General features: G+C 61.8%; 77 protein-coding genes (1 of these 77 only partly in view). 66 read left to right on the top strand and 11 right to left on the bottom strand.

What is annotated here, in order from left to right:
* The 4 genes in view from NFL01S_RS31285 to NFL01S_RS37790 are tightly spaced (at most 20 nt apart) and all read left to right on the top strand, a layout consistent with a single transcriptional unit that may run on beyond the window.
* On the top strand, window positions 1-651 hold the 3' portion of the coding sequence (locus tag NFL01S_RS31285) for a cutinase family protein (RefSeq protein WP_168433963.1). Its footprint begins 261 nt before the window's first position; 651 of the gene's 912 nt are visible here — the last part of the coding sequence; its start codon lies off the left edge, out of view; its stop codon occupies window positions 649-651.
* Window positions 651-887: a glutaredoxin family protein gene (locus NFL01S_RS31280; protein WP_062979931.1), complete on the top strand. Its 237-nt coding sequence runs from the start codon at window positions 651-653 to the stop codon at window positions 885-887. Before NFL01S_RS31285 ends, NFL01S_RS31280 begins: the two co-directional genes overlap by 1 nt.
* 20 nt (window positions 888-907) lie before the next feature.
* Window positions 908-1,069 carry a hypothetical protein gene (locus NFL01S_RS35925; protein WP_157117186.1) on the top strand — a complete coding sequence of 54 codons (162 nt, stop codon included), beginning with the start codon at window positions 908-910 and terminating at the stop codon, window positions 1,067-1,069.
* Window positions 1,066-1,299, top strand: coding sequence for a DUF7427 family protein (locus NFL01S_RS37790; protein ID WP_443093708.1), 234 nt, complete (start codon window positions 1,066-1,068; stop codon window positions 1,297-1,299). Before NFL01S_RS35925 ends, NFL01S_RS37790 begins: the two co-directional genes overlap by 4 nt.
* Here the strand turns inward: NFL01S_RS37790 and NFL01S_RS31275 are convergent.
* Entirely contained in the window at window positions 1,292-1,534 is a 243-nt protein-coding gene (locus NFL01S_RS31275) for a hypothetical protein (protein WP_062979930.1), read from the bottom strand. The genes NFL01S_RS37790 and NFL01S_RS31275 overlap by 8 nt on opposite strands.
* A 187-nt stretch (window positions 1,535-1,721) precedes the next feature.
* On the opposite strand from NFL01S_RS31275, the gene NFL01S_RS31270 reads away from it, so the two are divergent.
* The 18 genes from NFL01S_RS31270 to NFL01S_RS36615 all read left to right on the top strand — a co-directional run bounded on the left by NFL01S_RS31270 (window position 1,722) and on the right by NFL01S_RS36615 (window position 15,655).
* Entirely contained in the window at window positions 1,722-2,249 is a 528-nt protein-coding gene (locus NFL01S_RS31270) for a MarR family transcriptional regulator (RefSeq protein ID WP_062979929.1), read from the top strand.
* Window positions 2,246-3,589: a PBSX family phage terminase large subunit gene (locus NFL01S_RS31265; RefSeq protein ID WP_062979928.1), complete on the top strand. Its 1,344-nt coding sequence runs from the start codon at window positions 2,246-2,248 to the stop codon at window positions 3,587-3,589. The genes NFL01S_RS31270 and NFL01S_RS31265 overlap by 4 nt, the downstream gene beginning before the upstream one ends.
* A 308-nt stretch (window positions 3,590-3,897) precedes the next feature.
* On the top strand, window positions 3,898-5,034 hold the full coding sequence (locus tag NFL01S_RS31255) for a hypothetical protein (protein ID WP_062979926.1): 1,137 nt from the start codon (window positions 3,898-3,900) through the stop codon (window positions 5,032-5,034).
* 618 nt (window positions 5,035-5,652) lie between these two features.
* On the top strand, window positions 5,653-6,363 hold the full coding sequence (locus NFL01S_RS37745) for an HNH endonuclease signature motif containing protein (RefSeq protein ID WP_084493421.1): 711 nt from the start codon (window positions 5,653-5,655) through the stop codon (window positions 6,361-6,363).
* 23 nt (window positions 6,364-6,386) lie between these two features.
* The gene (locus NFL01S_RS31250; protein WP_084493420.1) at window positions 6,387-7,994 is read left to right on the top strand and encodes a phage portal protein; all 1,608 of its coding nucleotides are present in this window, start codon (window positions 6,387-6,389) and stop codon (window positions 7,992-7,994) included.
* Window positions 7,994-8,962, top strand: coding sequence for a phage minor capsid protein (locus tag NFL01S_RS37740; protein ID WP_084493419.1), 969 nt, complete (start codon window positions 7,994-7,996; stop codon window positions 8,960-8,962). The genes NFL01S_RS31250 and NFL01S_RS37740 overlap by 1 nt, the downstream gene beginning before the upstream one ends.
* A gap of 119 nt (window positions 8,963-9,081) precedes the next feature.
* Window positions 9,082-9,831, top strand: a complete 750-nt coding sequence (locus tag NFL01S_RS31245; RefSeq protein WP_062979924.1) for a hypothetical protein — start codon at window positions 9,082-9,084, stop codon at window positions 9,829-9,831.
* Window positions 9,832-9,845: 14 nt separating this feature from the next.
* Complete coding sequence (locus NFL01S_RS31240) at window positions 9,846-10,763, top strand: major capsid protein (protein WP_063916108.1); 918 nt, start codon at window positions 9,846-9,848, stop codon at window positions 10,761-10,763.
* A gap of 69 nt (window positions 10,764-10,832) precedes the next feature.
* Window positions 10,833-11,141, top strand: coding sequence for a hypothetical protein (locus NFL01S_RS31235; protein WP_062979922.1), 309 nt, complete (start codon window positions 10,833-10,835; stop codon window positions 11,139-11,141).
* Window positions 11,141-11,560 (top strand): head-tail connector protein, encoded by a 420-nt coding sequence (locus tag NFL01S_RS31230; RefSeq protein ID WP_062979921.1) that lies wholly within the window; start codon window positions 11,141-11,143, stop codon window positions 11,558-11,560. Before NFL01S_RS31235 ends, NFL01S_RS31230 begins: the two co-directional genes overlap by 1 nt.
* Before the next feature lie 345 nt (window positions 11,561-11,905).
* The gene (locus NFL01S_RS31220; protein WP_062979919.1) at window positions 11,906-12,205 is read left to right on the top strand and encodes an HK97-gp10 family putative phage morphogenesis protein; all 300 of its coding nucleotides are present in this window, start codon (window positions 11,906-11,908) and stop codon (window positions 12,203-12,205) included.
* Window positions 12,206-12,213: 8 nt separating this feature from the next.
* Window positions 12,214-12,591 (top strand): phage tail termination protein, encoded by a 378-nt coding sequence (locus NFL01S_RS31215; protein ID WP_062979918.1) that lies wholly within the window; start codon window positions 12,214-12,216, stop codon window positions 12,589-12,591.
* Between the two features lie 79 nt (window positions 12,592-12,670).
* Complete coding sequence (locus tag NFL01S_RS31210) at window positions 12,671-13,585, top strand: phage tail tube protein (protein ID WP_084493418.1); 915 nt, start codon at window positions 12,671-12,673, stop codon at window positions 13,583-13,585.
* A 100-nt stretch (window positions 13,586-13,685) separates the two neighbouring features.
* Window positions 13,686-13,922 carry a hypothetical protein gene (locus NFL01S_RS31205; protein ID WP_157117182.1) on the top strand — a complete coding sequence of 79 codons (237 nt, stop codon included), beginning with the start codon at window positions 13,686-13,688 and terminating at the stop codon, window positions 13,920-13,922.
* Between the two features lie 23 nt (window positions 13,923-13,945).
* The gene (locus NFL01S_RS31200) at window positions 13,946-14,311 is read left to right on the top strand and encodes a hypothetical protein (RefSeq protein WP_062979915.1); all 366 of its coding nucleotides are present in this window, start codon (window positions 13,946-13,948) and stop codon (window positions 14,309-14,311) included.
* A gap of 59 nt (window positions 14,312-14,370) precedes the next feature.
* Window positions 14,371-14,766, top strand: a complete 396-nt coding sequence (locus NFL01S_RS31195; RefSeq protein WP_062979914.1) for a hypothetical protein — start codon at window positions 14,371-14,373, stop codon at window positions 14,764-14,766.
* A gap of 80 nt (window positions 14,767-14,846) precedes the next feature.
* Window positions 14,847-15,254 (top strand): DUF2510 domain-containing protein, encoded by a 408-nt coding sequence (locus tag NFL01S_RS35000; RefSeq protein WP_062979913.1) that lies wholly within the window; start codon window positions 14,847-14,849, stop codon window positions 15,252-15,254.
* A gap of 77 nt (window positions 15,255-15,331) precedes the next feature.
* Window positions 15,332-15,655, top strand: a complete 324-nt coding sequence (locus NFL01S_RS36615) for a DUF2510 domain-containing protein (RefSeq protein WP_218019647.1) — start codon at window positions 15,332-15,334, stop codon at window positions 15,653-15,655.
* A 47-nt stretch (window positions 15,656-15,702) separates the two neighbouring features.
* On the opposite strand, the gene NFL01S_RS31180 is transcribed toward NFL01S_RS36615, so the two are convergent.
* The 4 genes from NFL01S_RS31180 to NFL01S_RS31165 all read right to left on the bottom strand — a co-directional run bounded on the left by NFL01S_RS31180 (window position 15,703) and on the right by NFL01S_RS31165 (window position 17,811).
* Window positions 15,703-16,038 carry a hypothetical protein gene (locus NFL01S_RS31180; RefSeq protein ID WP_157117175.1) on the bottom strand — a complete coding sequence of 112 codons (336 nt, stop codon included), beginning with the start codon at window positions 16,036-16,038 and terminating at the stop codon, window positions 15,703-15,705.
* Window positions 16,039-16,155: 117 nt separating this feature from the next.
* Complete coding sequence (locus NFL01S_RS31175) at window positions 16,156-16,602, bottom strand: hypothetical protein (RefSeq protein WP_062979910.1); 447 nt, start codon at window positions 16,600-16,602, stop codon at window positions 16,156-16,158.
* Entirely contained in the window at window positions 16,599-17,411 is an 813-nt protein-coding gene (locus NFL01S_RS31170; protein WP_157117173.1) for a BRO family protein, read from the bottom strand. The genes NFL01S_RS31175 and NFL01S_RS31170 overlap by 4 nt, the downstream gene beginning before the upstream one ends.
* Window positions 17,412-17,550: 139 nt before the next feature.
* Window positions 17,551-17,811, bottom strand: coding sequence for a hypothetical protein (locus NFL01S_RS31165; protein WP_062979908.1), 261 nt, complete (start codon window positions 17,809-17,811; stop codon window positions 17,551-17,553).
* A gap of 203 nt (window positions 17,812-18,014) precedes the next feature.
* Between NFL01S_RS31165 and NFL01S_RS37240 the strand changes: the two genes are divergently transcribed.
* From NFL01S_RS37240 to NFL01S_RS31145, 4 genes are read left to right on the top strand one after another with little or no spacing between them, the layout of a single operon-like run.
* The gene (locus tag NFL01S_RS37240) at window positions 18,015-23,039 is read left to right on the top strand and encodes a transglycosylase SLT domain-containing protein (protein ID WP_245670970.1); all 5,025 of its coding nucleotides are present in this window, start codon (window positions 18,015-18,017) and stop codon (window positions 23,037-23,039) included.
* 15 nt (window positions 23,040-23,054) lie between these two features.
* Window positions 23,055-23,981, top strand: a complete 927-nt coding sequence (locus NFL01S_RS31155; RefSeq protein WP_157117172.1) for a hypothetical protein — start codon at window positions 23,055-23,057, stop codon at window positions 23,979-23,981.
* Window positions 23,982-24,011: 30 nt separating this feature from the next.
* A complete protein-coding gene (locus NFL01S_RS31150; protein WP_062979905.1) occupies window positions 24,012-25,733 on the top strand; it encodes a Gp37-like protein in 1,722 nt (573 codons plus the stop codon).
* Between the two features lie 13 nt (window positions 25,734-25,746).
* Complete coding sequence (locus NFL01S_RS31145; RefSeq protein ID WP_084493416.1) at window positions 25,747-26,442, top strand: phage gene 29 protein family protein; 696 nt, start codon at window positions 25,747-25,749, stop codon at window positions 26,440-26,442.
* Between the two features lie 21 nt (window positions 26,443-26,463).
* On the opposite strand, the gene NFL01S_RS34995 is transcribed toward NFL01S_RS31145, so the two are convergent.
* Window positions 26,464-26,910, bottom strand: a complete 447-nt coding sequence (locus NFL01S_RS34995) for an HNH endonuclease signature motif containing protein (RefSeq protein ID WP_062979903.1) — start codon at window positions 26,908-26,910, stop codon at window positions 26,464-26,466.
* Window positions 26,911-27,185: 275 nt separating this feature from the next.
* Between NFL01S_RS34995 and NFL01S_RS31135 the strand changes: the two genes are divergently transcribed.
* The 9 genes from NFL01S_RS31135 to NFL01S_RS31095 all read left to right on the top strand — a co-directional run bounded on the left by NFL01S_RS31135 (window position 27,186) and on the right by NFL01S_RS31095 (window position 32,656).
* The gene (locus NFL01S_RS31135; protein WP_084493414.1) at window positions 27,186-27,998 is read left to right on the top strand and encodes a peptidoglycan recognition protein family protein; all 813 of its coding nucleotides are present in this window, start codon (window positions 27,186-27,188) and stop codon (window positions 27,996-27,998) included.
* Between the two features lie 31 nt (window positions 27,999-28,029).
* On the top strand, window positions 28,030-28,380 hold the full coding sequence (locus tag NFL01S_RS31130) for a phage holin (protein ID WP_157117170.1): 351 nt from the start codon (window positions 28,030-28,032) through the stop codon (window positions 28,378-28,380).
* Window positions 28,381-28,386: 6 nt separating this feature from the next.
* Complete coding sequence (locus NFL01S_RS31125; protein ID WP_062979901.1) at window positions 28,387-28,710, top strand: hypothetical protein; 324 nt, start codon at window positions 28,387-28,389, stop codon at window positions 28,708-28,710.
* Between the two features lie 82 nt (window positions 28,711-28,792).
* The gene (locus tag NFL01S_RS31120) at window positions 28,793-29,374 is read left to right on the top strand and encodes a hypothetical protein (RefSeq protein WP_168433961.1); all 582 of its coding nucleotides are present in this window, start codon (window positions 28,793-28,795) and stop codon (window positions 29,372-29,374) included.
* Window positions 29,361-29,681, top strand: coding sequence for a hypothetical protein (locus NFL01S_RS31115; RefSeq protein WP_157117166.1), 321 nt, complete (start codon window positions 29,361-29,363; stop codon window positions 29,679-29,681). The genes NFL01S_RS31120 and NFL01S_RS31115 overlap by 14 nt, the downstream gene beginning before the upstream one ends.
* Window positions 29,678-30,937 (top strand): hypothetical protein, encoded by a 1,260-nt coding sequence (locus NFL01S_RS31110; protein ID WP_062979898.1) that lies wholly within the window; start codon window positions 29,678-29,680, stop codon window positions 30,935-30,937. Before NFL01S_RS31115 ends, NFL01S_RS31110 begins: the two co-directional genes overlap by 4 nt.
* Window positions 30,938-30,967: 30 nt before the next feature.
* Entirely contained in the window at window positions 30,968-31,279 is a 312-nt protein-coding gene (locus NFL01S_RS31105) for an LtfC-like domain-containing protein (RefSeq protein ID WP_062979897.1), read from the top strand.
* Between the two features lie 57 nt (window positions 31,280-31,336).
* On the top strand, window positions 31,337-31,699 hold the full coding sequence (locus NFL01S_RS31100) for a phage tail fiber protein (protein ID WP_157117164.1): 363 nt from the start codon (window positions 31,337-31,339) through the stop codon (window positions 31,697-31,699).
* A 270-nt stretch (window positions 31,700-31,969) separates the two neighbouring features.
* Window positions 31,970-32,656 (top strand): hypothetical protein, encoded by a 687-nt coding sequence (locus tag NFL01S_RS31095; RefSeq protein ID WP_157117162.1) that lies wholly within the window; start codon window positions 31,970-31,972, stop codon window positions 32,654-32,656.
* 342 nt (window positions 32,657-32,998) lie between these two features.
* Here the strand turns inward: NFL01S_RS31095 and NFL01S_RS31090 are convergent, their stop codons facing one another.
* Both NFL01S_RS31090 and NFL01S_RS31085 read right to left on the bottom strand, forming a co-directional pair.
* Complete coding sequence (locus NFL01S_RS31090) at window positions 32,999-34,354, bottom strand: tyrosine-type recombinase/integrase (protein WP_062979894.1); 1,356 nt, start codon at window positions 34,352-34,354, stop codon at window positions 32,999-33,001.
* Between the two features lie 4 nt (window positions 34,355-34,358).
* Entirely contained in the window at window positions 34,359-34,550 is a 192-nt protein-coding gene (locus NFL01S_RS31085; protein ID WP_062979893.1) for a helix-turn-helix transcriptional regulator, read from the bottom strand.
* 445 nt (window positions 34,551-34,995) lie between these two features.
* Between NFL01S_RS31085 and NFL01S_RS31080 the strand changes: the two genes are divergently transcribed.
* Window positions 34,996-35,397, top strand: a complete 402-nt coding sequence (locus tag NFL01S_RS31080; RefSeq protein ID WP_157117160.1) for a hypothetical protein — start codon at window positions 34,996-34,998, stop codon at window positions 35,395-35,397.
* 65 nt (window positions 35,398-35,462) lie between these two features.
* Here NFL01S_RS31080 and NFL01S_RS31075 read toward each other — a convergent pair whose 3' ends face one another.
* Window positions 35,463-35,924 carry a hypothetical protein gene (locus NFL01S_RS31075; protein ID WP_062979891.1) on the bottom strand — a complete coding sequence of 154 codons (462 nt, stop codon included), beginning with the start codon at window positions 35,922-35,924 and terminating at the stop codon, window positions 35,463-35,465.
* A 258-nt stretch (window positions 35,925-36,182) separates the two neighbouring features.
* On the opposite strand from NFL01S_RS31075, the gene NFL01S_RS31070 reads away from it, so the two are divergent.
* The 19 genes from NFL01S_RS31070 (at window position 36,183) to NFL01S_RS30995 (ending at window position 48,115) form a co-directional block, all read left to right on the top strand.
* The gene (locus tag NFL01S_RS31070; protein WP_062979890.1) at window positions 36,183-36,404 is read left to right on the top strand and encodes a helix-turn-helix domain-containing protein; all 222 of its coding nucleotides are present in this window, start codon (window positions 36,183-36,185) and stop codon (window positions 36,402-36,404) included.
* A 90-nt stretch (window positions 36,405-36,494) separates the two neighbouring features.
* Window positions 36,495-36,650: a hypothetical protein gene (locus NFL01S_RS35915; RefSeq protein WP_157117158.1), complete on the top strand. Its 156-nt coding sequence runs from the start codon at window positions 36,495-36,497 to the stop codon at window positions 36,648-36,650.
* Entirely contained in the window at window positions 36,650-37,390 is a 741-nt protein-coding gene (locus NFL01S_RS31065) for a lambda exonuclease family protein (RefSeq protein WP_084493413.1), read from the top strand. Before NFL01S_RS35915 ends, NFL01S_RS31065 begins: the two co-directional genes overlap by 1 nt.
* Window positions 37,391-37,561: 171 nt before the next feature.
* Window positions 37,562-37,855, top strand: a complete 294-nt coding sequence (locus tag NFL01S_RS37735) for an HNH endonuclease (RefSeq protein WP_084493412.1) — start codon at window positions 37,562-37,564, stop codon at window positions 37,853-37,855.
* On the top strand, window positions 37,855-38,493 hold the full coding sequence (locus tag NFL01S_RS37730) for a hypothetical protein (protein ID WP_062979888.1): 639 nt from the start codon (window positions 37,855-37,857) through the stop codon (window positions 38,491-38,493). The genes NFL01S_RS37735 and NFL01S_RS37730 overlap by 1 nt, the downstream gene beginning before the upstream one ends.
* Before the next feature lie 3 nt (window positions 38,494-38,496).
* A complete protein-coding gene (locus NFL01S_RS31050) occupies window positions 38,497-38,709 on the top strand; it encodes a hypothetical protein (RefSeq protein ID WP_062979887.1) in 213 nt (70 codons plus the stop codon).
* On the top strand, window positions 38,702-39,391 hold the full coding sequence (locus tag NFL01S_RS31045) for a 3'-5' exonuclease (RefSeq protein WP_084493411.1): 690 nt from the start codon (window positions 38,702-38,704) through the stop codon (window positions 39,389-39,391). The genes NFL01S_RS31050 and NFL01S_RS31045 overlap by 8 nt, the downstream gene beginning before the upstream one ends.
* Window positions 39,388-39,831, top strand: coding sequence for a hypothetical protein (locus tag NFL01S_RS31040; protein ID WP_062979885.1), 444 nt, complete (start codon window positions 39,388-39,390; stop codon window positions 39,829-39,831). The genes NFL01S_RS31045 and NFL01S_RS31040 overlap by 4 nt, the downstream gene beginning before the upstream one ends.
* A gap of 101 nt (window positions 39,832-39,932) precedes the next feature.
* On the top strand, window positions 39,933-40,646 hold the full coding sequence (locus tag NFL01S_RS31035; protein ID WP_062979884.1) for a transcriptional regulator: 714 nt from the start codon (window positions 39,933-39,935) through the stop codon (window positions 40,644-40,646).
* Window positions 40,643-41,368, top strand: coding sequence for a hypothetical protein (locus tag NFL01S_RS37230; protein WP_062979883.1), 726 nt, complete (start codon window positions 40,643-40,645; stop codon window positions 41,366-41,368). Before NFL01S_RS31035 ends, NFL01S_RS37230 begins: the two co-directional genes overlap by 4 nt.
* Before the next feature lie 26 nt (window positions 41,369-41,394).
* A complete protein-coding gene (locus NFL01S_RS31025) occupies window positions 41,395-42,588 on the top strand; it encodes an HNH endonuclease (RefSeq protein WP_062979882.1) in 1,194 nt (397 codons plus the stop codon).
* On the top strand, window positions 42,588-43,688 hold the full coding sequence (locus NFL01S_RS31020; RefSeq protein ID WP_062979881.1) for a hypothetical protein: 1,101 nt from the start codon (window positions 42,588-42,590) through the stop codon (window positions 43,686-43,688). Before NFL01S_RS31025 ends, NFL01S_RS31020 begins: the two co-directional genes overlap by 1 nt.
* Window positions 43,685-44,269 carry a hypothetical protein gene (locus NFL01S_RS31015; RefSeq protein ID WP_062979880.1) on the top strand — a complete coding sequence of 195 codons (585 nt, stop codon included), beginning with the start codon at window positions 43,685-43,687 and terminating at the stop codon, window positions 44,267-44,269. The genes NFL01S_RS31020 and NFL01S_RS31015 overlap by 4 nt, the downstream gene beginning before the upstream one ends.
* Entirely contained in the window at window positions 44,266-44,661 is a 396-nt protein-coding gene (locus NFL01S_RS31010; protein WP_062979879.1) for a hypothetical protein, read from the top strand. Before NFL01S_RS31015 ends, NFL01S_RS31010 begins: the two co-directional genes overlap by 4 nt.
* Window positions 44,658-44,828 carry a hypothetical protein gene (locus NFL01S_RS35900; RefSeq protein WP_157117156.1) on the top strand — a complete coding sequence of 57 codons (171 nt, stop codon included), beginning with the start codon at window positions 44,658-44,660 and terminating at the stop codon, window positions 44,826-44,828. The genes NFL01S_RS31010 and NFL01S_RS35900 overlap by 4 nt, the downstream gene beginning before the upstream one ends.
* A 214-nt stretch (window positions 44,829-45,042) precedes the next feature.
* Window positions 45,043-46,440 carry a DNA cytosine methyltransferase gene (locus NFL01S_RS31005; protein WP_062979878.1) on the top strand — a complete coding sequence of 466 codons (1,398 nt, stop codon included), beginning with the start codon at window positions 45,043-45,045 and terminating at the stop codon, window positions 46,438-46,440.
* Between the two features lie 81 nt (window positions 46,441-46,521).
* Window positions 46,522-47,040, top strand: a complete 519-nt coding sequence (locus NFL01S_RS34985; RefSeq protein ID WP_157117155.1) for a DNA N-6-adenine-methyltransferase — start codon at window positions 46,522-46,524, stop codon at window positions 47,038-47,040.
* The gene (locus NFL01S_RS31000) at window positions 47,037-47,624 is read left to right on the top strand and encodes a metallophosphoesterase (RefSeq protein WP_062979877.1); all 588 of its coding nucleotides are present in this window, start codon (window positions 47,037-47,039) and stop codon (window positions 47,622-47,624) included. Before NFL01S_RS34985 ends, NFL01S_RS31000 begins: the two co-directional genes overlap by 4 nt.
* Complete coding sequence (locus NFL01S_RS30995; RefSeq protein ID WP_062979876.1) at window positions 47,621-48,115, top strand: hypothetical protein; 495 nt, start codon at window positions 47,621-47,623, stop codon at window positions 48,113-48,115. Before NFL01S_RS31000 ends, NFL01S_RS30995 begins: the two co-directional genes overlap by 4 nt.
* A 51-nt stretch (window positions 48,116-48,166) precedes the next feature.
* Here NFL01S_RS30995 and NFL01S_RS30990 read toward each other — a convergent pair whose 3' ends face one another.
* Entirely contained in the window at window positions 48,167-48,403 is a 237-nt protein-coding gene (locus NFL01S_RS30990) for a hypothetical protein (RefSeq protein WP_062979875.1), read from the bottom strand.
* A gap of 113 nt (window positions 48,404-48,516) precedes the next feature.
* Between NFL01S_RS30990 and NFL01S_RS35895 the strand changes: the two genes are divergently transcribed.
* Window positions 48,517-48,690 carry a DUF6003 family protein gene (locus NFL01S_RS35895; protein WP_157117153.1) on the top strand — a complete coding sequence of 58 codons (174 nt, stop codon included), beginning with the start codon at window positions 48,517-48,519 and terminating at the stop codon, window positions 48,688-48,690.
* An 11-nt stretch (window positions 48,691-48,701) separates the two neighbouring features.
* Here the strand turns inward: NFL01S_RS35895 and NFL01S_RS35890 are convergent, their stop codons facing one another.
* Entirely contained in the window at window positions 48,702-48,854 is a 153-nt protein-coding gene (locus NFL01S_RS35890; RefSeq protein WP_157117151.1) for a hypothetical protein, read from the bottom strand.
* A 98-nt stretch (window positions 48,855-48,952) separates the two neighbouring features.
* Between NFL01S_RS35890 and NFL01S_RS35885 the strand changes: the two genes are divergently transcribed.
* The 10 genes from NFL01S_RS35885 to NFL01S_RS30945 form a co-directional block, all read left to right on the top strand.
* Window positions 48,953-49,213, top strand: a complete 261-nt coding sequence (locus tag NFL01S_RS35885) for a hypothetical protein (RefSeq protein WP_157117149.1) — start codon at window positions 48,953-48,955, stop codon at window positions 49,211-49,213.
* A gap of 642 nt (window positions 49,214-49,855) precedes the next feature.
* Window positions 49,856-50,317, top strand: a complete 462-nt coding sequence (ssb, locus tag NFL01S_RS30980) for a single-stranded DNA-binding protein (protein ID WP_062979873.1) — start codon at window positions 49,856-49,858, stop codon at window positions 50,315-50,317.
* A 43-nt stretch (window positions 50,318-50,360) separates the two neighbouring features.
* Window positions 50,361-50,723, top strand: coding sequence for a hypothetical protein (locus tag NFL01S_RS30975; protein ID WP_157117147.1), 363 nt, complete (start codon window positions 50,361-50,363; stop codon window positions 50,721-50,723).
* Entirely contained in the window at window positions 50,720-50,899 is a 180-nt protein-coding gene (locus tag NFL01S_RS35880) for a hypothetical protein (protein WP_157117145.1), read from the top strand. The genes NFL01S_RS30975 and NFL01S_RS35880 overlap by 4 nt, the downstream gene beginning before the upstream one ends.
* A complete protein-coding gene (locus NFL01S_RS30970; RefSeq protein ID WP_062979871.1) occupies window positions 50,896-51,138 on the top strand; it encodes a hypothetical protein in 243 nt (80 codons plus the stop codon). The genes NFL01S_RS35880 and NFL01S_RS30970 overlap by 4 nt, the downstream gene beginning before the upstream one ends.
* A complete protein-coding gene (locus tag NFL01S_RS34980) occupies window positions 51,135-51,719 on the top strand; it encodes a ParB N-terminal domain-containing protein (protein WP_084493408.1) in 585 nt (194 codons plus the stop codon). Before NFL01S_RS30970 ends, NFL01S_RS34980 begins: the two co-directional genes overlap by 4 nt.
* Window positions 51,716-51,979, top strand: coding sequence for a helix-turn-helix transcriptional regulator (locus NFL01S_RS30960; RefSeq protein WP_062979870.1), 264 nt, complete (start codon window positions 51,716-51,718; stop codon window positions 51,977-51,979). Before NFL01S_RS34980 ends, NFL01S_RS30960 begins: the two co-directional genes overlap by 4 nt.
* Complete coding sequence (locus NFL01S_RS30955; RefSeq protein WP_062979869.1) at window positions 51,976-52,476, top strand: hypothetical protein; 501 nt, start codon at window positions 51,976-51,978, stop codon at window positions 52,474-52,476. Before NFL01S_RS30960 ends, NFL01S_RS30955 begins: the two co-directional genes overlap by 4 nt.
* Window positions 52,473-52,700 carry a hypothetical protein gene (locus NFL01S_RS30950; RefSeq protein ID WP_062979868.1) on the top strand — a complete coding sequence of 76 codons (228 nt, stop codon included), beginning with the start codon at window positions 52,473-52,475 and terminating at the stop codon, window positions 52,698-52,700. The genes NFL01S_RS30955 and NFL01S_RS30950 overlap by 4 nt, the downstream gene beginning before the upstream one ends.
* A 14-nt stretch (window positions 52,701-52,714) precedes the next feature.
* On the top strand, window positions 52,715-53,082 hold a 368-nt coding region (locus tag NFL01S_RS30945; RefSeq protein WP_218019646.1), incomplete at its 3' end, for an HIT family protein.

Raw genomic sequence — 53,082 nt, 5'->3', positions numbered from 1 at the left:
ATCCTCCGGGACACTATCGCCGACTACCGCGCCGCGTGCCCTGGTGGTCATGTGAAGGTGATTGGGCATTCTCTGGGTGCGGAGATCGCGGGGGATGAGGCCGCGCTGGCCGATGAGGTTGTCGTGTATGGGGATCCGCGGACTGCTGGCGGTATCTATGATGCTCTGCCCGGGTTCCTGCCGGGTGTGAGTTCGCCGGGGCGGCGCGAGAACCACCCGAACACCACGAGCGTCTGCCACGAATTCGACGCAGCCTGCGACTCGCCGAACCCGCTCGGTGACCCTGTTGGTTTCGTCCAGGGTGTTGTTGGTGCGCTGTCGGGCTGGCATTCGTACCGTCCCGGTGAAGCCGACGAATACCCCGCGGGTGAGGAAACCCTGGTGCAGGCGCCGACACCGATCCCGGTGCTTCCCGAGTCGACCCCGACCGGGCTGCCCACCGAATACCCGGCCGCGCCGATCCCGACATGGGAACCAGGCCCACTGCCGAACTTCTACGGCATGCCGCCGTACGAGCCGACCCCGCTGCATGAGTACGTGCCCGACGAGGTTGAGCAGTACTTGCCGGCCGAAGCCCTCGCCTATATCCCGCCCCCGTTGCCGGCGCTCGTGTTGCCGCCGCTGCCTGACCTTGGAATTCGCCTGCCCTGATGCTTGAAATAACTGTATATAGCCGCCCAGATTGTCAACCGTGTAAGGCGGTCGCCCGGAAGCTAGATCAGCTCGGCGCCACCTATCGGAAGATCGATGTGACCGAGGACCCTGCCGCGGGGGAGTACCTGCGCAGCCTCGGATACGCATCCACCCCGGTAACTGTGGTCGGCGAACACCACAAGCACGGGTATGCACCCGAATGGTTGAAATGGGCGGCCTCGCAGGTCGCCTGAACACTTACTTGGAGGCCCCGATGAGATTCCGTTTGAAAATGGGGCCTTTCGAACTCGAAATCCAGATGCCCGAACCAGTGCAGATATCGCCCACCGATTTGGTGACCGCACTGTGGTCCGCAATGTCGCAGGACATGATGCCGCACATGCTGTGCCCTGAAGAGGAAGCGGACGAACCGTGACCCGGGCGCGTTTGAAGGCGTGGCATTTGTGGCTAGTCGTGATCGGGGTCGTAGTCGTCGCGGACGCAATCGCCCCAGAAGGGCACACCCTGAGTGAGGGCGTCGATAGAGCCTTAGAACGCAGGCCGCTGCTCACACGCGTAGCTATCGAACTGGTCGCCCGCCACCTCACGAACGATCTGCCGCCCCACTGGGATCCGATCGCGGCACTCGCGCGAACAGTCAGTTAACGTCCTGCTGGTCCTGCAACGCCCGCTTGCTCGCATCGATTACGCCGATACGTGACAGGCCGGACAGGGCAGCGATCTGCGGCCACGTCCACAGCCGACCGGTCGCCGGATTGATCTCCAACTTCAGGCGCGCAATCGCCTGATCACGTTCTTTAGCGGCTTCCTTACCGCGCTTCACCACCGCAATCGACCTGCGCAACCTCGCCACAGTATCTGTGTCCCGAGCACTGTTCATACATTTGAGATTACACTTCGGTTCGCTGCTTACGCTACCGTATAGTGCAAACTCGGACACCTGTCCGAACCTGCACATTTCCAGCGACCACCCCAGCTCATGGTTCAGCCCAGGCGGCGAACCATCCCCCACCCCCTAACGTGCGTGCACAGGCCAGGCGCCGTCACGCTCTCGGAGGTCGCCGAAAATGGCACGAAACCGTCGACACATCCCCGTCGAGAAACTCGTCGAAACGCAAGAGAAACGCAACTACGCGCTCGAACTGCGGCTCTCCGGAATGACACAAGCCCAGATCGTTCGAGAAACCGGCTGGTCCAAACAGAACGTCTCCAAATACATCAAAGACGCGATCGCGGACATCACCCGCGAAAACGCCGAAGAATACCTCGAACTCGAACTCCAGCGGCTAGACGAGATGTGGGCCGCTATCTGGGGGCAGATCGTCGACCCAGACAGCGACGACGAATACAAGAGGCAAACCTGGAACATCGACCGGGCGCTGGCGATCATGGAACAGCGCGCCAAGCTCACAGGGTCGTACAAGGCCGCTGAACTGAAAGCGATCGCTGAGGCCAAGGGCGGGCTCGCGACCGAAACCGCGTCGATGATCGGGAACTTCTTCGGCCGGCTCGAAGAACTCGTAGCCGCAGAACAGGCCACAGTCGGCGAACAAGACGACGAACCCGACACCGACGAACCGGGCGAATCCGAGTGAGCGTCCTCGACGAACTGCCGCTATCCCGGAAACAGATCGTCAGCATCATCGAATCCCGGCGTCATCGAGTGTCCATCTGGGCCGGAGCTGTACGAAGCGGCAAGACGATCGCGAGCATTCTCGCGTTCTACGACGCGATCGTGCACGCCCCCGACACAGGGTTGATCGTTGTCGTCGGCCGAACATTGCAGACCATCGAACGCAACATCATCGAGCCGATGCAGGACGAGATGGTGTTCGGTGAGTGGGCGCACGAGGTGCATCACACGCGCGGGTCGAACACTGCGGTGATCCTCGGGCGGACCGTGCATTTGATCGGCGCCTCGGATGTTCGGGCGGAAGGGAAACTCCGTGGCCTGACAGCTTGCCTCGCACTCGTGGACGAAGCGACCTTGTTGCCGGAGAACTTCTGGACCCAGCTCCTCGCCCGCCTGTCCGTGCCCGGTGCCCGCTGTTTGGCGACGACGAACCCGGACAACCCGAACCACTATTTGAAGGTCAACTTCATCGACCGCGCCGGCGAGTCGGGAATGAATCTCGGGGCGTGGCATTTCACGCTCGACGACAACCCGAGCCTGGCGCCGGAGTATGTGGCGGCGATCAAAGCCGAGTTCACGGGTTTGTTCTATTTGCGGAACATCCTCGGGCGCTGGGTCGCTGCTGATGGCGCTATCTTCGACATGTTCGACCCGGACAAGCATGTTGTGCCCTGGTCGGAGTTGCCCGACATGCGGTGGATCCTCGGTGTAGGTGTCGACCACGGCACCACCAACCCGACTCACGCTGTGATGATCGGGCACGGTTCCGACGATGTCCTGTATTGCATGGATGAGTGGCGGTACAAGGCCAGCAACGCGGAAGCACGTAAAACGAACGTCCAGTTGTCGGCTGGCCTGCGGGAATGGCTCAATAAGGCACATCACCCCAGCGAGGACCCGGAGAACCCGGAAGGGTTCCGCGGGTATGTGATCGCCGACCAATCGGCTGCCGACTTCCGTGTCCAGTTGAAACAAGACGGACTGCCGACGCATCCCGCCAAAAAGGACGTGTTGTACGGGATCCGGACTATGACCGCGCTTGTCGCGTCCGGCCGCCTGAAGTTCTCCGATCGCTGCCCGGAGTTGATCAAAGAGATTCCGGGGTATGTGTGGGATACGAAGGCGACCGAGAAGGGTAAGGACGAGCCGATCAAGTTGAATGACCACGGCATCGATTCCGCCCGCTATCTCCTAACTACCGCTGAGCGGAAGTGGCGGCGGCAGATCAAGTTGAACGAGCTGCCGTTGTCGGTCGAGCCGGAGCCTGTTGAACCGCGGCTGGTTAAGCGTGTGATGTCATAATTCGTGGTTTGCCTGCGCCCATAGCATATGCGTGTAGGTAAATCAACAGGAGGCATTGTGTCCCTCGCTGACGAACTCGACAGCATCCGGCAGCGGAAACGTGGCCCAGTCGCATGCACTACTGGTGTGTGGCTTGCTGGGCTTGACGAGCGGGACCGGGCAGCGTTCGAACGGTATGTGGCGGAGGGCGGCCAGTTGCGGACCCTGCACCACACTGCCGTTCGGAACAACTGCGACGCCTCCGAAACCCAGTTCCGGGTGCACTGCAAGAAGCGTTGCACCTGCTACATCGGCCTGGAGGTTGCTGCGTGAGTCTCGCTGATGATCTCTTGAAGCAGCCGACCGCGGTCGAGGCCGAGCATCGGGCGCGCACCGAGTACGACGGTCAGACGGGTGGATATCTCCAGACTGGTCCGCTCGCCGAACCGCCGGCCTCGCATGTCGAGTTGCTGAAGCAATTCGGGTACGACCCGGACGAAGTGCAGATCGTAGGCGCGCCACGAATCAGCCGTTGGCAAACCTACGATGAGCGCTGGCTCTCGGCCTACCGGTTCCAGATCGCGCCGCGAACTGCTTCGGCCGCAGGGCTGGAAGAACTGATTGCCTCGATCCGGGACCGTGAACCCCATCGGCCGGCCGAGTCGGCTGGCGATGGCGTATTCGTGTACCAGGCCGGGGACATGCAATTTGGGAAGATCGACGGCTACTCCGTGGAAGGCTCGGTGAACCGCTACTTCCAGTCGGTAGATCGCGCGCTCGCGGAGTTGAAGGGGCGGCAGTCTCGGGACCGGATTGGCGCCGTGCATCTCGCGTTTGTCGGTGACTGCATCGAGAACGGTGGAGTCTCCCAGGGCGGGGCGCTTGCATGGCGGCAGTCGCTTACCGTGACCGAACAGGTTCGACTGTGGCGCAGAACTCTGCTGGAGACCGTCAAGGCGTTTGCTCCGCTCGCCGATGAGGTTGCGGTATCGGTGATCGGCGGCAACCATGATGACGCCACCCGCGTGCCTGTGCGGACTCGCGCAGACGACAACTGGGCCACCGAAGGCGCTATCGCGGTAGCCGATGCCCTCGCCGAGAACACCGCGGCCTACGGGCATGTGCGTGTCCAGGTGCCGCCGAAAGACCAGGGCTACATGACAGTCCGGGTCGGCGAAAGCGTGTTCACGCTGCTGCACGGACACCAGTTCCGGAAGGGCAAAGCTGACGCGTGGTGGGCTTCGCAGGCATACCATCAGGGCAATCCCGCTGGTGCCGACTTTCTTCTGCACGGGCACTATCACGAGACCGGTATCCAGCAGTCTGCTGCCCGGACGATCATCTGCTCTCCAACATTCGACGGCGGGAGCGCCTGGTACCGCGACAAGACCGGTGCCGAATCCCGGCAAGGCGCGTTGATCTACACAACGCGCGGACGAGAATTCGAGAATCTTTCCTTGGTTTAGGCGGAACATGAACCCGCCCAGGACCGTTGGATATTACGACAACAGAAAAGACCCCGGCGAGTGCGCTAACACTCCCGGGGCATGGCCGACTAGTAGGAGTCGACAATTTCCAAGGATACACCACGTGTCTGCACGGCCGTGGACTGCGAGAAGCCCCTTCGTGCCCGTGGATACTGCGGCACTCACTATGCAATAGCTCGCCGCACTGGCGAACTGGCCTTGCTCCCTAAAGTCGAACGCTCCGGTGAATGCACGGTGGAGGGCTGCGGACGGCCGAACCTCCGGCGCGGGTACTGCTCACCGCATTATCAGCGCTGGTATCGAGGAAAAGACCTAGCTCCCCGGGTTAGGGAGCGGCGTGGTGTTGCGTGCAAGGTTGAAGGCTGCGCGAAGGCGGTCAGCGCCCGTAGTCTCTGCGGGACACATTATGCGCGACTGCTGGCGACAGGCACTACGGACGATCCCGTATACGTCAAGGACCAGCCCTGCGCAATCGAGGGATGCAAGAACCTCGTTGGGGAAAAGGGAAGCCGCGGCTGGTGCCCATCTCACTATTGGGCGTTCAGGCAATTCGGTGACCCACTAAAATTCGCTACCTCAACTTGCGAGGATTGCGGCATGACCTGGCGGCGGGACCGGGGCCGCGCCCAAAATCTCTGTAAAGAATGCCGCGCGAAGCGCAGATGTTCGGTCGACGAGTGCGGAAACCCAGTCGAGAAGCTGGGGATGTGCTCCCGCCATCACTGGCGTTGGAAGCATTTCGGCGATCCACTGCGGGAGCCGCCGGTCCTGGACCGTGCAACGCCGTGCTCTGTCAGTGGCTGCGAGAACGTAATTGGGAGACTTGGCAGTCTGGGATACTGCGGCCGCCACGCGCACCGGCATTACCGCTACGGCGATGTTGCGGGCCCTCCGCCGCGCTGCATTCCATGCGCTATGTGTGCCACGACATTCAGCGCCACAACACCCGGCGCAACATACTGCAAGGACTGCAAACCGAAAGCCGCAGCGCTTGCATCCGCGCGCTGGAATGCTGAAAACCGGGACCGGTGGCGCGCATACGGTCAGGCGTACGAGGCGAAAAAGAAGAATGCCACGATCATTCCGTTCGGCCCTGAATCGGTAACCGCTCGGTGGGAGTATTTCGGTAACCGTTGCTGGGTTTGCCGTGGTGAAGCGACCGCGACCGACCACGTGAAGCCGCTGAACAAGGGCGGCCCGCATATGCCAGCGAATCTGCGCCCGATATGCCAACCCTGCAACTCTTCCAAATCTGACAAATGGCCGTACTTCGCCGATATGCGAAGGGCGTCGCCTAGTCGCCCATAACTTGTAGGAGGCCACCAGTGCCGATGCCCGATTATTCTGGCGAGTGGCCCCCAAAGCCTCATGACCTGGCTGCCGATATGTACGGGGAGTACACCGCGTGGTGGAGTGGGAATTCTGACGATCTGGCAGAGATCTACAGCCGGGCCGTCCCCTCCGCGCCTGTGCGCCCAAGTCAACTTTTAGGCGGGGTGCGGGGCGCACTCAGTCGATTCTGGTGGGGGCGTCCTGTTTTCAACGACACGAAGCGTCTTCACATCCCTGTAGCTGCCGATTTGGCGACCATGTCGGCGGATCTGCTGTTTGGGCAGCCTCCGACTTGGCTGTGCACCGAGGAGACGGCCACAGACGTAAAGGGTGCGCAGGATCGCGTGAACACCATCCTGGATGGCGCTGACACCCTCGCTACCCTTCTGGAAGCCGCTGAGGGGGCCGCCGCATTGGGCGGAACCTACTTGCGGCTCTGGTGGGACGAATCTGTCGCGAAAAAGGTCATGATCGGCGCGGTAGCCCCGGACGCTGCCGTGCCGCAATGGCGGTACGGGAAACTTGCGGGTGTCACGTTCTGGCGGATCATCGGGAAAGACAAGCTCGGCACGTGGCGGCATTTGGAGCATCATGAGCCAGGCCGGATTGAGCATGCCCTGTATTGCGGGGATGATGGCGCGATCGGCCGGCGGATGCCTCTGGACGCGATGGACGAAACCCTCTGGGCCGCGGAGCTGGTGGATGAGGAGTCGTCGATCCCGACCGGTATCGACGAGTTGACGGCCTGCTACATCCCGAACGTTCGCCCTACTCGCAGGTGGCGTAACACTCCAGGTTTGTCGCCGTTGGGACGCTCGGATTTTGAGGGTTTGGAGCCCTTGTTCGATGCGCTTGATGAAGCGTGGTCGTCCTGGATGCGTGACCTGGACCTGGGGAAGGCCCGGTTGTTCGTCGCGCAGGAAGCTCTGGAGGACAAGGGCCCCGGTATGGGGTCTTCGTTCGATCGTGAGCAAGAGATTTTCACTCCGGTTCCTGGTAATCAGATGCTGCCGGAGGACGGCCCGAACCAACTGGTGCAGGCGCAGCAGTTCAGTATTCGGGTTGAGGAGCATGCGAAGACCTGCCAGGACTTGCTGAAGCAGATCCTGCGGGGGGCGGGCTATTCGGCTGCGGATTTCGATGACGCTGATTCGGTGTCGATGACGGCTACCGAGGTGTCTGCGCGTAAGGACAAGTCGAATCAGACCCGGAACCGGAAACTGCTATATGTCCAGGCTGAACTCCGGCCATTCGGACTCGCGGCACTCCGTCTAGACTACAAGGTCTTCGGCGGTCCGGATTTCGGGTTGAAGGAAGCCCCAGAGCTGCACTTCCCGGTGCGTGTGGATCAGGATCCGGTCGCGTTGTCGACTGCCATCAGCAACCTGAAAATTGCGCAGGCGATCAGTACCGAAACCGCGGTGCGCATGTTCAACCCGAACTGGTCGAACGACGAGGTCGAAGAGGAAGTGGCGCGGATTCTCGATGAGGTCGCGCTGACGGTCCCGGACCCCGACGGCGGTGAGTTCGAGTCCGCCGAGGATGAACCGCGCAACGACTTCCAGGACGAGGTCGAGCCTGACGTTGAGGTTGCGGAGGCGGCCTGATGCCTCTTACTCCGTCCTTCGGTGATCGTCGTATCGGCCCGGTCACCCGCTTGTATCGGCGCTTGGAGCGTCGCCTGCTGGAGCGTCTTGCTATGGCGGTGGCGCCGGGTGTCGGGCATGCGGTGGTGTGGGCGATGCGGCTGCTGGCTCGGTTGCCGCGGTTTCGGCGCAATGTTGAGCGTGATGTTGCCGAGACTGATCGGGATATGGCGCCGGCAGTTCGTGCTGCGGTGTTGGGTGCGTGGCGCGACGGTGTTGCAGCGGCTCGACATGACATCCCTGGTGCTCCTCGCGCTGATGAGGGTCCGGTGGAGCGTCTGATTGATGAGGCGGTCGATACGGTGCGGCGTACGCATGCGCATGTTCCGACTGTCTTGGATGGCGCGTATCGGGCTGTCGTTGATGAGGCTGTGCGGGCGGAGCGTGACCGTGGGAACACTGATCGTGCCCGTGTCGTGCAGCGCGCGCTAGATGCGTTCGCGCGCCGCGGCATCACGGGGTTTGTGGATGCGCGTGGCCGGCGTTGGGATCTCGTCTCGTATGTGGAGATGGCGGTCCGGTCGGCGATTACTCGCGCTGAGGTGGATGCGTATTGTGCGCAGGTTGCCGCGGCAGGGCACGATCTGATCGTGGTGTCCGATGTGGCGGGTAGCTGCCCGCTGTGTTCGCCGTTTGAAGGTCAGGTGCTCTCAATCTCGGGGGCTACAGTCGGCGCGATTGCGAGAGAAGCGACCTCGGGCCGGACTGTCACTGTGACAGTGTGGGGTTCGGTTGCTGAGGCTCGTGCACGTGGCCTCTGGCACCCGAACTGTAGGCACGTAGCCAGCGTGTGGACTCCGGATGATCCGGCGCCGCCCCGTGCGGTGCGTGTCCCTGATTCTGTGCGCGCTGAGCGCCGCCGTGCTCGCGCGTTGGCGCGCCGTGAGCGCCGTAATGACCGCGTCCGGTATGTGGCGCAATCCGATTAAGCTTCCCGCTTTTCTATAGCGGGTTCTGACCCTCGAATTCTATTCGGGGGTTTCGTCATATCTGCACCCGAATAGGCCAGGTTGCCATTCGGGTGTTTCTACATGTCCAGGAGACATTCATGGCCGACGAAGCCGCAAACCAGGAAACCACAACTGAAAATGTATCCGTCGACGAAGCTGTCGACACCTCGGTCGAGAATTCGGAAGCCGGTGACGCTGTACAGGCCACCGAAACCGATAAACCGGCCGAAACTGAAGCCTCGAAAACTGAGGCGGACCCGGAAATCTCGCGCCTGAACAAGGAAGTGGATCGGCTCCGTAAAGAAGCCGCCGCGAACCGCGTAAAGGGCAACGAGAAAGCCGAGAAAGCGGCCCAGGAGGCTGCGAAGAAAGCCAGTGAAGAACTGGTTTCGAAGCTCGGCAAGGTTCTGGGGCTCGTCGAGGACGACGCTGAACCTGATCCCGCGGAGCTGCTGCGTGCAGCGCAGGAGCGGGAGACGCAGCTGGCAACCGAGCGTGACTCGGTCGCTGAAAAGCTGCGCAACTATGCACGGAAAGACGCCCTTTCTGCTGCCGCTAAGACGGCTGAGGGTGACCTTGATTCCATTCTCGATTCGGTCAAAATTTCGAAGGCCGTCGAGAAACTTGACACCGATTCCGACGATTTCGCTGCCCAGGTGGCCGAAATTGTGGCGGAGGCTGTCGAAGCTAATCCGAAGCTGAAAAAGGCGCCCGCCCAGGCGGCGGCTCCTCGAAGCGGCGGAGACCTCTCCGGCGGGAACGCGGCACCTAAGCCGTCGCCCGGTCGGGATTCTGTCGAAGAAATCCGGCGGCGTAAACGCGAACAGCGTGAACGCGACGGATTCTGATCTAGGAGCCTAAATTGGCTAACAATTTTCTGACCCCTGACGTTATTGCGCGTCAGACTCTCGCGAACCTGTACGAGAACCTGGTCATGCTGCCGCTGGTGCATCGGGATCATTCGCAGGAGTTCAATGCGAAGATCGGTGACACCGTCAACGTCCGCAAGCCTGCTGTGCTGACCGCGAACCTGTTTAACCGTGCAGACGGTATCCAGTTGCAGGACGCGGAAGAGGGCAGCGTCCCGGTGAAGCTGGACAAGATCGTTGAGGTGTCGCTGCCGATCCCGGATGAGCAGTACCTGCTTGAGCTGGAGTCGTTCGACACTCAGGTCTCCCAGCCTGCTGCTGAGGCAATCGCTCAGCACATCGACCGCGCGATCATCGCCCACGCCAAGACGGCGACCACCGCCGTTGCTGGCGTGACCCCGACCGGGTTCGAGTGGAACAAGCCCGAAGTCCTGATTGAGGCTGACCGGCTGCTGAACATCGCGAAGGTTCCGACTCAGCGGCGTCACGCCGTCGTTGGTCCGACCGCCCGCGCGAACTGGCTGAACTCGACTCTGATCAAGCAGGCCGACCAGAGTGGTTCTACCGATGCCCTCCGTCAGGGCTCGATCGGCCGGAATCTGTTCGGTTTCGACGCTTACATGACCCAGAACATCGTCCAGCCGGCTGCGGATCCCGCGAGCGGTCAGCCGACCACTGAGGTTGGTTTGGCGTTCCATGAGACGGCGTTCACGTTCACTTCGGCTGCTCTGCCGCGGCCGATGGACGGCACCGCGTATGCGATCGAGTCGTACAAGGGCATCAGCCTGCGTGTGACCCGCGCGTACGACCAGAACAAGATGCAGAACGTTGTCAGCTTCAGCGTTCTGTATGGCGTGTCGACCCTCGATGCGAACCGCAGTGTTCTGCTGCGTGGCGCGCTGGAAGCCTGATTTTGACCTGCGCCGCCTGCCAAATGGTGGGCGGCGCAGTCGATCGGCTGTCTGACTTGGAGAACGGTAGTGCCTTACTTCTATAAGTATTTGGGCGGTGACCAGGATTTGCTGGTTGAGTCCGAGGATCCGCGCCCTGACCTTTTGGAGTGGGCGTACTGGGTTGAGGTCGACGCGCCCGCTGAGGCGGAGCCGGAGCCTGTTGTCGAACCGGTCGTTGAGCCCGCCCAGGTGGCGGAGCCGGAACCTGCCGCAGATGCTGCATTTGAGCCTGAGCTGGTTGTCGAGCCGGAACCTGCGCCTGAGCCGAAGAAAGCTCCCGCGAAGAAGGCTGCTCCTCGCAAGGCGCCGGCCAAGAAGGTCGCTGGGAGCGAATAATGCTGGTGTATGCCGCCCCTGATGATTTGATGGACGGCTGGCTGGTCGACGTACCGGAAGAACCGGTTGCGTTGCGGGCGATCAAGTTCGCGTCGGCGCTGGTGCGTCGGGCCACATCCTGCGACCACTATGAGGTCGACCCTGCTGGTTCGCCGACTGAACCGGATGTGATCGAGGCGATGCGTGACGCTACGTGCGCGCATGCGGCGATGTGGATCGAGGCCGGTATCAATCCGGCCGCTGGTTCTGCTGGCCGAGAGATCGGCATCCAGTCACAGTCCGCGGATGGCGGCTCGGTCACCTATGGGGACAGTGTCTCGGCTGAAGAGGTCGAACGGTCGCTGAATTTCCTGTCCCCGGTCGCTCTCGGGATCCTCAAGTCTGCTGGGCTCGCGTCGACAAGGCCGGACACGTGGTGACGTATGCGCACCCGCAGTATCCGGGCGGGACGATGCTGACTGTCCTGCGGGATTCGCCTGATCGTGACTGGCAGGGCGATCCTGTCGGTGCTGGTGGGGCGCCGCATCAGATCGGGCCGTGTGATCTCAAGTGGGGGACTGACACCGAGGACAACGAGCGCGGGGAACTGCTCGTGCTCACGGCGCGGGTGACGGCGCCGCATGGTTCGGATGTCGTCTCGTCGGATCGGATCCAGTTGCCTGACGGTCGAATCTTTGTGATCGACGGGCAGGTTCGGGAGACTCCGAATCCGTTTACGGGCTGGTCTACCGGGGTGCGGTTCACGATCGCGAAGGACGGTTCCAGTGGAGTACGACGGAGCTGATTTCGACCTCGACCGGACGTTCATGCGGGAGTCTGCCGAACTGGAGAGGTTCGTTCACGAACTCGCTGAACAGGGCGCCGACAGGTGGGCTGCACGAAGCAAGTGGCGGACGGGCTACAACGCTACGAGCGTTCAAGCACTGTCCGGTCCAGGCGATGACGGCCGCATCGAAGGCGTCGTCTACGCACACGGGCATTACGCCCGCTTCCGTGAGCACGGCACCCGCTACAACAAGGCCGAACACGTCATGCGGGACTTCATCCGCGATATCGAAGGCTAGGAGGCGCCGTGTCTCTGCCTGATTATCCGGAGTACGACGAAGTCCTGAAGGCCCTGTTCGACGGTCTCGCCCCGGTGGTGACGTTCATCGACGATGACCTGCCGGCCGAGTACATCTATGTGCAGCGTGTCGGCGGCCGTGAAGATGGGGTGTTCGATAACCCTGTCGTCGATGTCGAGTACGTGGGTCCGACTCGTGCCGCTTCTAAGGCTTTGAAGAAGGCTGGTCAGGAGCGGGTTCGACACTGTGGGAACACTGCGCCCGGCGGGTTTCTGATTGATGTGGCTGAGGAAGTGACTGGCGCTATGCCGATGTCGCCTCAGCAGCGGGATATGCGTGAGTTTATCGCTACGAACCGCTTCTCTTATCGGCGCCCTCGCGCCTAACTCTTTTCTCTTCTGCACGCCACCCGCACCAATTTTCGGTTGCGGGTCTCTGGGCGTGCCTAAAGCAAGGACACAGCTTATGCCTGCTGTTACCTATGAACAGCTCGCGGACTGGAAGTCGAGCCTGGTGCTTCGCCCCAACAAGGGGTTTGTGCTGATCGGTGACCTGGACGCAACCATTCCCACCGCGTTCACTGATGGTGTCGCCGCGGAGTTCCAGGCGCTCACCGATTTCGAGTCGCTGGGTATGACCGCTAAGGATGCGCCCCCGTCGTGGACGCCCGAGGTCGAGACCAACGATATCGAGGCCTGGGGTGCTCTGGAGCCGCCCCGGACTGACATCATCTCCCGCAAGATGACCGTCTCGACGACTCTGATCGAGACCAAGCGTCGCACGCTGGAACTTTATGGTGGCCTGGACCTGTCTGCGATCGAAGCGGACGGCACCACGGGTGAACTCCAGTGGAACGACCCGACCTCGCCTGAGTCCCGTTATCACCGTCTGGTGTTCGGTCTCGTTGATGGTGCGGGTGCGGACACGATTTTCCATCTGCGGATCCTGCCCCGCGCGATTGTCACCAGTGTTGGTGAGCAGTCGTGGTCGCAGGAGGGTGGTCTGACCTACAACATCACGTGGTCCGCGAAGATCGACGAGGATCTCGGCTACAGCGTGAAGAACGTGTTCTGTGGTCCCGGTATCGCTGCACGCCTGGATGAGATGGGCTTCACCGCTACGGCTGCGGTTCCGATCGTGTCTTCGCATCTGCCGGCGGGCACGCTCGCTGCTGCGGGTGGCGAGTCTGTGGTGCTGTTGGGTAAGAACTTCACCGGTACTACGGGTGTGACTGTGGGTGGTACTGCTGCGGATGATTTCCAGGTCGTGAATGACACCACTCTGGCGATCAACAGCCCGGCGAAGACCGCGGGCGCTCACAACGTCGTGGTGACCAACGCGACCGGTGCTTCGGCGAACTACTCCGTCACCTACGCCTGATTCGTCAGGCCCCTGTTCGTCGCCCCGTGCGTGTTTCCTGGCCGCGCACGGGGCGACTCTCTCCCAAACTGCCAGGTCATTCTTTGCCGGGAGACCCCGAATGGCTTTTGAACCTATCTACATGTATGCGCCGGACGGCCGTAAAACTCTGGTCGGGTCCGCCGTCGAGCGTGAACAGCTCCGCGTGAAGGGCTACAGCGAGACCGCCCCGAAACTGCCGGCCGCTGAGGCGAAGTTGAGCCCGAGCGCGCAGGAGTTCATTCGGGAGGCGTCGAAGCCTGCCGCGGTGAAGCCGGAACCGAAACCGGAACCGGCCCCCAAGACCACTTCCAAGTAACAACTCTCTGCCAGGAGACTGCTATGGCTGCACGTGCCCCCCGTCCGAAGATCGAGCCGAAGGCTGAGTCGCGTTTCGCGCGGCTGCTGGCTGAGGCCAACGAGAAGACCGCCAAGGTTGAACCGTACGTGTTCGACGGTGTTGAGCCGCCGATCGAGGTACTTCCTCCCAGCACTGTGGAGGACGTCCTGGAGGTCGGGTTCATCATGGAAAACCTCGAAGACCTCGACGCGCCACGGATCCGCCGTATCTTCGGCTTGTTCTTCGGTGCCCGGTTCGACGAGGCGTGGGAGGTTCTGCGGGATAAGCCTGCCGAGCTGTTGATCCTGCTGCTGGAAGACATCACCAACCATTTCAACGGTTCGGGTGATGTTCCGGGGGGTTCGTAAACCTCGTATTCCTGATTGAGGAGTACGGGGAGGAAATCGAATACGACCTGCAAGAACACTTGCGGGTCGATCTCCTCGACTACTTTCGTGGCGTCCGTCCGTGGGGGCAACTGTTCCGGTTTTTGAAACGGTTGCCGCCGCATGGCTGGTATCAGTCGGCGATCGCGATGGATGAGGAGATCGGGTATGCGCGGGCGATGCAGGACAGGCCGGAGAAGGCTGGACCGATATCGCCGCTCGGGTACAGTCTCCCGGTTCTGCTGCAACTGCGGCAGATCGACCTGCTGAAAGAGTTGATGCGGGTCACTGCGTCCGTGTTCTCTGGCAAGCTGCCGCCGCCGATCCGACCGGAACCGCGCCCGCAAACCGCTGAAGAGCGGATCCGGGACGAGCTGGAAACCCTGAACGTGAAGAACGCGGTGGATCTGATTCTTGGGGTTGCATCGCAGGGTTAGGCTTCTCCTACACCCTCCGGTAACGCCTTGAGCGTGGTATCCGATCCTCGGGTGACATCCTTCACCCAGCAGGGGACACCATGACCGATCCGAACAGCGACGACCAGTACCTGCCGCGGCCTGGCGTCGAACTACCGCGAAGATCCATCGGCAATTGGCTCGTCTACGGCAGCGGTGGCCAGAAGACGAATGCCGAACGCTGGACGCCTGTCGTTCTCGTCGGGATCGGCGCAGTGATCGCCGCGATCCTCTGGGACAGCATCAGTCTGGGCGCCTTAGCTGTCCTTGCACTCCCGGTAACCGGGTTAGTGCTGCTCGTCCTCATTATTCGCGCTCTGATTCGGGTGGGGAACAAGCGGCCGCCGCCTGTGGTGGTGTCGCCCCCGACTACGCAGCTTCCGCCGGCGGGCTGGTACCCGGACGCGGAGGGCGTGATCCGCTGGTTTGACGGGCAGGCGTGGACCGAATTCCGGCGAGGCCCCGAATGAACCAGCCACCTACCGGACCTTACGGGCGTCGTCCACCGATACCGCCCGGATTCCCAGCCCCGCACCCGCGATGGTCGTTGAACTGGTTCGGTGCCCAGTGGTGGTTTACGCCGCTGATGCTGCTGTTCGGGTTCTTGTTGACATGCTGGGTGCTGTCGTCGATGGGTTTGAGCGGTGGCGCGATCACGCTGCTGCTGTTCCTGGCGTTGCCGTTCGTGCTGCTGTTCGCCGTGATTCTCGCCCTTGTGCGGAAGAGTGGCAGACCGCAAGCGCATGGTTGGCAGCTTCCTCCGCCTTCCATGACTTTGCCGCCGCCTGGTTGGTATCCGGACCAACAAGGGCAACTGCGTTGGTTTGATGGCGAGATGTGGACGGAGTACCGCAAGCCGCCTCAGGCGTAACGTGACGAAAGGGCCCGAACCTGTGTGGTCCGGGCCCTTTCGAGTGTTCAGCGTGGGCCGCGTGGTACCGAGATGGCGGTTTCGACGTAGTGGAGTTCGCCGTCCGGGTGGAGGGTTTGCGCCCAGGTGCCGTACATGGTGACGGCGGGCCCGTACAGGGCGTGTGTTGCTGCGCTGCGCAAGGCTTCGATATGTCCGAGACCCGCGACCCGCTTGCGCGGGAGGATGCGGGTGGTGCCGTCGAGGTAGACGCGGAGGCTCCCGATTTCCTCGAACATGGCGGTTCCGGGGATTGCCCAGAATCGGCCGACGCCTTCGGGTGGTTCGAGGTGGATGCCGAGCGCGGTATGGAAACTGTCGATGTGCTGCATGGATTCGGGCACGACAAAGCTCCTGAGGGTATGAGAAAGCCCCGCGCGACGAGCACGGCCCATTGCGCGGGGCCTAGAGGAGGGGCAACTGTTGCTCCCAAGGCAACGGTTGCCGGGGAACGGTGAGGTCTACTCCAGTCGGCGGAGCGGGACCACGTTCCCCGGCCCCTTCGGGAACCTGTGCACGGTCACAGACTGCGGCGGGACGATACGGACCTCATAGGTTCCGTTGTCCTCGCCCGGGTCCGCCAGCAGGCGCCCGGTCGAAACACTCGGCTTGTCGACGGTCGGGTCGGGGTGCCAGCGGTGTTCGTATACGTGGCCGTACTCGATCTCGACTTGGGAGGATATTTCTCGGCCGTCGCTGTAGTGGTTCCAGTCCTCGACGAGCGGCCCCAGCAGTTCGCTGGTTTGCTCGGCCAAGCCCCAGAGTGCTTCGATCTCGTAGTGGTCGTCTTCGCTGACGCCATTCCCTGAGAGGCTGTCCAACGTCCACTCGATGGTGTTGATGACCTCGCGTGCGAGGTACTTGAGCGCGTCGAGCGACGTGTAATTCGGATTATCCGCGTTCGTCACGCCGCCTCCTCGCCTGCGAAACGCGCAGTCCAGATCTCTTCCATCAGGTGTCGATCCGCTTCCGTGTAGGCGTTGGCGGGGCGAACCTGGCCGTTCCCGATATCGAGCGGGTACTTCTTCGGCTCGGTTCCGTACTTCAGGATGTAGGCATCCTTCACGGCCGAACCAAACGGCCGATTGAGCTGCTTGACGCGCTTCGCCGACTTTACCTTTTCGTGCAGGAAGGTCTGCACATAGAGCGGCATACTGGTGGCCTCGATCTCGGGAGTCTCCCCCAGGCCGTGAGCCAGCACAACACGGGCCTTGACGTCGAGATGCTTCGGATCGATGAGCCCATCAGCGAGGCGGATCAACTCCATGCGCCCCTTCGCCAGTTCGATCTGGGCGCGGGCGCGGGTATCGAGAACGTGAGCCTCGACAACCTCGGCCTGACGAGTGCGGATCGCGAAGTACGCCTGGGCCGCCGCGACCTCCGGCTTTCTCGGATCGCCGTTCATAGCCACGAGGTAGCAGGCGACCCGAGACAGCTCGTAGTTGCTGCGCGGCCGTCCACCTGACTTTTCCGAGGAGGGTCGGAAAAGGTTCGCCACGTCTTGCCCGCTTGCTTGCGCGGATGCTTTGGCGCGATCGAGAACTTCGGGGACTCGGTCCCACCGGTCGTAGCCGAGCAACGGCATGAGGTCACGCGCCGACCAGTATTCGGAGCCGTCCGGGCGGACGCGCCTGATCGCGTCGAACGGGGAGTTGTTTGCATCACCTCCGCCCTGTGCGTTGACGTGGACGGGGGAAAAGTTGGTACCCTGAGGCACGCCGAATCTCCATTCGGTTAAGTATGGCTTCCCGGACTTTGGCGGGTACGGAGGCCATAACGAGGTTTAGTCGAGTTTGCAACCAGTACTGGTTGCAAACTCGACTGTACACTACGGCTTGACGTCGATGCAACCAGTACTAGTTGCGTTTTTTCTGCTGGGACGTTTTCCCGGCAATTCGGTAGAGCAGGTTCCTGTGAACGCCTGCCGATACTGCGATCAACTCGCGAGGTAGGCCCGCGTCTAGTGCGGCCTGGACTGCGTTCCCTCTCGCCTCGGCGGCCTCTCTAACTATCCGGTTGGCCTCTTCTTTCGCGTCGCGCGACCGGTCGGATGTCGCCTTGACCTCCCTGAGCAAGCGCTCTGCCTCTTCCTTCGTCAGTGCCATGGTGTCGATCATCCCAGGAACCTGCTCGCAAGATGCTGCCCCATGGTCGATCCTTCCCGATGCTCCGATATTACACCGTAGCGTAAACGCTACACCACGGTGCAGTCAACCATTCACGTGTCAGACACGCAGCCCCCAAACGTGCGGGCGCGGTCCCCGAACACCCCAATGAGGGCATAAACGCAGCGTATAGCGCTGGAATACGGAGGCCGACTATGGCTAACTGGCCCGCCTTCCATGCCGGCAGCGCTCGAATTTCATTAAAACCGCAGCTAGCGACCGGTTTTAAGTCTCAAGTCCGCGCGCTCTTGCAGCCGATCAACGAATCAATCCGTGTCCAGGTCCGCCCCCAGTTGGCCCCCCGATTCCGCACCGAACTCCGGAACATGGTCCGCGCCGCCTCGCAGGGAGTGAACGCGAGGGTCGGCGTCACTGTTGACGCATCACGCGTCCGCTCCCAAGTTCGTGCAGCGACCGCGAACATGCCGAACGCTCGCCTCGGTGTCGACCTCGACCTGACACGCGCGATCTCCCAGATGCAGGCGTTCCGGACGCAGGTCGCAGCGCAGCCCCTCGCCCTGAATGTCAACGTGGACACCACGGCCGCCGTCGCACAGTTGATGGCGTTGCGGTCCCTCGCGTCTACCGTGACGAATCAGGTCAACGGGTTGAACGCGCGCTCTGTGCTCAGTCCCGCAACCCAACGTCGTCTGACCGGCGGTATTTTCACGCGCCCCGTGCGGGCGATCCGCATGCAGATCGAGATCGACCGGGCATCCGTTGCGCGCGCTGAGGCTGAGGTGGCTTCGGTCGCGGCTCGCCTTTCGCAGGCCCGAAACCAGCAGACGACTGCTACGGACCGGTTGGCGCTCGCAGAGCAGCGGCACGCCGAAGTGATGGCGCGATCGTCCGCGACCGACTCCCAGCGTCTCGCCGCCACACAGGCACTCACCCGCGCCCGGAACGCTCAGGCAGACGCACAGGGCCGCGTGCTGTCCCTGATGGACGACGAACACAACGCCCGCCGGCGCCTCGACGGCGCCCGCAACGACCGCAATGGGTTCTTTGGGCTCGCAGGCGTAGGCATGCGCGGGCTCGTCAGCGCCATCGGTTCCGCCGCCGCGAACATGTTCAACTTCAGCAACATCGTGAATGTCGCCCTCGTCGGACTCATAGCTCTTGCCGCAGTGTCACTGGTGCCGTTGATCGGTCAGCTCGCACAGGCCGCGGGCGTGCTCGGGCTGTTCCCGGCCGCCCTGGCCGGAGCCGTGTCCGTATTCGCCGCGGTGAAGATCGGCCTGTCTGGGGTTAATGACGCGTTCGAAGCAGCGAAGAAGGCATCCGATTCCGCAGGCTCCGATATGGAGGCTCGCGGTAAGGCTGTCGCTGCTGCGCAGAAGCAGGTCGCGTCCGCGGTTAAGGGTGTCGCGTCGGCTGAGCGTGGTGTTGTCACAGCGCAGAAGGCGTCCGAGCGTGCGCAGAAGGGCCTGAACAGGGCCCGTAAGGACGCGAAAGACGAGATCGACGACCTCAACCGGGCATTGGGTCGGACCGTGCTCACAGAGCAGGCTGCCGCGATCGCTGTAGCGGAAGCGCATCGGGAGATGTTGCAGACGTTCAGCGACCCGGAATCGGACGCGATCGACCGCGCTCGTGCAGTCAACTCGTATAACCAGGCGTTGGCGGACCAGTCGGACCTTCTCATTGACAACCAGCGGCTCGCCGACAAGGTAGCGGACGCGAACACGAAGGGTGTCGAAGGCAGCGACCAGGTTGTTGCTGCGAAGGAAGCTGTAGCGGACGCTGCGCAGGGCGAGATTGATGCTCAGGAACGTCTCGCGGACGCCCACGCCACGCTTGCTGAAGCGCAGGTCGCGGTCACTGAAGCCATGAATGAGGGCAGCACTGCTGCTAAGGCTTTCGACGAGGCGATGGCGAAGCTGTCGCCGAACGCTCAGGATTTCGTGCGGAAGCTCCTTGATGTCAAAGACGCATACAAGGGCCTGAAAAACGAACTGCAAGACGCTCTGTTCGATCGTCTCGGGCAGTCGGTGTCAGATCTCGCCTACGCCTACCTGCCGACACTGAAAACCGGTTTGGGTGGGATCGCTACGCAGATCAATGAGGGTTTGCGGCGGGCCTTGGCCGATCTGAACACTGAGGCCACCCGCGGCAAGCTGTCCGTGATCTTCGATAACACCACTAAGTCTGTCGGTCCGCTGATCGACGGCATCAACGATGTCCTCCAGGGCTTCTTGTCTCTGTCTCAGGTCGGATCCGAGTTCCTGCCCGGCCTGTCGGGTGGGTTCGCTGATTTCGCACAGAAGTTCCGGGAGTGGGCCGAGTCGCCGGAGGGGCAGCAGAAGTTCCGTGACTTCTTGCGGGAGTCGCTGGACGCGTTCGGGAAGATCTGGGGCATCGGCACCCGTCTTATCGACCTGGTCCGCAATATCTTCCGCGGCAGCGATGAGACCGGTGAGGGCTGGCTCGACTCGATCACGCAAACCCTGGACCGCTGGAACGACTTCCTCTCCTCGGAGGAGGGGCAGCAGAAGATCAAGGACTTCTTCAAAGACGTCCGCGACACCGTCAACTCGATCACGACCCTGCTGACGAAGGCTGTCGAACTGGCCGACTGGCTCAACGGGGCGATGGAAGGGAACCCGTTCGCGAAGGTCGTTGGAGGGTTCACCGAAGACACCAATGAAGACGGCTCCCAGAAGACTGGTTGGGACCGGGCTAAAGACATCGGTGGCGGGCTGCTGGCGCCGTCCCCTCCCGTCTTCCTCGGCAAGCTCGGGTTCAACGAGGCCAAGGAGCTTTGGACTAGTTTCACCGACGAATGGCTTCCGCAACAGTCCGCGAAGGTCGGCACATGGGGCGCCAAGACTTGGGTTGATTTCAAGAACAAGGCCGCCAATGGGTTCAAGAGTGTCCTGACTTCGGCGACCGAGTTCGGCGGTGTCCTCGGCGACGAGACGCTGCCGAGCATCAAGACGAAGATCAGCACGTTCATCGGCGAAATGGGCACCAGCCTCACTGACGGTGAGGGTTTCTGGGGCCTGTTCAGCACGAACCTCGGTCAGATCACCGATGGGATCCTCGGCACTGAAGGCCCGCTTGAGAAGCTTAAAAACGGGTTCAACAGCTTGGGCCCGTTCTTCGACGCCGCGGTCTCGAATTTCGGTTCGATTCTCGGGAAGCTGCCGTCGCAGTTCCATGGGCCGATCAATGCCGTCGTGGATGTGCTGAACGGGTTCGGCGATATCTGGAACAAGGTCGCTGACAAGCTCGGGCTCCCGAAATGGGAACCGCTCGGGCACGTCGGGGCTGTCGGGCAGATGGGCAAGGAGAACCCGACCGCAACCCCGATCGGTGCCCGTTGGATGGGTGGCCCTGGTGGTCCGGTGCGTGGTCCTGGTGGCCCGAAGGAAGACAAAGCCGGACTGTACCGGTTGTCGGCCGGCGAGCATGTGTGGACTGCGGATGAGGTTGCTGCGGCTGGCGGCCATGACGCCATGTACCGCATGCGTAAAGGCGTGCTCGGTACGGGCGGGAAGCAGTCGAAGGCTGACGGCCCTCTGCCGGGTTATGCGGACGGCGGCATTGTCGCCACGTCGGATCCGTTGCAGCCGATTCAGCAGCATTTGTGGGATCTGGTGTCGTCTGCGATTCCGGGTGCGATCCTCACTTCGGGGCAACGCTTCGTGGATGTCGGCTCGGGCTACGACCTGCACATGCAGGGCAAGGCTATCGACCTTGCGGGGCCGATGGATGAGATTGCCCGCTGGATCTATGACACGTATCCGCAGTCCGCGGAGTTGATTCACTGGCCGCTCAACGGGTGGTCGAACCTCGATGAAGGCAAGCCGTTCGATTTTGGTTCGGCGACGAACGAAGCGCACAGGGACCACGTCCACTGGGCTGCGAACGACTTCCTCACCCAGCTCTCCGACGAGGAGAAGGCCGGCCTGTTCGACCGGGTGAAGAACGCTCTCGGGTCCGCGATGGGTGCCGGCCGTGGTTTCGCGCTCGACAACCTCGTCCGCAAGCCGCTGAACGCTTTGGTGGATCGTGTCCCTGACTTCCCCGGTATGGGTGAGTTCGGGCAGATCCCGAAGGCGTTCGCGCGGAAGATGGCCGACGCTGTCACCTCGTTCATCTCGTCCAAGCTGGGCGGGTCCGGTGGTGGTCTCGTCGATTACGAGGCCACCGGGAATGTTGAACGCTGGCGTGACCTCGCGAAAGAGGCCATGCGGCGTACGGGGTTCAACGCGGATGACGAGAACCAAGTCAACGCGATGATGGCGCAGATCAAGTCCGAATCCGGCGGTAACCCGTCGATTCTTCAGCAGGTACAGGACGTCAACAGTGGTGGTAACGAAGCCCAGGGATTGCTTCAGGTGATCCCCGGAACCTTCGCCGCCTACCGTGACCCCAGCCTGCCGAACGACCGCACCGACCCGATGGCGAACATGGTCGCCGCACTCAACTACTACCGGGACACCTACGGCTCAGACCTCACCACCGAGTGGGGACACGGCCACGGATACGCCAACGGTGGCTGGGTGAACGGTCCTGGTGGTCCGCTCGCAGACAAGATCCGGGCGTTGCTGTCCAACGGTGAATTCGTCGTGAATGCTGCCGCGGCCGGCCAGTGGGGTCCGCTGTTGGAGGCCATCAACGGTGGCGCAAAGCCGCAGGCGAAAACGCTGGAGCAGCGGGGTCCGGCACCGTTCGACCCGAACCAGCCGCCCAACGGTGGCGCCGAACCCCCGGACACCAACATTTGGGGTGGCCCGCCGGTTGCGGGTGTGGACACGGTCGGTTCGCTGAAGAAGAAGACCATGGATCGGTTCTTCGGCGAGTCTGGGGCGTTCGCGACCGGGTTCAACTCGCTTGTCGACTCCACCTTGGGGCCGTTGGGGCTGCCGGATCCGCGGGATTTGATCCCGTCCGAAGTCACTGCGTACGCGAAAACGTTCGACGAATGGAACAAGGCGAAAGCCCAAGCACCAGGCGTCGACTCGCAAGCGTTGCTCAACCAGTCCGGGTATTACCAGGCTGGACAGCATGCGGTCGGGGCCGCGAACCAAGTGGTCCAGTCGAATCCGTCCGGGTCGCAGATCAGCAGCGTCGATAACTCGATGACAGTCAATCTGACCGTCAAGAACGATGCTGACGCGTTCCGGAAACTGAACCAGATGGCGGACCTGCGGGCAATCCCATACACCGGTTAAAAGGGGAGAACTCTGTTGATGCGGGAAGGTCCCCGCGTCGAAATCTTCAAAGATGGCAAACACATGGTCATCAGCGGCTCAGGAGCCTCGAAAAAGCTGTATCTGGCAACAGATCCACGCGGCCTATTCGAGGCGCCCGTAGTCACGCGCCGACGTTCATCGGCGTTCCAGAAGGGTTCGACGTACCAAGGGAAATCATACGACCAACGTGACATCACGTTCGGTGTCCACCTTAAGGGCGAAACCCCCGAGGAATGGCAGTCACTCCACAACGAGTGGCATTCCATGTGGGATTACGAAAACGACCCGTGGGATTTGGACTCGACACTCACGAAACTGTCGATCACCACGCCGACCGCAGGGACACGTTCTCTGTGGTTGGCGCTGAGTGACACGGTGCCGTCCGAATACGAGCATGCGCCGCATCTAACCCGGTCATCGCTCGAAAAAATGGCGGTCGTCGCCGACCAGCCACTCTATTTCGAAGACGCCTACGAGAACACCCCGGTCGACTATTTCGAAACCTCGTCGGCTGGGACCTCGGAAGGCTGGGTGACCATATCTAACCCGTGCGACCAACCAATGTGGCTGCAATGGGTCGTTACTCGCGGCGTTTGGACACTCCCGGACTATTCGTGGGTCGGGAAGAAACACCAGCGAATACCAGGCGGAGAACACGCCAACCGGAAGATCACTCTGCCTGGTCTCGGTGATGTTGAGGGTGGGGCGCGGGTCACCCTGTACCGAGACAAGTTGCAGGTACGCGACTTATTCGGCACGAACCTTGCTGGCCGGATGAATGGAATAGCGTTCCTTCATCGCGTGCCCCCGAAGACCCCCGAAACCAACTTGCCCGTGAAAGTCGAGGCCGCGCCGGCGGGTGGTGGCCGGGTTGAAGTTTATTGCCAGCGTCGATGGTCTCATCCGTGGCTGAATGGTTGAGCGGTTCCGCTCGTTTGGAGTTGATTTCGAATGACGGACCTCTCAACCCTCAGTTTGCAGGAGCAATGCGAAGCAATCTGGGAAGCCACTAACGCGGCGGAGGAAGCAGACCGCAGGGCACGCCTCGAACCGCCTTTGATGAGGCTCTGGGATGGCGATTTTCGTTTACAGGGGATCCTGAACTCGGAATACTCTGCCAGCTTCACATGGCTCGATAACGAGGTCGGCCCCGGCCAGGTGGAAATTCCGCTCGATGACCCGTTGGCAAAGTGGATATACCAGGTAGCGCCACGCATACAGCGCGGCGAGAAACTGCACGTCTACATCACTGTAGACAAAGACGGCGCCCGGTGGTCTGGAAGACTTCACGATCAGGTTCTTGAAAAAAGAGAAGACGGCACCTGGGTATTGGTGGTCCGCTTTCTCCACGATCTGGGCGTCCTGGACTACTACCTGGCATGGGCCTCGCCGTTCTTGCCCGCCTTCGTACAATTCCCGCGCGTATTCTTCATCGCGGGTCCGTCGATTTGGGCATTGAAAACGGCCCTTTTTCTGAACGTTATGCGTGAGCAAATTAGCTTGTGGGGTTTGCCGGATGACCCGATGGACCAGAATTCGTCGGCGCCCGGAATGGGCAACTGGTCCGTTGTTGTAAAACCGACGACATTCGCTGAGGACATGGCTGCGGGCACGATCTGGTCTGTCCCGAACTCCCGGTTTAAACGCTGGGTCGATATGGCGAAGGACATCCTGGAAGACGCGCAACTGTCTATCCAGGTCCGCCGCTACATCGCCGATGATGACGAGCAGCCGATCGAAGGCCAAACCCTGCGTAACGGCGCGCTGGTCGTGGACATCGTCGACAAGTCCGGGTACTTCACGGACACGTCGAACGGCGGTAACCCGTTCACTGGGCTGGAACGCACGTTCGCGCAGTGGGCTGAGGACTTCCTTGATGTGATCGAGGAAGACGTTGTGTCGCCGGAAACCCCGGCGTCGTACAACGTTCCTGGCCTGCGGTTGACGGACAAGACGTGCCCGTACGTCATCTATCTTGAGGGCGAAGAGACGGGTATCGAATCGTCCAAGTTCACGTTCACGCCGAGCACCGCGAAACAAATTGTGGCCGGTGGACACAGTTTCCCATTCGTGAATGAGCTTATCTCGGCTGCCATCCAGACTGCGGGCGATTTGCTCGCAGCGGCAATCGTGGTACCGCCCATTGGTGGCGCGGTGGACGCCGTCGCCCAAATCTTCTACTGGGACACCATCGCCGCCTGGGCCAACTTGGAATCCGCCGGCCGCGCAACAAATGGTGGGTGGGCGAGCCCATTCGAAGTGCTAGCGTCCGGCTCCGACCGGGCGTACACGCTGGAAATGCTGCTGTCGATGCGGAAAGCCCTGCACGACACGAGATCGTGGTTCAGCCACGAAATCAACATCCGGGATGGGGCGCCGTGGTTCGTCGGTGATCAGGGGCGCGGGCATTTCTTCATCGGTGACCGTATCGGCGCCCAGGTGATCGGCTCCACAGTCGTCGGGAACGGCCCGACGGTGCTGTACGTCGATGACCACACCATCTATGTCGACCGCGTCCGTGAACTCACGCTTGCTTGGGATCGGGAGTCTCCGCCTGAGTGGCTGCCCGTCATCGGCGAGAAGGAAAAGAACAAAGACCGCGGGCAGCGTGCGTTGGCGATGATCGCTGACCTCGGATCGCTCGTGCAGCAGTTGGCTGTGCAGGGCAAATAGTCCAGGAGTTTTGATGTCGAAGAAGTCTTCGCGTCCCGTCGAAGTGGATACCTCGCCCTGGTTGAAACCGGGCGAGTTTCCCACCTTGGAGAACACCAACCCAAATTGTCCAGAGGAGGCTCTGCTCCATACCTTCGCCGGGTTGCCCGGCATGAAGGGGGCCCCGCTTCCGTTTCCGATCGAGTACCTGAAAGAGGTCTCGCGTCGGCAGTGGGATTGTGGCGTGCGGCCGATGGACTCGGTGATCCCGCCGGAACGGAAGATCAAGTACCAGCAGCCGAAGAACACTGACCCGCACTGGCTCACCAGTCCGGGCGTGTGGGTGCCGGCGGATGCTCCCGACCGCTCGAAGTTCGATATCAAAGAGTTCGTGGCGTCGCTGCCGCAGGATACGAAGCGGCAGTTGGCGGAAGCGCTCGGGTTCGACACGAACGCGCCGTTGCCGGAGGACGGGCAGATCGTTGCTGGGGTGACGGGGGAGGGCAAACAGCTCAAGACCGGGCCAGTGTCACGTGACGGTGCGTACGTGACCAATTATCCCGTCAAAGATCCGGGCTGGAATCCAGCTTTACACACAGTTGACGAGGTTCTGGAGTACCTGGCGGCCGTCGACGACGCCGAGCGGGAACGGGTCCTGATGGTTGAGCGTCACCTGTCGAAGCGGCCCCGGAAGACAATTTTGGATCGATTCCCCGAAGTGGGTGTGTAGCCCCACTCCGGGGATCGATTGCTACGCGATGTGCCGCCAGGTTCGCCCGTAACGTGCATCGGCGATGCATGACTTGCCGACACCGTACTTCACTGCAAGTGCGGCGTCGCTCGCCGAGCTTGATCGTATGTCGCGGACGGCCTCATCGGTGAGTACCGATTGCGGGTTTCGCTCGCCGTAGGTCTGCCGCATCTTGGAGACCATGTCGTCGACGTTGTCCCGGTTGCTGCCGATGCTCAGGTGCTTGGGGTTGACGCACAGCGGATTATCGCACGAGTGCAGGACCTGCATTCCGGGTGGCACGGGCTGGCCGTTGTGGATCTCCCATGACACGCGGTGCGCGTCGTATTGGCGACCGTTGACGGTGAATTTCCCGTATCCGATGCCTGTACGCTTTTTGGTGCCGCCTCGCGCTCCGCGCCAGATCCAGCATTCGTCAGGGCTGAGATCGGGGTCTACGCGCCACATCAGGCGCTCTCGAAGCGATGCCCCGCGGGGGACTTTGGTGTTCAGTGGTCGGGCGGCGTCGGGGTGCCCGTATTTCTTCCACCGGTCGTAGTGGCCTGAGCAGTATCCTCGGGTACCCCGCGGTCGTATGCATGCGGGAACAGAGCATGTAACATCAGTCATCGTCGAACTCCTCCAAAGTTCGGCCATGCCCCCGGTCTGTTGGCGCAGACGCGGGGGTCTTTCTATTGAGCTTCCAATTCTAACATATTGGCGGAAGCCGAAAGTCGGTGAAAATGGCTTGGTCCGGGGATCCCCTGTGGCTTGCGGATGTTCTCCGCGCCGAGGGTCTGAAAGTAATTGAGCATGACGGCTGGAAATTTCGCGGTCATGGAGATTTCGGAAATGTGATTGGCGTCCTTTGTCATCACACGGCAGGGGGCGGCGAGAACGACTGGCGCATCGTGCAGAACGGCCGCTCCGACTTGCCTGGCCCTCTCGCCCAGCTAGTCCTGGAACGCGACGGTACGTACCGCGTGATTGCTGCTGGGGTCTGCTGGCATGCGGGTCGAGGTAGCTGGAATGGCTGGCCGACGAACAACGCGAACTACAGCGTTATCGGCATCGAGGCCGTGAATAGCGGCACCGGTTCGCAGCCATGGCCGGCGGTGCAGTTGGACGCCTATAAGCGCGGTTGCGCTGCGATCCTGCGCCGCATTGGCCGTGGTTCGGGTGATTGTGTCGCACATCGCGAGTACTCGTCCGAAGGAAAAATAGACCCGTGGGGCATCGACATGAATGCCTTCCGCCGGGATGTTCAGACAATCATTGATCGTAAGGGAGATGCCCCTATGAGTGCTGCTGAAGTTAAGCAGATCCAGGATTTTGTTAAGGGCTTTGTCGGCCCGATCGGTTCTGATGTGAAGGATATCCGGGAGCAGTTGTGCGGTCTCGGTCAGCGTGACGCGGGCGGGTATAAGGGGTGGCCGCAGTTGAATGGCGCGACCCTGGTTGACGCCGTGGCCGAGGTTCTGAAGCGGCTGGACGCCCTTGAGGCGAAGGACTGCCCGGTCATCAACATCCCGGGATTCCCGGACAAGGCCGCCTGACCTCTTTCTATTCCATTCCTCTATTTTCGAAGTGGGTACCTCCATGTCTTTTGACGCTATCCGTGACCTGACTGCTGAGGCTCGTGGCCGTATTTATGCCACGCTGGGTTCGGTTCAGGTTCTCCTGGTAACTCTTGGTCTGCTCAATGATTCTGATGCTGCTCTGTGGGGTGGCGCTGTTGCTGCTCTGGTCGGTTTCGGTGTGGCCGGCGCGAATTCGATGAGTACTTGGCGTACGTGGCTGTATGGCGTTCTTGGTGCTGCTCAGCCGCTCCTGGTCGCGTACAGCGTGTTCAGTGATGCTCAGGCGTCGGCTGTGGCTGCTGTCGTGTCGGCTGCGCTGGGCCTTGGTGTGGCCGCGTACAAGACTCCTGTGATCTGACCCGCTATGTGGGAGGTCGTCATTCCGGCGGCTGCGGGGGTTGTGGGCGTGGTCGTGGGGTTTGTTGCCCCGCGGTCGCGTTCGCTGGAGTCGCAGCGCGCGGATTTTGAGGCTGTGTTGGCTCCGACGCGGGATGAGTTGAGGGACATTCGCGGTCGGGTGCATGAGCTTGAGCTTCAGCATCGTGCGGATACGTTGCAGCATATTCAGGATGTGCGTCGTATCGACGTGCTGGTTGATTATGTGAAGGATTTGTTGGCGTTTATTCGTACGCATGTTCCTGCTCCTCCTCCGCCGCCTATTCCGGATGAGATTTTGAACGAGATTTGATGAGGGTTGGGGGTGATCTTCTGTGACTGCCCCTAATGCTCCTATTCCTGAGGGTTCGCAGGTTCCGGGTACTTTTGCGGCGTTGCAGGATATGACGGCTGAGGATACTCAGGCGTCGTTGACGCAGGGTGCGCGCGTGTCTTATGGGACTGCGCATTCGAATATGGGTGCGCAGTTCCGGGATCCGATTGTAATTATTGAGGGCGCGGCGGATCAGGCTGTAACTGATTCTCAGGCTGCTCTCAATGCTGCCGTTTCGGCTGAAGCTACAGCGGCAGCAGCACTCGAAGCTGTCTCTTATTGGGAGACAGAGTTTGTGGTGGCGTCTGCTGCCGTGGTTCTGGGTGTGAATGAGTTGTTGATCGGCCCGTGTCAGAACGTTCCGGGCGGGCTCGAACGCGTCATCACGGATATGCACATCGCATTTCTGTCGCAGCCGAACGGGTTGACGTTCGAGTTGAAGAAGTGGGATCCGGACGGCACCGTGTCTTCGGTGCTCGGCACATATTCGATGGACGCGGGAACAAACCGACAGAGCTGGGCAATCAATTACAACGTCATCCATCGTGAGCGCCTTTTCATCAATGTGACGAGCGTTACGGGGACTGTGGCGCCGCAGGTGTTGCAGATACTAGTTTTTGGGGCATTCGTTGAAGCTGATTGAAACACTTCTGTCCGGTTCCTCGGTTGAGAACGTGGTTGTCTATGACTATCAAGAGGCGGCTTGGAAACTGATTTTCGACGTGGACGACCTCAGTGGCCTTTTTGATATGACCGCGTCGGTGGATGCGATCCCTGTCATCGACGCGGCCGTGGCCCGCCTGGCGGAACGTAGCGACGATATCCGGAGGGTGATCACTTCGGAGGAGAAGCTGGGGGTCCGCGGCTATAGGACTCGACTGCTGTCTATTCGACGGGACCTTGTGAACTATCCGGATGCTCGGATTTCTGGCGTGATCGAGGTCGAATGAGTTTTCTGATGCGCCGGAACCTGCCCCTTGCGTGGGCGGGCTGGTTTGATGATTTCACGTCGTATACGACGGGCTCGATTCAGCTTCCTTGGAGGCATCTCGGGGACGGTACGACAGCGGACATCACGGAGGATGACACGCTGCATATCCCGTCGAATGTGGCGACTGTCACTGGCGGCGGCGAGTCGTATGCGTATCAACCGTTTACCCCGAACTGGGGTGTCGAGCTGGAGGTGTACTTCCCCGTTGAAGGCTTGGTGGTTCAGAGTTTCGCTATATATTTTACCGACTCTTGGACCACGATCGGTGGGGCATTCCAGAATTGTGTCGGTGTCCGGTTGATGAATGCACCATTGGTGTATAGCGGTCACGTATTTCAGCTTGTGCATTTCTATAGCATGATGTCGGCGGACGACAATCTTAGCTACTGGAGTGCTCCGGCTTCGTTCTTCGGGCAATGGCATACTGTGCAGATTTGGTGCGAGGACGATAAGTGGATCCGTATTTGGATGAATGGTACCTATGTGGGTTCGCAGATGATCCGTCCAGCGTTCCGGTTGGGGCCGGGTCGGCGTTGCCTTCGTTTTGTTAATGCGGCCTTGTGTGATACGTGGATCCGGAAGTTGTACCACTATGATCGTCCGCCGTCGATTCCGCCGAAGACTGTGTGGCAGCAGGATTTCTACGACGATTTCAATGGTCGGAGCGGTAACCAGAATGGCGTGAATGGCTGGGTCCAGTACGGGGCGGATGCTGCCGTAGTTGCGGATTCCTGGTCCACCACTGCTACGACGGAAGGGAACTGGCAGGGGCTGCTGCGGGATACCGGTAACCTGTCGGGGCGTCAGCGTATCGAGGCGACTGTTGGCGGGAATATCGGACCGAACAATGGTGCCGCGAGCGCGTTGATTCTTGCCACGAACACGGCCGCAGACCAGGGGCTTGCCGCGAATATTTTCGGCAACAAATTGTGGGTGTCTAACTGGTCGGGGAACATCGCGACAGCTTCGTTCACGATGATGCAGGATCTCCCGGAGAGCTTCGGTTTGACTGTGAAGTCCGGTGACCGGGTGGCGTTCTCGATATATAACGGTATCGGCTGGATCGAAATCAATGATGTCCCGCAGCTATGTGTTGGCTGGATGCATGGTGTGGTTCCTGCGGCGAACAATTATGCAGGGCTTCGGGTCGGTCGCGGTAGCTCCGGCAATTCCCATTCTTGGAACGATGTCAGGATCTTCTCGGGTCTCGGCTGATTCTCTCTAATTCTGCAAGGCGAGGCGAATATGTCCCTTGGTAATGACCCCATCCCGGAGACGATCGTCCTGGTTTATGGGCAAGACTTCATTCACGAAATCGGCCCGCCCTTGGGGGTCGAGTTCCCGCCAACTACCACTGTCGAACTGATCATTTACGACCAGGCCGGCAGTGTGGTTGCGACGTGGGACGCGACGGTCGACGAGGACATTGCCCGCTGGGAAGTAGATAAAGCGGTCGCGGACACGATCAACATTCCAGCCAGATTCCGTGTGTACGTCCACTATTCGGACGGCTCGGACTACTGCTGGTACGCGGGCCCAGTCGCCCGCCAGGGCTGATCTTTATCGCTTTCTTTCTCGGTTCTTTCTCACTTTCTTTATCACTCGGTGGTGAACATGGCTATCAAAATCGCTGCAACGCGTATCGCTCAGGCAGACGACTACGCGGCCCGTGTCGTATCCCTGTCCCTGCACACCGGTAGCCCCGGATCCGGGCCGACACCCGCGAACGAGGTGACGGGCGGGTCTCCCGCGTATGCCCGCAAGACTGCATCGTGGGATGGCGCGACCGACAACGGCACCGTGGCGACTGCGGTCGGTGACGAAGTCGAATTCGATGTGCCGATGGGCACGGAGGTAACCCACGTCGGCTACCTCGACAGTGAGGGCGACCTCGTCGACTGGGTTGATTCGGCCGATATCACGTTCGAGTCCGCTGCGGGCAAGCTGCGGGTCACGCCCCGGTACACGCAAACATAGGGGGTTGGGGTGGGCACCACTACAGCATCACTGCCCGGGGCTACACGGTGGCGCGCCCCACTCCCCGGAGGCACCGAAGCTCAGGCATTGTTGCCGCGGGCGTCCCGAACGGTTCTCCCGAAGGGCGTCATCCCCTACATCCCGCCCCGGATTTTCGTCGACACCGACTCTGAGGGCACAGCATCCGCTTCGGTTCTCGGGTACACCCACATCTACTCCGACGCCACCAGTACCGGTGACGCGAGCGTGGGGTTGGCTGCGGTCCGCTACTTGACGGTCGACGCCGACGGTGAGGGCACCGCCACTGCTGAAGTGACGGATGCTAAAGGCCTCACGGTCACGACCGACAGTGAGGGCACAGCATCAGCGGATGTCGCGGCCCTGTTGCCGGTGGATGCGTCGGCTGAGGGCACTGCGGCGGTCGAGTTCGGTATTGACGCGTCGGCAGACTCGGAGGGCTCGACTTCTGCGTCGGCGACGATGGTCGGGCTGCTGTCTCCGGTCGCGACATCGGAGGGTACGGCGTCGGTGGAGATTCAGACGTTCGCGCCGTCCGGGATGTTCAGGTCCGGGTCTGGGTCGTCATTCGGTACGTCACCGGCCCAGATCACTGGGTGGGCGCCCGATACAGATAACTATCCGGGGTCGTCGTTGTCCGGCAGTGATCTGGTGGTGCAGTCCGCTGGTGAGGGAGTGGTCCTGAGCGCGTCCATCAGGTTCACGGCCTCCCTTGGTGGTAGGACGATTATTTTGAGGATTCTTCTGGATGGTGTGGAGGTCGCGTCCAGTGGGGCCGTGACCGTGTCCAGTGGTTCCGGGACGATTGTTAATGCGTCGGTTTCTGGCGTGACTGTGGAGGCGGGGTCGCTGGTTCGTGTGACGGCCCAGGCAAGTCAGTCCGGGATGATCAGTTCGGCCAATGATTCTGCTAGTTATGTCCGGGTGACGAAACCTTAGAAGTGTGGAGTCCTCCGCGGGTGCTGCCCCTGAGCCTTGGTTCAGGGGCAGCTTTTCGTGTGTCTGGGGTGGTTGTCTGGGAGTGTGGGGATTTGACGTTCTCCCACGGTTCCCCCACGGTTTGAGTTCGATAACGTGGGTTCACGATGGTTCACGCTTGTTCACTCAATCGGGCAAACCGGCAGGTAGACATGATTCAGCATGAACGACAATGATTCACCGTTACCCGCGACCCGAGAACAGCGGGTTCGGGGTTCGAGTCCCTGATGGCGCACCATAAACACCAGGTCAACGCCACTCCGCCACCACGCGGTAACGGCCAGGACTCGACGCATCCCACGGTTATCCCACAGTTTCCCCGTCGGACTCGCCCATATCCAGAACCTCCACCTCCTCCGTCACGGCCGGTATCTCCGAGAACCTATCCAAGGCCGGAGTGGAGTCCGCCACAAGCAAGGCGCGCTGGATGTAACTGAGTTGGGTCACCTTCGAGCCCGGAGTGTGCCCCAACTGAGCCCCAGCCCGCTCATGCCCGTACTCGTCAGCTATGACAGTCGCCACAGTCTTCCGGAACGTCTTCGGCTCCACCCACGCGAACTTCGAACCCCGCGCCTCACGCCACGACCGCCGAAAATTCGCAGGCCACCGCCAAGTGCCAGCCCGAGACGGAAACACCGGCGACTCATCACCCGGCTCCCACTCATAAGCGCCCATCTCCGCGAGCACCGCCACCCCGAACTTCGGCAAGATCACCGTCCGCTTACCGTCCTCACCGGTCTTCGTATGCGGAACCCGGTTCAGCTTCCCGTTCCTGTCCGGCTTCACCGTCCCGAACACATCCACCAGCCACGGGTCACCCGGACTGGCAGGGAGATGAATATCACACTTCCGGAAGCCTAGAACCTCCCCAGGACGGGCACCCGTCGCCAACATCAGATCACCGATCCGAACCACATCCGGGTCACGCGCAGGACCATGCGTATACGCCTCCGTGCCCTCGATCGCCTCACCCCGCAACCACGCACGCAACTGCGCCCGCAACTCCGACAGTTGCCCTTGCTCCAGAGCCCGCGGATTCTTCCGCTCCCGGCGAATCGCCTTCAAACTCCGCACCGGATGATCCCCCGGCTTGATGGCCCCATGCCGGACCGCGAGATCCATCATCCCGGACACGATGATCCGATGAAACCGCGCCTTCTGCTTCGCACCCGTCGCCAGGATCGCCTTCTCATGCCGGTCATAGCGGGGCGTGTTCAACTCCCACACCGATATGTTCGCGAACGCCGTCTTGATCTTCAACGCATCCGGCTTCACCCTGCGGTCCGGGCTGCCGTCCTTCCGGTACCGCATCTCCGTCGGCTCGATCTCCTCCCGATACCGCTCCACCGACGCATCATCCATGCCCTCATCCAACTCGCACTCAGCCAGCCACAGGTCCGCCAACACCGGGATCTTCGTATCCCGTGTGATGGTCTCGCTGCCGCCGGCCGCGTACTCGTTCAACTCGGTGACGTACTTCTTCAAGGCGGTCTTCGCGGCGCCCTTGCTTTTCCCGGATCGTTCCTTCGGCAGGATCTCGCCGTCGGTGGGGCGGCGCCATCGTGCGCGCGCCCGGTATCCAGTGATCTTGCCGCCCTTGCGTATGGCGGTGTAGCTGATGTCGCCCAACTCTCCGAGGGCGAGTTCTTGCTTCGGCATGAGGTCAGGCTGCTGTCTGGAGGCTGTTCAGGTAGTCGTTGACGGCGGCGCGGTTGTATAGGACTTTGCCGCCGCCGAGGCGAACGAACTTGGGGCCCTTGCGTTGCGTCGCCCAGTTCGCGAGGGTGCCTTGGCTGACGCGCAGGTATCCGGCAACCTCTCGGCGGGTCATCCAATCTTCGGCGGTGTCGATCATCGCTGCCTCAGCTTTCGTGTAGTGTAGTAACTACACGATAGCGTAATCATGCGCGGCGTGGCAGGTGTGTAACACAGCCCATATAGCTACCGATTCGCAATCAGATCCCCCGCGGACTATCAGCCACCCGCCGGGCCTCTGTTCCCTCTTGCTCGAACCCGAAAAGTTCGGTCACCCGACACTTTTCACCCCTCTCAACCTGCGGCAACATAATTGCAGGATTTAGAGGATTGTTATAAAAAGTATTCATGCCAAGCGGTACGCTCTGAGCAACTCGGTACCCGTCGGCAAACACTCCGCCGACGGGTACCGGTCTACACCAAACAGTCGGGGACTGAAGCGCGACACGACATTACGGCCGGGTGGTAGGGCCGGGAATGCCGGAAAACCTGAATACATGCCACCGGGGGCCGGGGGCACGACCATAGACACAATTAGGAACACCATGCCCCACTCCTATCACCGGTTCCACGCCAGCCGGATCCCCGCTTCGGTCGACTTGTCCCGCGTCGGTGTCATCACCCGAACCACCAGCGAACCCTGGACGCACTCAACCGACGACCTCGGCGACATCTGGCGGGAAATCGGCCGCGTCACCGTCTCCGGCGGCGTTATCGAACTGTGGCCCTACATCGGCATAGACGCCCGCGACCTCGAAGTACTGCGCGGCGCAGGATTCGAAGCGTCCTACCGGAAGCCCTCACATGAGACGGGGTGGACGTTGCGCACAGACGGCGACCGCGGGGACTATTGGGAGTACGCAATGTGCATCGAGTCCAGCGCCGACGACTTGAGGAAGCGCACGGAATGGCAGCAACAGCCCGTGCAGGGCGATACGGCAGCGTAAGCCGCCGCATAGAAGACAGATTAGGTGTCGTGGCCGGTCCCGGTGGGGGAGCGGCCACGTTTCCGCTATTTCCCGTTGGTGCGACGACGCGCAACCCGGGGCGGCTCCTCTACAGGTATCCGCCGGCGCCGCAGATCACCGGACTTAGGGGCGGGCTTGGCAAGGGTGGGGTCGCGTTCCTCGTCGGGGATCAACCGCTCTTTCAAGATCTCGATGAGTGTGTCGTTCGGCAGTGCCGCGAGCTGGAGGACTTGCGAACTGCCCTTGTAGTCGAAGTCCGAGGGTTCGGCCAGTTCCGCCGCGATCAGCACCTCCTGGTAGGGGATGTTGAACTCGCGGGCGATGGTGAGGGCGGTGCCGGCGCGGACGGTGCCGCCTTCTTTCCATTTGGTGCTGACGGAGGCGCTGGCGCCGATTCTCTGTGTGAATTGGTGGAGGGTGAGGTGGTGTATGTGGCAGAGGGAGTTGACGTAGTCGATCCAGCTGTAGGAGGCCGGGGGGCTGCTGTCGTTGTCGGTGTCGCTCACTGCGCGGCCTTCCGGTAGGGGTATAGAGGGTTGACTTCACGATAGTAGATCAACCACTTGTTAGTTCCAACAGTTTGACTCGTACCGGCCGTCACATTTACGCATCCGATACGGACAAAACGCGCAGGTCACGGCGCATCTGAGACATTCACATTTCAACCCGTACATCCGTACTGGCACCGTCGCGTTGACGTAACCTGCGTCCGTGTTTACACTAGGGTGTAGAACAGCCACTACACCGAAAGGTAAACACCCCTCATGTCTCGACCCGTCCTCAAACTCCGCCCCGAACCATTCACCCAGCTCATGCACCGTCGAGGCATCACCTCCAAAACCGGCATGGCCCAACACCTCGGCGTCAACCGCGCCACCCTGAGCCGAATCCTCAACGGCCACGCCGACCCCGGACACCGATTCGTCGCAGGCTTCCAACGCGCCTTCCCCGGCGAACTGTTGAACGTCTACTTCACCACCAGCTAGGCGAGCCCCCTAAACGAAAATGCCCGCCCCCAACTGGCATTGGAGACGGGCCAGACACCCACGCACCAAACCGAACCGAAAGGCCGTGGCATGTCCACCACCAACAATACGGCACCCCCCAAACCATCCAGGCTCCGCGCCCTCGCCGACAACGCAATCGCCGCCCTGTTCTGCATCGCGACCGGCGTGTTCTTCGGCGCCATCGCCTACCTCCTCGACTGGTCAAGCACCCTCTGGAGCAACTGATGACCACCCCAAACAGGCTCCGGCTCGTCGAGCCCCACACACCAGACACCCGCGCATGGCTCGAAGCACCCATCACCGTCTACCCGGACCTCGTCCAGGGCTCGGACGAATGGTTGGCAGCACGCCGCGGACTCGTCACCGCCTCGGTTATCGGCGACCTCGTCACCGCGAAAACGCTGAAACCCGCCAACAACGACACATCCCGCGGACTCACCGCCCTGCTCGTCGCCGAACGCATCACGGGCTGGACCGACCCGACGTTCATGAGCGACGACATGTTCCGTGGCATCGAAGACGAACCCCGCGCCCGAGACATCTACAGCCAGCACTACGCCCCCGTCCACGAAACCGGTTTCATGGTCCGCGAACTGGAAGGTGTCCGGATCGGCTACTCACCGGACGGGCTCGTCGACGGCGACGGATTGATCGAGATCAAGTCCCGGAAGTCGAAAATCCACCTCGCGCACATCCTGGCCGGACAGCCCCCGGCCGAGGTCATGCCGCAGTTGCAGTGCGGGCTGCTCGTGTCGGGTCGTCAGTGGCTGGACTACATCTCATATTGCGGCGGGATGCCGATGTGGACGAAGCGGGTGTACCCGGACCCGCGCTGGTTCGAAGCGATCATCGCGGCTTTGCAGGCGTTCGAAGACAACGCCGCAGAGATGACGCGCCTGTACATGGAGCGCGTCGAGGGACTTCCCGTGACCGAGCGGGTCATCGAGCACGGGTTGGTGTTCTAGCCATGGTCTTCGAGGTCGGCCACGTGCTGCGGCCAGCTCTGGAGCGCTTCGTCGAAAAGACCGAACCGGGCGAAAACGGATGCGTCGTGTGGACTGCGGGCACCGCGAGCCAGTCGGGGTACGGGTACTTCTTTGCCGGGCGAACATCCCTCGACCAGACGGGCCGCGTCTATGCGCACCGCTGGTCCTATGAGCACTACGTCGGGCCCATCCCAGAGGGCATTGGAGATCGACCACCTGTGCCGCAACCGGCTGTGCGTCAACCCCAGGCACCTCGAAGCGGTCACCCGAGACGAGAACTACCGGCGCTCCCTCGGCAACCATCGCAAGAGTCAGTGCCCGGCGGGCCATCCCTACTCCGGAGCCAACCTGTACGTGGCTCCATCAGGCAAACGCTTCTGCCGCGCCTGTCAACGACAGGCAGGCATCAAGCATCGAAAAGCACGCTCCCGAAAGGCAATTTGATGGACATCTCCGAAGCCGCCGCACCCAAGAGCGACCAGATCAACGCAGATGATCTGATGTCCGGGCCGCGGGTCGTCACCATCGTCGAAACCCGCCGCGGCAACGCTGAACAGCCGGTCGAGATCGTGACCGCCGAATTCGGGCCCAAACGCCCGTATCGGCCTGGGAAAAGCATGATCCGCGTGCTCATCAACGCCTGGGGTGCCGAGTCGAGTACCTACGCGGGCCGCCGGTTGAAGATCTACCGCGACCCCGAGATCAAGTTCGGGCCGGAAAAGGTCGGTGGGATCCGCATCTCCCACATGTCGCACATCGACAAACGGCTCACCCTCGCCCTGACTGTGACACGTGGGAAGCGGGCGCCGTACGTCGTCGAGCCGTTGCCTGCCGGACTGCCGATGATCACCGACGACCAGGCGCATGAGATCGCAGCAGAGATCGAGACCGCCGCCGACCGCGCGGAACTCGATGCGATCACCGCCCAGTTGAAGACATTCGATCTCGGGCAGCACCGGAACCGGCTCGTGCAGCTTTGGAAAGAACGCGCCAACACCCTCAGCAACGAGGTCAAGGCCCCCACAGAGAGCGACATCCCGCCCGCCGATGAGGGCATTTTCCCGCCGGATCCGCAGGGATAGGCAATGGCTCGCATCGACAACGGCGCCTGGTTGGCCTATCCGAACGTCGGGGACCAGCCAGGCGCCGGCGGGGACGCGTTCGAGGTCCGTTACTTCGGGAACGACGACCTCTCCGAACTTCGTGCCCTCCGCTATTCCAATGACAATCCCGGATTCCGTGCCCTCTACATGGCGCCAGGTGAATCCATTCTCGAAGCCGAGGAAAACAGTGACTAGCTGGGTTGATATGCCGCTCTGCGCGGTCGACACCGAGACGACCTCCGCAGACCCGAACACCGCGCGTCTCGTCACGGCATGCGTCGCCGCAATCAACGGATCCGAGGTCGACTCCCGCACCTGGGTAGCGAATCCCGGGATCGAAATACCTGCTGAGGCGACCGACGTGCATGGCATCACGAACGAGTACGTCCGCGAACACGGACGGCCGCACGATGAAGTGGTCGCGGAGGTTGTGGAAGCCCTGTACGTCGCGTGGGAGTCCGGTCGCGCCGTCGTCGCTTATAACGCGAGCTTCGATTTCACGGTCATCGCGAACCATTCGCCGGGGTTCGAGGTCCGGGGTCTGATCGTGGACCCGTTCACCATCGACCGCGAATTCGACGCATACCGGAAAGGTAAGCGGACCCTCGCGGATGTTTGCGAACACTATGGGGTGCGCCTCGATGGCGCCCACTCGGCCGACGGTGACGCCCTCGCCGCGGCTCGCCTGGCGTGGAAGATGCCGCGCGTCTATCACGTCCTCGCTCTCGCGTCTGCCGACAGTCTCATGGAATCCCAAGCCAACTGGTACCGGGAACGCCAGTACTCCTACATCGACTACCTCCGCCGCAACAACCGGCCCTTCGACGACGTCTCCGTCGAGTGGCCCGTGCGCACCCAGAAAGCGACTGCGGCATGAGCGGCACCACTGCCGGCAACAGCCGCTACTGGCTCGCCCGTGGATACCGGCCCGCCGAACCGAGCCGAACCAAACTCCGCGACCTCATCAACCAAGGCGTCGTCCCGAACCGTCTCGCCAACGGGCTCGGAGTGCACTCCACCACCCTCAACCGGATCTGGCAGGGCCGCGCCAGCTTTGTGCACCCAAACCTAGCCGCAGCCATAAACCGGATCGACCCGGAGACCGCCATAGACCAGTACTCCCGCGGCACACCCTATGTGGACGCGATCATCCTAGACCGCATCATCTCCGGTGCAGACGTCACAGTCGCCGCCGTAGACAAACCCGCATACGCGCGAGCCCTGTACACGGAACACGGCTGGAACCGCAACCAGATCGCCCGAAAGCTCGGCATCTCCTGGACCCGCATCAACCATCACCTGGGGGTAGCCGCGTGAACGTGTACACGCAGATCCCAGTGCAAGATCCGTACCTTCGCTGCAAGAGCAGTTCTATCCGGCGAGCCCGCGGAATTTCCGGGTACACCGATATCACGCCATTGCAGCAGCATTTGCGATGGCTTTCCGGTCTCGGATTCACCGATCAGGCGCTCGCCGCCGAAGCGGGAATCTCCCAGATGGCGATCCGGCACATCCGCATCGGGCACCGCAACCAGAACATCGTCTACACCAGTCGCGCAGTACGCATCCGGACGCTTACCCATGTCCCCACCGCGAATCAGGCATCGTTCCGGGTGCCTGCTCTCGGCGCCGGGCGACGGTTGCGCGCACTGCGAGCGTTGGGGCATTCCAATCGGGATATCGCGCCACTGCTCGGCGTCGGCCCCAACGCGGTATCGAATATCTGCAATAAGCATCGCATCGCCGGCGCCACCTGGCTGCGGGTAGCCGACCTCTACCGCGACCTGTCGCATGTGCCTGGCTCGTCAGATGAAGCGGCGTACCTCGCGCGACTCAATGGGGACGCGCCCCCTATGGCGTGGGACGGAATCGACATCGACCATCCCGACAGTAGCCCCGATTTCGGTGACCCCGACGCCGCGCACGGGGTGGACTGGGTGCGGATTGAACGCGTCGTCGATGGTGTCGATTCTGGGCCGCTCAACCGGGCAGAGAAGGGCGCCGCGTACCGGCTCGCAGCCCGGCGCGGATACACAGCCGCCCGTGTCGCGGAACTACTCCAGGTGTCCGCTGAAGCCGCCGACATCGGGTTGAGGCGTGCCCGAAATAAAACCCTGCGGGAGGCGGCATGACCATCACGTCAGGCACCCGCAGAACGAAACGCTACCGGTACCGGAAAGCCAACAACATCCAGGTATACACCGACACCGCCCCAATCCAAGAACACATCCGGTCACTCACCACCATCGGAATCAACTATCCGATGATCGCCGCCAGCGCAGGATGCACCAAACAATGCATCCGCTACATCGACATCGGCGCCATCGAACGCGTCCGCGTCGAACTCGCCGCCGCCATCCGAGCCACCACCCACCACCCCCACCCGAAACAAAACAGGGTCCTCGGCATCGGCGCCGCACGCCGCCTCCGCGCACTCAACGCCATCGGATGGTCCACCACACTGCTCGCCGACCGGCTCGGAATCGACGTAAGCGGACTCAACCTGTGCGCCCGCCGCAAACACGTCACCTACCAGCGGTGGGCCGAAATCCGCGACCTGTACAACGCCCTGTCCGGAACCCCCGGCCCCAGCCGGAAAAGCATCCAAGTCGCCCGCGCAGCGGGACACGTCCCCCCGCTCGCATGGGACGGCATCGATATCGACGACCCGCGTGCACAACCCGACTGGATAGCGGCCGGCATCAAAGTCCAGGACCGGCCCGTGTGCGTCAACAACCATCCCCGCACCCCAGCAAACACCGTCACCGGGCGGCGCGGACACCGGGCCTGCGCCGAATGCATGCGCGGCCAACGCGAACGAGCAGCCGCCCGCCGCCAACAAACCGCCGCCTAAACCTCCTCGAAGGAACCCGAACACTCATGGCCGTATCACGCCGCCTCCGATTCGAAATCTTCCGCCGCGACGCGCACACTTGCCGCTATTGCGGTGCAACGGCGCCCGACGTGAAGCTCACCATCGACCACGTAACCCCGGTTGCTCTCGGTGGCACCGACGAGCCCGGGAACCTGTTCACTGCCTGCGCTGACTGCAATGGCGGCAAAACCTCCATCGCACCCGATGCTGCCCGCGTCGCCGAAGTGTCAGCCGACGCCATCCGCTGGTCCGACGCGCTCAAACAGGCCGCCGCGGAACGGGAAGCCGAGTACGCCGACAATCGCGCCACGGAGGACAGGTTCCGGGCCATATGGGAGGAATGGACTGCGGGTGGCCGTCCACTTGAACTCCCTAGCGGCTTCGGATTGTCGGTCCGTCAGTTTCTCGCCGCTGGCCTGACGTTCTCCGATTTGGAGGCGCTCGTTGACGTCGCCATGAACACGAGAACCGTCCGCGGCGCCGAACGAGTCTGGAAATACTTCTGCGGCTGCTGCTGGAAGCGCATCGAGCAGGCACAGGTGCGGGCCCGGGAGATCGCGGGCGGTCAGGTGAGCGAGTTCCATGTGCGCGGGCGACATGCCGAGCCAGAGGGAGTGACCCGTCAGATTGCCAGCGGCAACGAGTGGAGCCGTGAACAAGTTCTCGACATCCTTCAACTGGCTTCGAAACTCGGTGGGATCAAAGTTGACGACGCGTCGATTACTCAATGGCACGCGGCGGCCAACGGCGGACGCTGGATGGACAGCGATGAAATGCCCGCCGTCGAATTGGTGCGATACATCATCGAACGTCGATGCGCGGACGACAGCGGCGAGAAGGTGCCGCTGTCGCCGGAGGCCATCACTGAAATGTTTGCAAACCATCGGGTGCTGGCCGGACTGGAATCGAAATTCAACCACTACGCAACGAACGATCTTCCGGTCACGCATGACGTCATTGACCTGATCCTACGGGTAATCCTGTGGGAAGTACTTCCGGCCGACTATTCCCATGACAACCAGCTCGCAACGAACTTGACAACCGCCATCCGTGAAGCGGGTCTCACTTTTGCGGGCGCTTTCCACTTCACGTACACGTTCCTGCGCGGCCAGCTCGACGCCTACACCCCCGAGCTGCTACCCGAGTTCGCGCGCCACTACCTCGAATACATCGAGCAGACCCCGGCAGGGAGTGCCTAATGCCTCGCGAATATGCCCGTTTCCAGTTGTCCATGTGGGAAGACGACGACTTCCTCAACCTCACTCCACCCGCACAGCACCTCTACTTCGTCCTCGCCACCGACCCCGAAATGTCCTACTGCGGTCGCGTCGACTGGCGCCCCACCCGGTTGCGTGTCCGCGCCGCCGGCTGGACCCCCGAACGCATCGAATCAGCCGCGGCGGAACTCGAAGAAGCCCGGTTCGTGCTGTTCGACCCCGACACCGAAGAGGCGTTGGTTCGGGCACTAATCCGCAGCGACGAACTCCTGCGGAACCCGAAGATGGGGATCTCCGTTGTCCGCGCCTACGGGGCCGTAGCCTCCCGCACCCTGCGTGCCGCCGTCGTGACCGAGGTGAAGCGAGCCCACGCCGAGCACCCCGAGTACTCGTCGTTCTCGTCCCCGATCTCAGGTGAGCACCTGGCCCGGTTGATGACCCGCCCGGACCTGGAAGAGCACGGCTACACCAACCGGATTACCAACCACATTGGTAATCACATTGGTAATCGGATTGGTAATGCCGAACCGGTCGAGAACACCAATCGGATTGGTAATGCGATTGGCAATCCGATTGGTAATGCGGATCGGTCCGTTTCCTACCTGCATACGGCAGACCGCATACAGCAGACCTACATACCTCATACCGCTCGCGCGGCAGACCCCGGCGAGCCGGACGCGCCACCCCCAGCGCAAACCAGTCGGCAGCGCAGGCGCGAACCCGCCCCCATCCCCGAGGAGTGGGCGCCAACCGACACACATCGACACAAAGCCGGGCGCATGGGCGTCGACCTCGAACACGAAGCCGATCAGTTCCGTAACCACGCCCTCGCCAACGGACGCCTCCAAGTCGACTGGAACGCCGCATTCCATACCTGGCTCGGCAAAGCGCGTCCACGGCCCGCAACCCACGCCACCCCTGGCCCCCCGGCAACCGCAGGCGACAGGAAACGCGCCGACCTCAACGCCACATTCGACGAACTCAACCGTCAAGTCGCCCACCAGCGGCCACTGATGCAAGTCATCGACGCCGAACCCGCACAGCCCGCCATCGACTTCACCGACTGGAGCGCCACCGCATGAACGCGACACCAGACCCCTACTACCTCGACGCCGCCAAAGCCGTCTTCCAAAACCTCCAAGACTTCGATCTGTGGTTCCCGAAGATCAGCGTCCCCACCGCCGCAGCCTGGGCCAACCACTTCCAGAAGACCGGGTTGTGTGTCGAGGACTTGGTTGCCGGCGTCGAACACGCCCGAGACCACCACAGTCGCATCAACACCACCCGGTCCGAGCAGCGTGGCGAGAAAGCCGAGCAGTTCCGGCCGACGCCGGATGACATCATCCGTCACGCCCACGCCTTCCGTCGGGACGTCCTCGCTCAGTTGCCGAAAGACCGGGTCGACGAAATGGAGCTGGCGAACCACGTGTTCCAGGACATGGGTTACACGCCGCGGGAAGCACACGCGTTCTCCCGTGAGGTCGCTTTGGCGGTCGCGCTCGGACGTACACCCCGCGGCCAACTGGAGCCCGAACGGCTCGACGAATTCAAAGCCCTGTTCGCCGCCAAGAAGCAAGCCGCCCTCGGGTTCCGGGACCGCCGGCGAGAACTTGCCCAAGCCCTCCGTGTCGCCGACCTGTACTCGGTGGAGCGTGCGTCATGAACCGGGTTGACACGGTCGCGATCCTGGAACTGGTTCGCGACTACGACCAGCGCGAGATCACCCCCGACCTCATCACCGAATGGCACGAGCAGATCGGGCATTTGCCGAAACCTGCTGCGGTCGAAGCTGTTCACCTCCACTACAAGATCAACCCCAGTCGCATCGACACCCAGCACGTCATCGACATTGCTGGCGAAATCGCTGAACGGAAACCGTCGCAGCGGCCCATGCGCAGGGCACGTATGGGCGCCTACCACGTCAACGGTGCGTTCAGCGACCAGTGTCCGCGCTGCGGCGCCCAACCGGGCGAAACCTGCACCAACCCCGAAACCGGACACGAAACACACGCACCCTGCATGGTGCGTCTCGTCGGAAAGAAGACCGCGGCATGAACGGCCACATCGACGCCGCGAAAACCACGCCAGGCGACCGCGCGACCCTCCGAAACTTCGCCCGGACACTCCCCGGCGGTCAACTCCGGGAAGCGCTCCTGCATATCGCAGACCTCCTCGACGAAGGCGAAAGCGTGTTCGTGTGGAGTATCGAGGGGGAGAAATGACAATTGCGTATACTGTACACAGTAACGGTATTTTAATACCAGACGCAGTTTCCGGCGACGGATCCTGTAGTTGCGTGGTGGCCGAGCTCGCTCAGGATGCGCCCGTAATGCTGCCCAGTTTCAACGCTGACGGTCGAACGGATCGAATCCGACTGTCTATACCCGAAATCCGTCTTGAATCCCTCTACCATCCCGCGATTGCTAGGAGTGCGCTGTGAGTCTGACCCTGACCGATTTGTTCTGCGGCGCCGGCGGTTCATCGACGGGCGCGGTCCAGATTCCCGGCATCGAAGTGCGGGTGGCTTCGAACCATTGGAAGCTGGCAGTGGAAACCCACAACACGAACCACGCCGACGCAGACCACATCTGCGCGGACCTGTCGCAGATCGACCCCCGCTACTTCCCGACCACTGACATCCTGTGGGCGTCACCCGAGTGCACCAACCATTCTCGGGCGAAGGGCACGAAGAAGCTTCAGCCGGCGACCCTGTTTGATGAGCCGCTGCCGGATGAGGCTGCGGAGCGGTCGCGGGCAACGATGTGGGATGTGCCAAGGTTCGCTGAGGCGCACGGGTATCGGGCAGTGATTGTCGAGAACGTGGCTGACGCGATCGACTGGGCGCCTGAGTGGTCGCCGGAGAAGGGGACGTTGTTCCGGTCGTGGCTGTCGACGATGGACGGGATGGGTTACGACCATGAGGTTGTGTTCCTGAACTCGATGCACGCCCAGTTGTTCGGGGCGGGTGCGCCGCAGTCTCGGGACCGCATGTATGTGGTGTTTTGGCGGAAGGGTGATCGTCGCCCGGATCTTCGGCGGGTGACTCGTCCGGCGGCGGTTTGCCTGGAGTGTGGCCCGGTGCAGGCGATGCAGGTGTTCAAGCCGGGGTCGTCTCCGGTGGCGCGGTATCGGGCACAGTATGTGTTCCGGTGCCCGAATGTGAAGTGCCAGAACCGGGTGGTTGAGCCTGCGGTGCGTCCTGCGTCGGACATTATCGACTGGTCGATGCTGGGGACTCGGATTGGGGATCGGGCGAAACCGTTGGCGGCGAAGACGCTGGCGCGGATTCAGTCGGGGATCGAGAAGTATTGGTCGAACGATGCTCTTGCGGTCCCGGTTGAGGGGCGTGAGGGGAAGCAGGCTCGTCCGGTGGATGGGCCGTTGCGGACTATGTCGACCCGGAATGAGACGGGGTTGGCGTTTATGGCGGAGTTGCGTGGTGGTGGGTCGAAGCATCGTTTGGTGTCTGAGCCGTTGTGCACGGTGACGGCGGGTGGTGGGCATCATGGGTTGGTGACTCCGGCGGGTGGTACGTGGCGGGAGCGGGCGACGAGCACTGCTGAACCGATCCCGACGCGTACTACTCGGGAGACCGACGGTGTGGCGATGGGCCCGTCTTTGGATATCGCTGATGTCCGGTTCCGGATGTTGGAGCCGCGGGAGATCATTGCGGCGATGGATTTCCCGCGCGATTATGTGGTGTTGGGGAATCGGCGGGAGCAGGTGCGGATGGCGGGTAATGCTGTGACTCCGCCGGCTGCGCGGGATCTGGTCGGGGTTGTCGCTGAGGCGCTGGGGGTAACGGTGAGCGGTCCGGAGTCGGTCGCGGCCTGATTGGTTCGGTGTCTGCCCCCGGTTTGTGGTTTGACCGGGGGTGCAGGCTGTTCGTGGGGGTTATTCGATTTGGAGCAGAGAGTGACAACAGGTCGCGCAATTGGTGGACATCATTCGGCGCGGTCGGGGTCGAACGTGTGGCTGACCCCTCCGGGCATCATTGGGGCGTTGGGTGTGTTCGATCTCGATCCGTGCGCAGCTGATCCGCGGCCGTGGGATACGGCGCGTCGGCATATCGCGCCGCCCGAGGATGGGTTGTCGGCCGAATGGGTGGGTCGAGTGTTTCTGAACCCGCCGTACACGGGTCTTCCAGTGTGGTTGGGAAAGCTCGCGGACCATGGGCAGGGGACGGCGTTGGTGTTCGCGCGCACTGAGACCCGGTGGTTCGTTGATCTGGTATGGCGGCGGGCTACCGCGGTGTTGTTTCTGCATGGCAGGCTGCATTTCCATTTGCCGGATGGCGCTCGCGCGCAGGGCAATGCTGGCGCGCCGTCCGTGCTTGTCGCGTATGGCGAGCGTGACGCTGAATTGCTCGCTGGATGCGGGTTGGATGGCACGTTTCTACGAGTCTGCGGCAAAGGGTCGGAAGGGGCAGCGTGACCGGGATCTGGTTCTGTAGCGACCTGCACGTGGGCGGACACAAGCTTGTTGCTGGCCTGCGCGGTTTCGGTGAGAACACTGACGCGCATGATGCCGAGTTGGCGCGCCGTTGGGATGCGGTGGTGCGTCCGGATGATCAAGTCTGGGTGCTCGGGGATGTGATCGGCCGGCGGGGGCATGAGGAGGCCGGGCTCGCATGGATTGCGGCCCGGCCCGGTGTGAAGCATTTGATCGCCGGGAACCATGATGATGTGCATCCGTTGCATTCGGGCGCGTACAAGGCTCTCCCGCAGTGGTTGACGGTGTTCGCGACGGTGCAGCAGTCCGCGGTCAGGAAGTTCGCGGGGCAGCGTGTCCTGCTCAGCCATTTCCCGTACGCGGGTGAGGGCGGCGATCACACCGAGGTCATCCGGTATCCCGAATGGCGTTTCCCGGACGTCGGGCGTTGGCTGCTGCACGGGCACACGCACTCCTCGGTGAAGCAGCGTGGCCGTGAACTGCATGTGGGCGTGGACGCGCACGGTTTGGCGCCGGTGCCGTTGAAGTGGGTCGAAGAACGAATCACGGCGGGAGCGGACGAATGAGCGAGCGGACGGTAGCGACTTACGGCGAGTGGGACGAGTACGCGAATAATGTGGTCGACCCTTGCGCGCGTGCGGTCGGTGTGTTGGCGGATGAGATCCGGGGAAGGGTCGGCGGCAACAAGCACGTCCCGATCTGGCTGTCGGAGGAAGTCGAGACACTGACTGGCTGCGGTGACGGCTGCTGTTCCGATGAGTCGTGGTCGTACCTGGTCATTGAGGCCGGTGAGTCGCGTGCGCGGTTCATCGACGACGAGAACGAGTACCGGTATTGGTTGGATGGGCCGCTCCGGTGGGCCGAGTTGGAGGCTGTGGAGCGTGCGCGGGCCGAGCAGCGGCGTGCGAACGATGCCGCGTTCAATGCTGTCGTGATCACGCCGATCCTGGACGTGTTGCAGCAGGTCGAAGCCGACGGGTACGCCAATGACGGCGAGTGGCATGACCGGGTGATGGATGCGCTCGGGGTCGGCGGTGCCCGGTACAGGCAGGGGTAGGTGAGTGGATGAGTAGACAAACGAAAACAGCCACCCTTTCGGGTGGCTGTTTCAGGGCCGGTGGTAGGTGACCCGAGCGTTCTCGGCGCGGAATGTGCGCGGTCCCCGGCGCTTGTCCCGGCGGGACATGGGGCCGCGAGCGTTGGCTTCTTGTGCCATCCGGAGTTCGTGTTCCCGGGTGTTCCGCATTACCTGGGTGATGATCGGGTGGAAAGCGGTCTCCCAAACGATGTCCTCGATGGTGGGCTCTGCGTCGAATTCGGCGAAGAATGCATCAATCTCGTCCATCTTGCTCTCACTCTCTGTAGTTTTCGTGCCTGCTGATGCTCCAAACGATACATGCTCCAAACGATACATGCAAGTGGTTTGTTGTCCCGATTGGAACATGTAGCATTTGGAGCATGACCTGGACTCCAGAGCAAGCCGAAGCAGAGCTAAACGCCTGGCGCGTCACCTACGAACGACGCGACGAGCTGGTCCGCGCAGCCGATGCGGCCGGCGTACCCATCAACCGAATCCACACCCTCATGGGACTCGGCCGCAACACCGTCTACCGCATCCTCGGCAGACTCTGACGCAAACCAGCTCAGCTGCCCGCGGCCCGTGCTTCCTCGAACCAAGCCCCGTACGGGTCCTGCGCGCGTCCGCTGATGCGTTCCCGGCAGTCGGGGCAGAGCATGCGCCCCTCGCCGGCGGGCTGTTCGTAGCATTTCTGGCATAACGGGGGCTGGTCGCTCATAAAACGTATTCTAGTCGATGCTGGTGAATGTTTAACGCGCGCCCATTTCCCATTTCGCGCCCATTTTGGTGGTTTGACTCGGGCGGGAAAATTGATTCATGACCGAAACCGGCGCTATTCAGGTGGATCGTTCGGGTTTCCATGCCGCTCTTGAAGCGTTGATGATGGATGACCCGCACCCGAAAGGTTATATTTCTAATTCTCCTGCTGCCCGTCTTGATCGTGCTTTGTGGGCGTATGAGTGGGCGCGCAGTGAGTTTCCGGTGACTAAGCGTCCTGATGGTCGTTGGTCGCAGCAGTTGCCTCCGATCGGTGTTGCGCGGAGTGCGGTGTTGGAGAAGGAAGCCCGCGATGAGTGAATACCGGGCGGACGTTCGCCAGTTGACGCGCGGTACATGCAGTTTCCATTGCGGACACGGGCACACGTTGTGGCGTGTGTTCTTATTCCGGCATTCGGGCAACGATCTGGTGGAGTTGATCCAGTACTCAGATACCGATGAGTGGCGTTGGGCTATGCGGATGGCGGTTAAGCAGGTGCGGGAGGCGAACCGGGATGTCTGACCTTGCAGTACGGCCGCGTTGGTGGCGCCTCGACCCACAGTCCCGTGTCGAACTCCAATGGGGCGACGCGACAGGCCGCGACCTCGACGACTTCACCGCGATGCCTCCCAGGATCATCTACCGGCCTCAGCAGTGCATAAGTCTGCGACCGTACAGGGACGTGCACTATTTCGGGAACACCACGCGGATTTGGGGCGCCTGGGAGGTGTTCGACCTGCCCCAAGACAGGAGCGGGGACGGATCGCTCTGTGGGCGGACGGTCTTGGTGGATGGTGAGGCGCCGCGGGTTGAGGTGTTCGCGTTGCAGCCGTCGACGGTTGGGGATTGGTTCTTGGTCGACGATGATTCTGCGGCCTGAATTCGTGGTTTGACTCGCGCGAGAGAATTAGTTGTATCGCCGGTATTCAGGAGTCCGGCATTCCCGAAAGCGACACAAGCTTATGTCTGCGACATTGACAATCATCGGCGGACTGACCGCGCCAGTAGAAATCCGATTCACTCCGGCCGGTAAAGCGGTAGCCAACTTCACGGTGGCGAGTACCCCACGCTACTTGGACAAGAACACCAACGAATGGAAGAACGGCGAAACCCTCTTCCAACGCTGCAACATTTGGGGCGAACCCGCTGAAGCACTCGCGGAATCCAACCTGGACAAGGGCACGCGTGTGATCGTGACTGGCCGGCTGAAGTCCCGCAGTTTCGAAACCCGTGAGGGGGAGAAGCGGACCGTGCAGGAGTTGGAGGTCGACGAGTTCGGGGTGTCGACGAAGTACGCGACCGTCAAGGTGACGAAAGTCAGTAAGGGTGGCGGTGGTTCGCGTGCCGCAGAGGATCCGTGGGGTAGTAGCCCGCAGGGTGGTTCGTTCACCAGCAGCGCGCCCGACGATGAGCCGCCGTTCTGACCGCCGCTGACATCAAACCACCCATTTACCAGGAGAAACCAAAATGAAGCACGCCATCCTTCCCCGTGAACACATGAACCTGACCGTCCGAACCATGCAGGTCGGCGAGTCCGGGTTCGCTCCCATGTCCGCGCTGGGTTACGACGAGGGCGGTCGGGCATGGCTGGCCGGCAGCGCGCGCGTTGGCGGCGAGTCCGCTTTCAGCCCAGTTGAGCCGCTGATCGGAGTGAATCGCGACGAGTCCGGGCTTGTTGTTGTGGTGTTGCCGTCGCAGAAGTTCGATTACGTGAAGATCGACTACCTGGACCAGGATAGCGAGCTTATCGAGGTCGCTGAGGTGCATGTTGCCGGAAAGTCGGGAGTGTTGTTGGCGCCCCGCGACGTACTGAAGTCTGCGATCCGTTGAACTCGACTATCTGGCCGTTGTTGACGTGGGCGGGCGTGATCGGTGTGCTGGCCGTTCTCGGGTTGGTGACCCCTGCGCCGTGGCGGGACTTGTTTTGGCTGTTGGCGAAGTCGATGTCGGCCGTGTTGGTGTTGGCGTTGACGGTGGCCGGGCTGCTGCTGGTGGTGACGTTGTGAGGGACGACCAGACGTTGCGTGACGGTGCCGCGGAGTTCGTGCAGCAGGCGGTCGCGGCGGAGAAGGCGCGTGTCGAGCACATCCGCCGGCAGTTGCTCCAAACCGATTCGTGTGCATCCTGCGGCGTCGTGGTGGGGGATCAGGTTCGGCATGTCGAGTGGCATGAGGAGCAGCAGAAGTGGAGGCGTGCCGTGTTCAAGACGTTCGAGCAGTTCGCAAAACCGAGGAGAACAGAGTGAGCGGCATCGAGCTTTGGACGGTCAAGCACATCATCAACAACGTCGAGACCGGTGACGGCTGGAGTTGGAGTGATGAGGCCGCCCGCCTGTGGGAGCTGGAACCCGAGCGGATGAAGGCGTTGAAGGCTGATCTTCGCGAACACGGGATCCGGGCGCCGATCGAGGTCGCGCGCACCGTGGATGGTCGTTTGCGGATGTGGGATGGGCATCATCGGGTGATCGTCGCGGCCGAGTTGAGGTTGCCGACGATTCCCGTGCACTTGAATCAGGAGAAGAACATGGACGGTCTGCCCGAATTTTATCGGCGCGCAAGCATGTTCGGTGGCGGGCAGTTGCCGCCCGAGACTGGCGCCGGTGCGGATCCGATTAACCCGAATTATTACTGCTTCCCGAACGGCGCGGAAGCAATCGATATTACGCAGTGGTTGTCGGCGTGCGGGTCTCAGGCCGCGCAGTATGTGATCCGGGCGACTCGGATCGACGGCAAGGTCAAGGGTGATCCGATCGAGGATTTGACCAAAGCGATTTGGTTCCTGGAGCGGGAAGTGTCGCGGTTGAAGAGTCTTGAGGCTGCGGCGTGACTGAAACGAACTATGCGGTCGCGCCGGGCGAGTTCCTGGCGGAGTGGATGGAAGAGAACCACGTCGACCAGATGGCGGACTTGTTAGAGGCCAGCCCTGGCCTGGTGTACGAGTTGCTGGACGGGTACGCGGCGGTGACCTTCTCGCGGGCGGAACGGTTAGAGGGTGTGACGGGTATCCCAGTTCGCGCGTGGCTCAGGTTCGAGGAGCAGTATCGGGCTGATCTCGCGCGGCTGGCCGGGCAGGAGACGGTGGCGTGAAGGTTTACTTGGTGCATGAATACCTCGGGTACGGCGAGGAACCGGTGCGGCACGTGTTCGACAACCTGGAGACGGCTGAGGAGTATTCGCGGCTGATCAACCACGGCTCTACCGACGAGGTAGGCGAGTGGGATGTGCTGTCTGGTCTGCCTGAGCGTTGGGAGGTGTGGACGGCGCGCGGCTCGTTCTGGCTGGACGAGCTGGAGGTTGAGCCGTCGTTCTCGTCGTCGTCGGAGATTGTGTGGGAGGAGCCGGCGGATGTGTTGCAGTCGCGGGTGCATCGTCGCCGTGAACGTCGGGATCCGTACACGCTCTCGGAGTTGATGGAGATGCGGCGTACGTTCCAGTATCTTCCAGCATTCGATGCCGTACGTGAGGTGGGCCCGTCTGAGGTGCCGAATCATTGCGCGGTGGTCGTGTGGGGTGTCGGCCGTGACCGGGTTGAGGCTGCGTGCCGGGAGAAACTGGCAGAACTGAGAGCTGAGGCCGCGGCGTGAACGTCCTGTTGTCGGCTGAGGTGGATCGACTTACTGGGATCATCGCGTCCACTCTTTCGGGGTTCGCGGACATCCTGCTCGGTATCCCGCCGTTCGAGAGTGATCGGGAGTTGGCCGGCGAGATGGCGGCCGACATGGTGATGGGCTGGTCTGCGTGGGCGGTGATGGCTGACATGTCGCAGCCGATCGGAACAGAAACAAACGAGAGTGTGGAGACAGACTGATGAACCCTGATTGTGTGTTCTGCAAGATCAACCGAGGCGAAGCGCCGGCCACGATCGTCGACGAGTGGTCCGACGCCCTCGCTATCGTCCCGCTCGGCCCAGTAGTCGACGGCCACGTCCTGGTGATCCCGAAGCTGCATGTCGCCGACTTCACCGAGGACCCGAAGGTCACGGCCGCGACCATGCGCCGGGCCGCCCAATATGCTGCTGGCCGGCATGATTCGGCGAACGTGATTACGAGCATGGGGCGGGCTGCGACACAGAGCGTGTTTCACCTGCATGTGCATGTTGTTCCGCGTGCCGAAGATGACGAGTTGATGGTGCCGTGGGGGACCGTGTTTGGGGATGATCCGCAGGCGCCGCATTGGTGTCGGGTGGCTAA

It is taken from the genome of Nocardia flavorosea NBRC 108225 (assembly GCF_001613385.1).
Taxonomy (GTDB): Bacteria; Actinomycetota; Actinomycetes; order Mycobacteriales; family Mycobacteriaceae; genus Nocardia; species Nocardia flavorosea.
The sequence above is the reverse complement of the archived record's forward strand: the minus strand, read 5'-3'. Positions and strand labels throughout refer to the sequence as shown.

Bases quoted from the DNA above. Each gene is read 5' to 3' on its own strand.
- NFL01S_RS34995 (WP_062979903.1), bottom strand. From the start codon at position 26,910: ATGTGGCGCGTAGACCCCGATCTCAGCCCTGACGAATGCTGGATCTGG.
- NFL01S_RS30990 (WP_062979875.1), bottom strand. From the start codon at position 48,403: ATGGACGAGATTGATGCATTCTTCGCCGAATTCGACGCAGAGCCCACC.
- NFL01S_RS31025 (WP_062979882.1), top strand. From the start codon at position 41,395: ATGGCCGTATCACGCCGCCTCCGATTCGAAATCTTCCGCCGCGACGCG.
- NFL01S_RS31200 (WP_062979915.1), top strand. From the start codon at position 13,946: ATGGCTGCACGTGCCCCCCGTCCGAAGATCGAGCCGAAGGCTGAGTCG.
- NFL01S_RS31125 (WP_062979901.1), top strand. From the start codon at position 28,387: ATGTGGGAGGTCGTCATTCCGGCGGCTGCGGGGGTTGTGGGCGTGGTC.
- NFL01S_RS31250 (WP_084493420.1), top strand. From the start codon at position 6,387: ATGCCCGATTATTCTGGCGAGTGGCCCCCAAAGCCTCATGACCTGGCT.
- NFL01S_RS37230 (WP_062979883.1), top strand. From the start codon at position 40,643: ATGACCATCACGTCAGGCACCCGCAGAACGAAACGCTACCGGTACCGG.
- NFL01S_RS35890 (WP_157117151.1), bottom strand. From the start codon at position 48,854: ATGAGCGACCAGCCCCCGTTATGCCAGAAATGCTACGAACAGCCCGCC.
- NFL01S_RS30975 (WP_157117147.1), top strand. From the start codon at position 50,361: ATGAAGCACGCCATCCTTCCCCGTGAACACATGAACCTGACCGTCCGA.
- NFL01S_RS37735 (WP_084493412.1), top strand. From the start codon at position 37,562: ATGCGCACCGCTGGTCCTATGAGCACTACGTCGGGCCCATCCCAGAGG.
- NFL01S_RS35915 (WP_157117158.1), top strand. From the start codon at position 36,495: ATGTCCACCACCAACAATACGGCACCCCCCAAACCATCCAGGCTCCGC.
- NFL01S_RS31015 (WP_062979880.1), top strand. From the start codon at position 43,685: ATGAACGCGACACCAGACCCCTACTACCTCGACGCCGCCAAAGCCGTC.
- NFL01S_RS35885 (WP_157117149.1), top strand. From the start codon at position 48,953: ATGACCGAAACCGGCGCTATTCAGGTGGATCGTTCGGGTTTCCATGCC.
- NFL01S_RS31090 (WP_062979894.1), bottom strand. From the start codon at position 34,354: ATGCCGAAGCAAGAACTCGCCCTCGGAGAGTTGGGCGACATCAGCTAC.
- NFL01S_RS31070 (WP_062979890.1), top strand. From the start codon at position 36,183: ATGTCTCGACCCGTCCTCAAACTCCGCCCCGAACCATTCACCCAGCTC.
- NFL01S_RS31275 (WP_062979930.1), bottom strand. From the start codon at position 1,534: ATGAACAGTGCTCGGGACACAGATACTGTGGCGAGGTTGCGCAGGTCG.
- NFL01S_RS31065 (WP_084493413.1), top strand. From the start codon at position 36,650: ATGACCACCCCAAACAGGCTCCGGCTCGTCGAGCCCCACACACCAGAC.
- NFL01S_RS31100 (WP_157117164.1), top strand. From the start codon at position 31,337: ATGGCTATCAAAATCGCTGCAACGCGTATCGCTCAGGCAGACGACTAC.
- NFL01S_RS37240 (WP_245670970.1), top strand. From the start codon at position 18,015: ATGGCTAACTGGCCCGCCTTCCATGCCGGCAGCGCTCGAATTTCATTA.
- NFL01S_RS31040 (WP_062979885.1), top strand. From the start codon at position 39,388: ATGAGCGGCACCACTGCCGGCAACAGCCGCTACTGGCTCGCCCGTGGA.
- NFL01S_RS31165 (WP_062979908.1), bottom strand. From the start codon at position 17,811: ATGATCGACACCATGGCACTGACGAAGGAAGAGGCAGAGCGCTTGCTC.
- NFL01S_RS37730 (WP_062979888.1), top strand. From the start codon at position 37,855: ATGGACATCTCCGAAGCCGCCGCACCCAAGAGCGACCAGATCAACGCA.
- NFL01S_RS31105 (WP_062979897.1), top strand. From the start codon at position 30,968: ATGTCCCTTGGTAATGACCCCATCCCGGAGACGATCGTCCTGGTTTAT.
- NFL01S_RS31150 (WP_062979905.1), top strand. From the start codon at position 24,012: ATGACGGACCTCTCAACCCTCAGTTTGCAGGAGCAATGCGAAGCAATC.
- NFL01S_RS31270 (WP_062979929.1), top strand. From the start codon at position 1,722: ATGGCACGAAACCGTCGACACATCCCCGTCGAGAAACTCGTCGAAACG.
- NFL01S_RS35895 (WP_157117153.1), top strand. From the start codon at position 48,517: ATGACCTGGACTCCAGAGCAAGCCGAAGCAGAGCTAAACGCCTGGCGC.
- NFL01S_RS37740 (WP_084493419.1), top strand. From the start codon at position 7,994: ATGCCTCTTACTCCGTCCTTCGGTGATCGTCGTATCGGCCCGGTCACC.
- NFL01S_RS31245 (WP_062979924.1), top strand. From the start codon at position 9,082: ATGGCCGACGAAGCCGCAAACCAGGAAACCACAACTGAAAATGTATCC.
- NFL01S_RS31230 (WP_062979921.1), top strand. From the start codon at position 11,141: ATGCTGGTGTATGCCGCCCCTGATGATTTGATGGACGGCTGGCTGGTC.
- NFL01S_RS31080 (WP_157117160.1), top strand. From the start codon at position 34,996: ATGCCCCACTCCTATCACCGGTTCCACGCCAGCCGGATCCCCGCTTCG.
- NFL01S_RS31205 (WP_157117182.1), top strand. From the start codon at position 13,686: ATGGCTTTTGAACCTATCTACATGTATGCGCCGGACGGCCGTAAAACT.
- NFL01S_RS35000 (WP_062979913.1), top strand. From the start codon at position 14,847: ATGACCGATCCGAACAGCGACGACCAGTACCTGCCGCGGCCTGGCGTC.
- ssb (WP_062979873.1), top strand. From the start codon at position 49,856: ATGTCTGCGACATTGACAATCATCGGCGGACTGACCGCGCCAGTAGAA.
- NFL01S_RS31145 (WP_084493416.1), top strand. From the start codon at position 25,747: ATGTCGAAGAAGTCTTCGCGTCCCGTCGAAGTGGATACCTCGCCCTGG.
- NFL01S_RS30995 (WP_062979876.1), top strand. From the start codon at position 47,621: ATGAGCGAGCGGACGGTAGCGACTTACGGCGAGTGGGACGAGTACGCG.
- NFL01S_RS35925 (WP_157117186.1), top strand. From the start codon at position 908: ATGAGATTCCGTTTGAAAATGGGGCCTTTCGAACTCGAAATCCAGATG.
- NFL01S_RS31020 (WP_062979881.1), top strand. From the start codon at position 42,588: ATGCCTCGCGAATATGCCCGTTTCCAGTTGTCCATGTGGGAAGACGAC.
- NFL01S_RS35900 (WP_157117156.1), top strand. From the start codon at position 44,658: ATGAACGGCCACATCGACGCCGCGAAAACCACGCCAGGCGACCGCGCG.
- NFL01S_RS31050 (WP_062979887.1), top strand. From the start codon at position 38,497: ATGGCTCGCATCGACAACGGCGCCTGGTTGGCCTATCCGAACGTCGGG.
- NFL01S_RS31085 (WP_062979893.1), bottom strand. From the start codon at position 34,550: ATGATCGACACCGCCGAAGATTGGATGACCCGCCGAGAGGTTGCCGGA.
- NFL01S_RS31210 (WP_084493418.1), top strand. From the start codon at position 12,671: ATGCCTGCTGTTACCTATGAACAGCTCGCGGACTGGAAGTCGAGCCTG.
- NFL01S_RS31010 (WP_062979879.1), top strand. From the start codon at position 44,266: ATGAACCGGGTTGACACGGTCGCGATCCTGGAACTGGTTCGCGACTAC.
- NFL01S_RS37745 (WP_084493421.1), top strand. From the start codon at position 5,653: ATGACCTGGCGGCGGGACCGGGGCCGCGCCCAAAATCTCTGTAAAGAA.
- NFL01S_RS31110 (WP_062979898.1), top strand. From the start codon at position 29,678: ATGAGTTTTCTGATGCGCCGGAACCTGCCCCTTGCGTGGGCGGGCTGG.
- NFL01S_RS31135 (WP_084493414.1), top strand. From the start codon at position 27,186: ATGGCTTGGTCCGGGGATCCCCTGTGGCTTGCGGATGTTCTCCGCGCC.
- NFL01S_RS31280 (WP_062979931.1), top strand. From the start codon at position 651: ATGCTTGAAATAACTGTATATAGCCGCCCAGATTGTCAACCGTGTAAG.